This window comes from Saprospiraceae bacterium (genome assembly GCA_016709995.1).
Classification (GTDB): Bacteria; Bacteroidota; Bacteroidia; order Chitinophagales; family Saprospiraceae; genus JADJLQ01.
This window is the reverse complement of sequence record JADJLQ010000001.1, coordinates 2,180,829-2,238,499: the sequence shown is the minus strand read 5'-3', so window position 1 is coordinate 2,238,499 and position 57,671 is coordinate 2,180,829. Positions and strand designations below refer to the sequence as shown.

Sequence of the window (57,671 nt, the reverse complement as noted above, 5' to 3'; positions counted from 1 at the left end):
GAATTGGCTATCTTTGTACCTTACTATTATGGCAAGATTTTTAAACAAAATGAGCGCAATTTTTGGGCAGCGATGTCCTCAATGTGAAAAAGGTAAAATGTTTTCAAGCGGATTATTCCAGTTTTCAAAATTTTTGGATATGCCTGAGAAATGTGAGTATTGTGGGCTTAAATTCATGCCGGAACCCGGCTTTTATATGGGTTCCATGTTTGTGTCCTATGCATTGTTTTCATGGGGCATGCTGATCCTGGTGGCAGTATTTTATCTGTTATTCCATTTTGGGATCGATATGTCTATTTTCCTGGCAGTGATGTGTGGATTATTGAGTTTTACTTATGTCATCAGGTTATCGCGTGCGATTGCGCTCCATGTAGTGAAGAGGTACGACCCTGCTGCTATCAAAAAATAGGGCTATTTTTTTCGGACAAAGTATTTCTGCTGATCGACACTAAAAGTGATTGGCCGGATAGTATCTGCAGCTCCCCAATCATCAATGGGTTCAAAATCCAATAATATCGTATCCTGGCCCAGGTATTGCACGATACCGGTGAGGATTTTGTCCTTCAGGATGCCCCGGTTAAAATCAAATAAGTCCAATTGATATGGTTGGGTGGCCTCATTGAGCTTATACTTTACCAGGAATGTATCAGACAGCGTCTCCTCGTGAAAAATCCATTGGGCAGTGCTATCACTGTTAAAATTGAGGATCTGGTGGCCATCCATTAAAGCCCAGGCTGATTGTAAATAAGGTTTGTTTATTTTATGCTGATCGCAAGCAAAAATCAGAATTATGCTGATACTTAATACAGTTGGAATAATCTTCATGGTAAGTTGGGGGCATGAAATTAAATCAATTGGTTGATTTTCAGTATAGATCGGAGGATAATTTTTTTATTATTACATGTAAGTCTTTGGCCAGAGAGGACCAGGACAGGTAGTTTCTACGCGCTTCCTGGAGTTAAAACCCTTTGCGGCTTAATTGTTAAACTTTTCATCGATAGTTTGGCCCAAAATCAAGCTTTTCCTGAATCCTCAAAAATGTTGATCCGGACGCTAAAGCACATTACCTATGACATATAACTGCTCCAGAGTGGGTGAAGCTTTGCCGCCTTCATCTTCCAATGTCACTGCAAATGCCTGGGCGTGATCGATGAAAGTCTTTTCCGAAAAATTAACAGATCCGATTAAATCATCACTGACGACACCCATATCGACCGGCTTGCCGTCTTGAATGGCCCAGAGCTGAAACTGCTTGCCTGTTGGTGGCTTGGGTAATCCGGCAAAGTCGAAAAATAATTTTTTTCCTGTGCTGTCTATAATCACCGAAGCAAAAGATTGTGGAGAGAGGGCAGTCCCGGGAAGTTTGAGAAATTTGGAACCTGCATCGTTTAAGAGATTTAATTTTTGGAGGAGGATATTATTTTGAAACTCCGTTTGTGTACATTGGTTGCGTAAACTGTCCAGGGTAAACTGCAGCCTTTGATTTAATTGTCGCGATTCGGACACGCGATTATTCTGAAAAATAATATATCCCAGTAGACCTACAGCCAATATTCCTAAAAGATAGGTCGGCCAGGAGGATGACTTTGATACACTTGATTTGGCTTGGTTTGAAGAAACGGGATGGGTTTTATGCAGATTTTGGATCAATTGATCCTCAGTGAGCTTGGGTTTACGGCCTTGATGTTTGGCATAGGTCTCTAAAGCTATCTCAATGGATTCGACTTCGCTGGCAAGTTCTGGATATAATAGGATGTTTTTTTCAACGGCGGCATGGTCGGCTGGGGACAAAGTGCCGATGACATATTGTTCAAGGATCCCTGATTCTATATATGCTTTTATATCCATATTTTAATTGTTAATAATGATATAAATTAAAATTAGGATCATCACGCTGATAAAAGCTTGCAGATCGTTACCCAAGAATTCTCGCAATTTGAGGATACCCCTTCGCACATTGGTTTTGACTGTACCGAGCGGCATATTGAGCTCATCGGCACATTCCTGATGAGTATAGCCCATAAGGTAGATCATTTCAATCATTCTTTTCTGATTGAAGTCCAGCCCTTTGAGAACAGCTGCCAGGCCAAGATGATCGACGCTGACATCCTGGGCAGGTGCATTTAATTGAACAGAGATATCGCCTACGGCAGAGCGGGAAGACTTATAGTCGAGGGTTCTGATTTTGTCTATTGCTGCATTGCGTGCGATTCTTGCCATCCATGTAAATAATCTTCCCTTCAATGGATCGTAGGATTTGATCCCATTGTAAAACTTTAGAAAGACATCATTTAATACTTCTTCTGCATGCTGTTCTGATTTGACGATATGGTGAATGATACCATAGATGGCTTCGTTATAATTTCGGTACAGCAAACGGAGACCTTGCTCGTTACCTTCCAGCATCAAGGTGACTATATTTTCTTCTCTAAGTGGCAAAGTGTGGCTCAGTTTAGGTCAAAGTTAGAAATTATACGATAATCCTGTTTTTATAAAAAAGGGTGTGCCTGGTGTAAAGTGAATTTCTTCAATAGGATTTACTTCATTCTTCAACCTTGACAAAGTGGCAAACTGTGTTTCATTCCATTCTACATTAAATAGATTTTCGATCCTGAAATGCAAATCAAATCTGCCTAAATGGTATCTGCCTGATAAGTCATTGACTAAATAACCTTTGGCAACTATGGAATTATCTTCAGTAGCAGGCCTGGCAGATAAATGTCGGAAACTGGCCGAAGCATTCCACGATTTTTTATTGATAGTCACAGAACCCAGTCCTGCTAGGACCGGGGCTAATGGAATATATTTAAATTGAGGTTCATTATCCCTGTTTCTACCATTAGAATAATTAAAATCTACATTGAAGAATAACCAATCTAAAGGTTGATAGCGAACACTAAAGTCAGTACCCAGGCGGCGTGTACGACCACTAGGTTCGATGATACCCTCGTCGCCTACATATACAAATTCCTGTTGTAAATCAAGCATCCAAACAGCTGCATTAAAATAAATATGAGGAGTTGGTTTCCAGATGGTACCTATGTCGATACCGCTAGCTGCTGGTAAGACTTTGTCTGCTCCGGACTGCAGGATGACCCGTGCATCATTGGAGTGAAATCCTATTCCGGATTTGACATAATACTGAATGGATTTGTCCGGTTGGTAGATGATGTTCAATTTTGGACTCAACCTGCCTTTTTGTTTCTGTAAATCCCTCCCGGATAGTTTATCATTATAATTGAAAAGAAAATAGTCGTATCGAAGTGAAGGATTGATTAACCATTTGCCCAGATCTTTGTGATAGTCATAATACAGGTAAGCATTGGATTCATGCACATTGCCTAATTTGTCTGTGCTTATGATTTCATTTCTATCCACAGTATGATCCAATTGGATATCTTTGATTCGATCAAATCTGAAGCCGAAACCCAGATTCCACACATCTGATTTGTCATCAGTGTATCTTTTACGGGTTAGAGTCGTCTGGTATCCGGCAAGATTTCGATTTTCTTTCTGGCGGATCTGATCACCATTGATTGGATCATTGAGGAAAAAAGTAAAATTTGAATACAGATCAAAATCATAATGACTGATGAAGGCAGATTGGGTTAGACTCAATCCATGACCCAGGCGCGTATCCAGGCGAGCGAGCATATTTTGCCTCGCAGTCTGTCCTCCTTCAGTAGAATCCAACGCACCAAATCGGGAGATCTTACCGGACTCTACTACCCTGGTCGGGATCTGACCGGAAGCGTTCCACCTGCTGTCAAACTCTGAAGCTAGTATAGAAAGCGTGTTACGATCGTTCAATTTTGTTTGCCATCTGGCCATCAAATTGGTCCTATAAAAATTTTGTGGAGATTCAAACCAACCATCGCTTTGGTTAAATTCACCAGCTATATAAGATTGTGTCTTTATAGTATTGTACAGGTTGACCAGTGCTGCGGTCCTAAGACTATTATATTGTCCGACTTCCAGTTTAATCTGAGATTGATCAAGTTTTTGTTTCAACTGAAAATTGACATAGGCTGCCGTATTGAAATCTCCCTTGTCAGCATAATAAGGTCCTTTGCCAAAGTCGACTTTGTCGATCAACTCAGGGATGATAAAATGTAAATCTGCATATCCCTGACCATGGGCATGTGAGACCATATTGACTGGCATCCCATCCATTGAAACACTTACATCAGTTCCATGATCCACATCAAAACCACGTAAAAACATTTGTTCCGCTTTACCGCCTCCTGCATGTTGACCAATAAACAATCCAGGTACTGTGCGGAGTACTTCCTGAGAGGAGGTCACGGGACGGATATTCAGATCAATGTCTGAGATCATATTGGTCGCTTTGACAGAATGCGTAACCGTCACCTGCTCCAGGCTGAAGGGCAGTGCTTCCATTATGAATGTTATGATCCCTACGCTACTGCTATTAATTTTCCTTGCCAGGTCTTTATAGCCGAGGTATTTTAATGTAACCGTGTCTTCTCCCTCAAATTTAAAGAGGTACTCACCTTGTTCATTAGTGATGCCAATCATTTTGCTCCTTCCATTGTGGACTGAGGCCCCGATCAGAGGAGATTTATTTTCGTCAAGTACTTTAATTATCGACTCCTGTGCAGCCAGGTGTGAGGAGATAACCAGGCTAAACAAACTTGCAAATATGATTTTAACTATTTTTTGAGAAGATTGATTATTTGCTTCCATGATTTGGCTAAAATTTATAGGTAATATACGTAAGATTTAAGTTTACAGATTCAATTATAAAAGGTAATATCATCTGTCCTTCAAGAAGTGAAAGGGCCGGAGTCTTTAGTTCCAGCCCTTTATCAACTAAAAACCCCAAAAACCTAATTTTTGAATTAATATAATATTATTTAAATCTTTGCGGGAGTCATTTTGGCTTTGTGCAAGATCGCATTTTGAGTATCCCCATTTGTGTATATAAATCCACCAAATATTTGTTTACCTCTACATTGTCCGGTCTGATCTCATATTCTTTCATCGCATATTGCAGGGAGGTCTGCGGATCCTGCAGCAGGTGTTGATAGACTTGAGCGTAGGTGAGATCCATTCTATGACCTGCTTTTTCATCGTCTTTTAGCATATCGAGAACTTCCCGGGCTATAGTCATGGCTTCCTTGACTTGTCCCGATTTTTGTTGTACTTCGGCCTTCAAAATATAGAAATGTACTTCCGGCATAATGGCAATGGCCTGGCTTAGTAGTTTATCTGCTGTAGCCAATTCATTTTTGTCCATATGCATTTCTGCTAGTGCTGACAAGGCAAATGCATAATTGGGTCTTTCACTCAGGATTTGTTGAAATTCATTTTCAGCCAGATCATTTCTGCCTTGTTTTTTATACAGATTACCGAGTTGTAACCTGGTCCAGCAGGTTTCTTCATATCCCGGGTATCCTGCTTCAACTGCTTGCTTCATCGCATCAATCGCACCGTTAAGATCACCGTAGATTTCCCGCAGATAGCTCACTCTGGAATAGGATCTGAGGTCCGGTCGTATAGAGACCATTTTATCCGCGTTGGCCACAGCTTCCGGATAATTGCCAAGCTCCACATTGGCGTCTACCAAAGCTCCATAGATCTGTGCATTGTAAGGGTTGGATTTTATTGCTTCGTCGGCAGTAGTTTTTGCATTTTGAAATTGGTGTAAGGACAGCAACACCGATGCCTTGTCAGACAGGGCTCGAAACTTGAGATCTGGGTCTTCGGGATTGATTGACTGAGCCGTTTCAATGAGTTTTAGTGCCATGGGATAATAATGTCCATGTTCGCCCGTGACTCTGGCTTCCACCATAAAAAGCTCGGCCATCTCCAAATAGGGTTTGGCTACTGCAGGTTTTTTTCGAATAGATTCCGCGAGGCGGGTATACAAATTGTGCATGTTTTCCCATTCCTTCCCATTTTTTAAGGTTTCTTTTCGATCGATTAATGGATAGGTTTGGGTAAAGTCCCTGGGGGTTTGTTGGCAAGAGCCGATACAGAAAGCACATGCTATTAAAATGATAAAATTTTTCATGTTTTAGGTTTTTAATTGGATGATTAGTGGATGGTTGAAGGTTTTAAAATTGGCCCCGACTGTTCGGTCGGGGCCTTGAAATTCAAGGGATTAAGGGTGAATCTACTCGCTACATCTTAGTAACTTTTGCCACTTCAAATTTCTTTGAAATTAAATCTGAGATCTTGATAAAATACTGGCCTGCAGGATGACGGCCGGCATTGTCCCATCGATAAAAGTGTTTGCCTTCACCTAATCGACCTGAGAATATTCTCTCCACGGATCTTCCAGCGAGGTCATAGGCTTCTATCAAATAATCTCCGGCTTTGTCGACATCCAGATTGATATTGAGCTGATCTACAAAAGGATTAGGATAAGATTTTATCTCAAACTTGATGTGCTGGCTATTTACAGAAGGTGTATTAAATCCCAGATATGAACTGCGAACTTCCGGTTTATTGGACACAAACTGTACAAGTTCTCCTCCACACTGACTATCACCAGCCCAGGGCAATGCTACATATGGGAAAGCTGCTTTGAACGGAGCATCATTCTTCTCTACTCCGGTGGTATAACTCAATACATTGACCAGATTGGGTGTGACCGGACTATCGCCAGCTACATAATCATCATACCACAATCCAATGGCGGCCAACGCTACGCCTGCTACAGCTTGTAGTTCTATGCGGGTCACATCATCTTCCAGTCTTCTGCCGTTTGGAAAACCATCCATATTAGGTATAAACTGGATATCAGTAGAAGCTGCATATTTTGGATCGGTCAAGCCGGCTACTGCTGCAGCGATGATACCCATAGAGCTAAACTCAGGGCTGTTACGTGGAGTAGGAGGCACTGCCATGTTCAATCTGAGCATGTCACCACCATTAGGTAAAAAGTTATTTATGAATGGTTTGCCTGCTGCGAGAGGATTGCCGTTTTTGCCTGTTGCAAGTTGATATGGGATCACATTGGGTACACCTGTGTGGAAGATAGGCCACAGATCGACTGATCGGGGTTTTCCAGGACCAGGCAATAATAAGGTGCCAAATACTTTATCATCCAGAGCGGTACCATCCAGGGCAGGATTTCCTTTCAGGCCATAAAGACCATTTTGACCATTTCCAAAATCAAAAGATCCAAGACTGTTTCTTTGAATTCTAAGATTTTTAATGAAGGTACTGCAGTGCCAAACAATGCATCGTCCATATATAGCCCTAGCTCAGGATTGTAAAAAAGCCATCCAGCAAAGTATCGGCGATTTCGTCGTATGGTGTGATAGAGTTCCAATAATCTTTGTAACCCACAGGTATGACTGCTTCATTGGTCAATGGCATACCCAATCTGGATACTTGTACCCAATCTCCACTATTAGATATACTTCCTTTGGATAATGTCTGTATCTTTTGTCTTGAGGCAGAAGCCCATACACCGATCACATAATTTGGATCCAGGATAGAGGTAGGAGTCCTCGCAGAATTATTGTTCAACAAATATCCCATTGGTATTTGAATGGCAATTGTGCTTACGTTTTTGCAAGCCAGGTTATCTATAGATGATCCTGCTTGTCTAGGGCTGTCACCCAGGTCAAATATACCTCCCAGGTCTACAAAGAATGGATCATCGGAGTGACCAATGAAGATTTTTTCACCAGTATGGGTTTGATGTATCGCTTTATTGACTTGCGTTTGGTAAGAAGAGTTGAGTCCTACAGCAGAATTGATAGACCGTTCGCCGATATTTGGAGGGGTTGTCGAGCCACCAGCATAGATCGTGATGAATGATTTGCCTCCATCCGTACTTTTGAGCACATCATAGTACATGCGAAGGTTTTGTTTGCCTAATCTGATGTTGAAGAAAGTAGAAGGATCCTCATCCTTTCGGTAGAATATTACCCTGTAGACGATGTCATCACCAGGGGTATTGACATTATTGTCGATATGTATTTCATACCGAATGTTAGCACCAAAATTGTAATAATTCGGTCCGCCTTGTGGCAACTGTCCGGGTACATAAGTAGCTATGAGTGTAATCATATTGCCGGGTGATCTGAAGGCGTATAGATCTACATTGTCAGCCAGTGGATCGTCGGCTATCATAGGAGCCTCCCTATGTGAGGAAGCAAGCGTCATGCTGCTCAATCCTATCAAAAAGATGAATATCGAAAATATCTGTTTCATGTTAATTTCTATTTAAGTATTGATAAATAATTATTCCTGTCCACCCCAGGGGTTGGCGAGATAGGGAAAGCTTGTTTTGAAAGCTTTATCATTTTTTTCTACACCGGTAGAATATGATAATACATTAACTAATTTGGCCGTTACCGGATTGGCATCACCTGGCTTGTAATCATCATACCAAAGACCAATAGCAGCCAGTGCAATACCGCTTACAGCCTGGAGTTCGATCCTGGTGACATCGTCTTCTAACCTTCTACCATTAGGGAATCCATCCATATTGGGTATAGCCTGGATATCTGTAGTAGTATTAAAGGCAGGATCCGTCAGGCCGGCTACAGCAGCAGCGACGATACCCAGGGAGCTGAAGGCCGGGTCTGTCCTTGGAGTGACCGGTGTAGCCATATTGAGACGGAGCATATCGCCCCCGTTTGGCAGAAAATTGTTGATGAATGGTTTGCCGGCAGCCAAAGGGTTACCATTTTTGCCTGTCGCCAATTGGTAGGGTATCACATTGGGTACCCCTGTATGGAATATAGGCCACAAATCTACAGATCTTGGTTTGCCCTTGCCTGGCAATAACAAAGTGCCAAATACTGCATCATCCAATGCAGTTCCTGCCAAAGCAGGATTGCCCTTGAGTCCGTATAATCCATCTTTGCCATTACCAAAATCAAAGGCTCCCAGGCTATTTCTTTGGATTCTCAGCGCACTAAAACTTGGTACAGCGCCTCCAAATTGTGCATCATCCATGTACAATGACAATTCCGGATTGTAAAAATATTCATCTAGTTTGGTGTTTGTAAAATCATCATAAGGAGTCATTGAATTCCATAGATCTTTGTCTTTAATGGCGATGACCGCTTCATTGGTCAGGGGCATACCCAATCGGGATACCTGCACCCATTCACCATCATAAGTTGAAGTTGCTCCTTTGAAACCCAGGGTTCGGATAGATTTTCTGCTAGCGCTTGCCCATACCCCGATCACGTAATTAGGATCCAGGATCCCGTTTGGAGTAGCACTCGCGCCGGTTTTGAGGAGCATGGCTATAGGTATCTGGATAGCAATCGTGTGGACATTAAATTTGGCGATTCCATCGCGGTTGTTTTTGTCTTGCCTTGGAGAATTGCCCAAGTCGAAAATTCCACCGAGATCCACATAAAATGGGTCATCTACAGGACCACAAAATACTTTTTCACCGGTGCTGGAGTTCACGATAGATGCACTGATCAGCGCATCATAGGTGGTGTTTAACCCTACACCTGTAGTGATAGACCGGGGACCAATATTATTTGGTGGTACCGGACCATCCATAATCACCGCTATAAAAGTTTTACCTCCATCAGTAGATCGACTCATGGTATAAGTAGCTTTGATGTTTTGCTTGCCTAATCGAATGTTGAAAAAAGTAGAAGGGTCTTCATTGACGCGTTTAAACTCGAATCGATAGATGATTTCATCACCAGGTTTAGATGCATCATTATCGATATGTATCTCATACCGAATATTTTCACCAAAGGTGTAATAATTAGGACCTCCAAAAGGCAACTCCGCGGGGATATAGTTGGCTATGATGGTGATAGTGTTGGGGTCGTCGGGGCTTCGAAAAGCATACAGGTCAGTGTTGTCAGCTAGTGGATCGTTGGCGATTAAAGGCGCTTCACGATGACTGCTCGCATAAGATTGAGCGCATAAGACACTCAAAAAGCAGAGTAAAAATGTCCTGAGGATATCAAGACGAGGTTTTAGATTGATGTTTTGATCCATGTTAAAATATTTAAGAGTTACAGTATACTTACGGCGTGCATGGATCTTTTGGATTCAAATGGGAGTAAAAAAAGTAGAGGACTAGGGTGGAGGTCGGTGTGTCGAAAGCAAATGATTTGCTTATAATTCCCAGATTATCATATTTATGAATATATGATAATATTAAATATGAATTAAAATAAATATCAAAGTTGGAAGGTGATTTGCCTAGCAAAAGGATTTTGTGGAGGGCTAGGTTAGTGTGGGACAATAGAAATAAAAGAAAAACAGCGGCTGCGCTTGGGATAAACTTCTCACCGTAGTAGCTCAAACAAAAAAAGCCCTCTGACGAGAGCTCTTTGAGTTGACCTACTAGGATTTCCCGAGGCTGCGCTCGGGATAAACTTCTCACCGTAGTAGCTCAAACAAAAAAAGCCCTCTGACGAGAGCCTTTAGTTGACCTACTAGGATTTCCCAGGCTGCGCTCGGGATAAACTTCTCACCGTAGTGCTCAAACAAAAAAGCCTCTGACGAGAGCTCTTTCAGTTGACCTACTAGGATTTCCCGAGGCTGCGCTCGGGATAAACTTCTCACCGTAGTAGCTCAAACAAAAAAAGCCCTCTGACGAGAGCTCTTTTAGTTGACCTACTAGGATTCGAATACTGCAACGACCAGATACCAGCGTTAACTCTAATTAACTGACAATGTGTTAAATATAAATTATACTTGTTTCAATACTTGGATTTTTGTTATCCAAAGCAGTATATTTGTTTGACAGATGTTTGACAGATGGGAACAATAAATGCAGCAATCAGAACACGAGGGATATCCGGGGACGAGTATCCTATAGTAATCAGAGTTATTCATAATCGAGCTTCAGCAGAAGTAAAAGTTGAAAACTTTCGCATCCAGGAAAATCAATGGGATGAAACTAACCAAAGAGTACATCCAAATCGTCACCGTAGGGCTGCTGTGATCAATAGTTCAATCAAAACTGCCATGAGATCAATTGAAGATGCTCATGACGCTCTGGTGATGGCTGGGAGACCTTTTAAAGTACGTGATATCCTGGAATTAGCTAATCCAAAAAACGAAACGCCAATTGAAACCTTTACTCATTATTTTGAAACTTATATCCAGACCAATCCGGATGAATTAAGATATGGTACAATAAAAGGGTATAAGTCAACTCTACTCAAATGGAAAGCTGTCTGTCCTGAAGTCAAAATTGCCGATATCACAGGGGAACACCTGATTGAAATTAGGAAATATCTTTTGCAATCCGGAAAACATACCAATACGATCTATTCTCAGATGAAAACGATTCGTAAAATGATCCGCAGAGCTATGAAACAGGGTCTATTAGATAAAAATCCATTTGAGCATATTTCTTTGAAGCAAATCAAAGGAAATCGGGCTTATCTGACCAAAGACGAGCTTCATACTGTAATCCAATACACTTCGGACAATAAAATTTCTTTACTGGCCAGGGATGTTTTTGTTTTCTCTTGTCATACAGGACTACGTTTTAGTGACATCTGCCGTTTATCGAAGGATAATCTGGAACCAGCAGGTAGTACCAGGCGGATGACGATACGGATGGGGAAAACATCAGAGATCATATCCTTCAACCTGAGCAAACTGGCAAATTCCATTGTAGACCAATACCTTTCTGAAGGAGAAGATTTTGTATTCCCAATGCTCCGAGGTAAAAAGGGTAACCGGATAATCGAAAATATCATCGGATCTCATAATGCCATGTTGAATGCCTACCTAAAGGAGATAATCAGGGAGTGCGGAATAACAAAAAATATTTCAATGCATTGTGGCAGACACAGTTTTGCAGTAAATTCGTTGACCATGGGTGCTGACATATATGTATTATCAAAATTTCTTGGGCATAACTCATTGTCTACCACAGAGTTGTACGCCAAAGCCGTGGATAAACGTAAAGATGAATTAACTAGTTTATGGAATTAAAATGAATCAAGCTTGGGGTGAAATCCAAAAATTATTTGGAAATGGATTTACATTTCTCAAAATCTTTGTCGATATGGGTGGAAATGAACTTTGTGTTGGTCTTATCAACGGTGTAAAATCTACCGATCTTATCTCAACCTATGAGCAATGCATCAAAAAATATATTTTGGAACTGGAGTCGTTTGTACTATTTGACAAATCAAAAGTACAATCAATAATTGAGGCCAGAAACGCACCAATGGTGACATGGCTTTCTTCCAACCTAGATCCAAATGAATTTGAATCAAGTCATCCTTACAAAATAGATTTAAGAGCTGTACATTCAACAGAAGGTGGAGAGGTTATTTATGCAGAGATCCATGAACCTTCGTGTACAGGGGCAATGATAAAATCTTACTCAGAATATTTCACTTTTCTAGAACAGGTTCTGTATGTTCATCAAGAATTTTTGGAAAGGCTTGGCCTGATCAAAAAACCAAGAGGATTCAAAGTTGCTGATGGTAGGGCTGATATTAAGAGTTGTTATCAACTCTTAGTTGATTCCGGCTTGGTAAAATGCAAATACAAGCATTTTAAAAATGTTTTTTCAGGTAAAGGTTCTGACAAAATAAATTGGATTAGTAGTGTAGCAGCATTAAAATATTTCATTAAAAGCTTGACCGGTATAGGAAAAATGAAAGTGTCAAAAAAATGGATAACTGCCATCGAATTTTTTAATCTCGATGGGAAAGCCATAAGTAAGGCAGCTGTTTTAAGTGGTGCTCAAGATCTGCGTGATGTAACTATTATTGAGCAATTAGATCAAGCTATTGAGTTCCTTTTTCCATTGTCCCACTAATTTTTTTTCAAATTCTTTATTTAGGACATTTATTCAAAATCAATGCATTGTGTTGGTTATTGTCCTTCCTATGTCCCTATAAGATTTAGCGTAACATATTGATATTCAAGTAGATGTATTTTTGTAGCGAAAATCATTCATCACATGAATAACATAAAAAATTCAGAAACGTATACATCTTGGTTGACAGAGCATCAAGCATGTATCTATCTTGGGATATCCAGGACAACCCTCTATAGGCTTAGACTCAAAGAGGCCATATCCTACTCCCAATATGGAAGACTGATCCGCTATCGAAAAGAAGACCTCGATGCCTTCCTCATGCACAACTATGTGCAAACTATTCATCCTCCCTAAGTAGCAAATAAATTAACCACAAACCAATTATTTAATTTTTTAAAATATTTTATCATGAAAAAAAATAATGCAATGGAGTTTAATCCAAACAAAAATGAAATTCAGAATTTATCAGATGGCAAAGTTCACTTTCCATTGAATATTCCCGGAATAGGTCGATTAGATTGTATCCTAAGCCCGGGCTATGACAAACTAATCATACCAGAAGACATGTATGAACGGTGGCTTCGAGAGGGTAAGTTAATCGACACCGAGTATAAAAAAAGTACCGAGGTCATTCGTGTGCGACTGATCAAACTTTATGGGGTACGGGCATATGGAAAATACATTCCAGTGCTGACAGCCGCAGTGTGGGATGGAACCACAAAAGTTATTATGGGTAACGATTTAATTAGAAAAATTAGATCAAAGAGAAAAATAATTAAACAAAATTTAATAAAAATAAAAGCGTAAATTATGAAATTTAGTATTATTGAAAATAACAGTTTAGTGGTCGGGGAAATTGACCTTGAATCGTATATTGCTCGCATCAAACAGCCGTCCCTAAAGGTCAAAAATTATAGAGAGACTTTAGCTACGAATCCTGCTGCCGCCGAATCGGAAAAAGAGAATGACTGCCATTACTCCATGTGGGACACATACAGGTAAAATAAGAGAGAATGAGTCTCATTCAGTCTATAGCGGAATGGTGAATCCGGATATAGATCAAAAACACAATATGGGAGTAGATATGCACCAGGTAAAATCGCTACTTACCGAAGATAGGTTTGTATCAGTTGTTCACTATTCAGTGAGTGGCAAAGGTTTAGCAGTTTTCATAAAGGTAGACTCAGGTCCGAAAATGCATGCTTCTGCCTATGCTCAGGTAGCTGACTACATAGAGAAAAAATATGGAGTCAAAGTTGATCAGAGCTGCAAGGACATAGCTCGTCAGCGATATATGTCTTATGATCCAGACATATATTATAACTCACAATCAGCTGCCTTCAATGTTATTGACCCTGGGATCTTCAAAGATATACTTGAACAGATCCAATTTACTGAGAAAATACAAGTTATGGAAGAAGGCTCTAGGAATACTTTTTTGTATCAACTGAGCTGCAACTGTGCCAGAGCTGATGTACCAATCGGTCAGTTAAAACAATACTGTATACCAAGATATATGGCAAAGGATTTCCCTGAACGGGAGATGATTACTACCATTGAGTCTGGTTACAAAAATGTAGACCATGAAGTTAGGCATGAAAGTGTACTTAGTGCACATAATGCACAACGTGCACTACCCCAAAATGCTGGAGCAGCAGCCAATAACAATTTTGAAGACTGGATATTCCCGAAGTTACCTTCATTTTTACAAGGTTTGGATCAGATAACTACCAACAAAACCCAAAGGGATATTGTGCTTATTTCGATCGTAGGCATTCTTTCTGCATCATTTCCTAATGTATTTTCTATCTATAGAGGGTCTAGGATGTATTCAAACCTTTACTTTTTAATATACGCTCCTCCTGCCTCTGATAAAGGGTTGATGGGCATAATATCAAGATTGGCTGACGGTTTAGATCAGATGTTGTCTGAGGAATGTGCTCAGGCCAAAAGAGAGCATAGAGCTCAAATAAATGTTGCCCCCGTGCTTATGGATGAACTTGACGAACCAAAGTGTAAGGGCTTATTTTTAGATGCAGATTCATCTTCAATTGCAATGATACAGTTACTAGATCAAGGAAAAGAAAATCTATTGATCGATACCGAAGCAGTAGTTTTAAGTCAGACCAGAAAAAATGACTGGGCACAATTGGACCCACATCTGCGAAAAGCCTATCATTTTGAACGAATTTCAGTGTCTCGAAAAGATAGAACTATCACGATCCGAGAGCCGCGAATATCCGTACTTATCACTGGCACTGTCGAAGATGCCAAAGTCTTTAGTGGGTCAATCCAAGGAGGGTTAACTTCGAGAATACTACCATATTCTTTTAGTGCAGCTATGACATGGCAAAACCAATTTTCAGACGAATCATCCAAGATCCATAGCTTCATAGGTACTAAATCAGCAGAATTAGTAGCAATATTCGAATTCAATAGGAAATATCCTTTTGAACTAAAATTAACCAAGTCCCAACAAATGAAGCATACGGATACATTCGGAGATTGGACTGAGCAATTGGATAGCGGAAATGAGTTTGCTTATCTCAAAAGATTGGGCGTTGCCACCGTCAGGTTGGCGATGATCTTAACAGCACTGAGAAAATTCGATGATCAGAATAAAGACTCAATCATTTATTGTGAGGATGACATTTTCGAAATAGCTCTATCGATTGCAGATACATTTAGGTGCCACGGGGCTGAATTTTATAAGTTGTTAACACAACAGCAATCGATGGCACAGCCTAGAGTTCAAAAAGTCTTGGATAATTTACCGAAACAGTTTGAGACACGAAGATTTGTGACTGGCTGCAAACAGACGATGCAACTCAATGAACGACAGTCCAAAAAATACCTAGAAAGATTACTGCAAAAAGGGATTTTATCTCAGATCAAGCAAGGTCTATACGAGCAAGTTTAATATCGACAGTGTGCCCAAAATACACTTTGTACATTATTAAAAACAAAAACTATTTATTCATTTAAAGGGGAAGGTAATCTCAAAATATTACCTCTCCTTATTTTAAAACATTAAAATATTATTATATATGTTAAATTCAAATATATCATGGACAGATCACACTGTCAATTTTTGGACCGGGTGTACCAAGGTGTCACCTGGCTGTAAGTACTGTTACATGCATCGTATTTATGACAATAAGGGAGTAAATCCAAATTTAGTCAGAAGAACTTCGGATGCTACCTTTAATCAGGCTTTAACTTGGAAGGAACCAAAGATGATCTTCACTAATAGTATGTCCGATTTCTTTATCGAAGAGGCTGATCAATGGCGTCAAAATGCGTGGGATATCATCAGAAGGACACCACAGCATAAATGGCAGATACTTACTAAAAGGATCGACAGAGTAAAAGATCATCTACCTCCAGATTGGGGAGATGGTTGGGATAATGTATGGTTGGGAACATCCATCGAAAGTCAGGCTTATATCAATAGGATGGATGAGCTGGCTCGTATACCGGCTAAAATCAGATTTATTTCTTATGAGCCTCTTTTAGGTCCAATAGATCTTAGTCCTCAAATTGAATCAGGAGCCATCAAAGGTATTCACCAAGGGATAATCGGAGGGGAGAGCGGCTATGCCTATGGTAAGTACAGATATCGACCATGTGAGATATCATGGATCGAGGATCTGGTTAAGCAGCAGAAGGATCTTAATATTAAATCCTTTGTGAAGCAATTGGGCAGCTACCAGGCTAAAAAGCTTAGACTACGTGACTGGAAGGGTGAAAACCTAAAAGAATGGCCTAAAGAGCTTCAGAATATCAAAATTCAGGAGTTTCCAATATAACTTTGGTTGTATTATAGATTGAAGCCGGAGGGTAGAAATATCTTCCGGCTTTTTATTATGTACCTATGAAGTACAGTACAAAACTTTTCTACCCTGGTCAAAGGGATTTATACTGTGAGACCTACTTGATTGCATCAAGTATGGCCGCATGGTCAAAATAGACCTTACCACCTATCCTTTTGGGTATCAGGATACCTCTGATAACATATCTATGGATAGTTGAAAGGCTAATACCGAATTGATCTTTAATCTGTTCTCGAGTTAAAAGTCTTGCTGTATCCTTATATACTATGAGTGCTGATAGCCTTTTACCTATCAGTTTATCAATGGCATGAAGTAGATCATCTAAGGTGACTGACTCGATCTTTATAGTTTTCATAAGCAGTGATTTACTTATTTTGGCTCCTATAAATGGCTCACATTACTCAAATCGAATATTTCCCAGATCTCAATCCCACTAAAAAGGATCTCCTGAAGATCCATTTAGCCTTCGTGAATGATGATATCAATAAGCAGTTCGTCATTGAAGTTAATCATGTCCAAGGTGAGGGTAAGTCTAGGACAAATATAACGAGACATGGATTGTTTTTGATAACTGCTGATGGATCAGAACAGGTTTATGAACATATATTGAAGAATAAGGTATCAAAGACTGGAGAGTTACCAGAACAGGTACAATTCATAGTAAGAATATTTTCGTTGTCTGGAAGATTTACATCAAGTAAGTACAATTTAGATTAGGTTGTTTTTTAGTAGAAATTTACTTACACCCTCAACATTCGCTTAATCGTATCCTGCATTGCAATCTTAAATCCTTCATCCTGGGAGACCATTCGATATAGGTCAAGTTCATTTTTGCGTTGCTTACCCATAACATCATCAAAGATTTTACTAAAGGCAATTTCTCTGTTTTGAATATCGGTATTGTCTGCATATTTTTCTTTGAAGTCAGTGTGCTCTTTCATCTTCTGTGCAACATTTACAAACTTTGCTCGTTGCTCATCAGGTGTAGCCTCCCAACCTTGAAACCATCGTTCGTTAAAACTCATAATGATTAAATCAAGCTCATCTTTTTCAGGATCACCACCATGTGCACCTCTTGGATTTGGGTTTTGTGGGTCAACTTCTGTTTCTGTTGCATCAAGCCCGATGCTGGTATTTAGTTTTACTCTTTCCAAACCATAGGTTGATAGGTCCACAGAATTCAATAAGCCATCTAATACATCAATTTCATTATCTACGATGATAAGCTTAGGGATCAAGAATTTTAAAAACCAAAAAAGGTATTCCCAGGCTGGCACTTCGTACGGCATAATGGAAGCCATCTGTCCATAAATTTTTACGAAATGTTTCGCTTTAATTTTATAATCTGCCTTCTCTTTGTCATCCAATTGCAGCGTAGTATTAAAGCGTTCTGCTGCGATGTCAATGATTGGACTTAATTCTTGAGCATTTACTCCTTTAAAGTATTTCATTACAAAATCTTCTACCTCAATCCATTCGTAGACACCAACATCATCCAAATGGGATTTAAGGTCATGTAGCACATTGATGTCAGTAGCTTTGCTTAAAGAGGTAGCGGTATAAAAGGGATCAAAGGCTTTTTGTATATCTTCTGTAGTATTGTAAAAATCGAGGATGAATAAATCTTCAGTTTTCTTCCCCAATAGGTCCGATGACCGATTTAACCTTGATAGGGCTTGAACGGCGACTACGCCTTGTAGTTTTTTGTCTACATACATGGCGGTTAATTTGGGTTGGTCATAACCTGTTAAGTATTTATTAGCCACCACCAATATTCGGTATTCATCCATGTCTAGATAACGAGCAATTTTGTCGCTGATGTAACCCGGGTCTGATGGTTTCGCTTTATCTAAGCTGGCAGGAAATTCATTTATGCTATCCTCTGTATATTCAATGCCCCTAATTTTTTCATGCCTGAAAAAGCAACCGCAATTTTAAATGGATTACCTCTATCCTCCAGCAATTGTTTCAAAGCAAAATAATAGTTGATAGCTGATTCAATGCTCTGTGATGCGACTATTGCCTTCGCCTTGCCTTTTAACTTTTTGGTATTTACCAATTTTGTTACAAAGTGCTCAAGCATAATGTCAGCTTTGGTAGCAATCGTTTGTTTGTTCTGCTCAACGTAGGTCCTTAATTTTTTTTGCGCCTTTACTGTATCAAACCACGGATTTTCTTGGATGGACTTTTCTATCTCATAATAGCTCTTATACGTAGTGTAGTTAGCCAAAACATCTAAGATAAATCCTTCCTCAATAGCTTGTTTCATGGAGTATAGGTGGAAGGGTTTAAACTTGCCATCCGTTTGTTTTACACCAAATCGTTCCAAGGTATTGTTCTTTGGAGTAGCTGTAAATGCCAGGTATGAAGCATTGCCACGCATCTTACGTGACCTCATGGCTTCTAATATCTTGTCTTGTGTGTTTTCTTCATCCTCTTCTTCATTTTCTTCAGATATATTGCCCATGGCTTGATTCATCTTCCCTGCGGCTGTTCCACCTTGACTAGAATGGGCCTCATCGATAATTACAGCAAATCGTTTGTCACTCAAATCGGCAATACCATCTACGATAAATGGAAACTTTTGGATAGTAGTGATGATGATCTTCTTACCACCTTCTAAGTTTTCTTTTAGTTCCTTGGAGCTATAAGCTGGTGCAACAATATTTTTCACTTCAGAAAATTCTTTGATATTTTCACGGAGTTGTTTATCTAATAGTCTTCTGTCGGTAACTACAATCACGGAATCAAACAAAGGATTTGAAATGCCTTTGCTACCTGGTATAGAATCACTTTCAGGATAGGTCTCAATGAGTTGGTAAGCTGCCCAGGTAATGGAATTTGACTTCCCAGAACCAGCTGAATGTTGAATTAAGTACGTTTGACCAACTCCCTTTTTGCTGGCATCGGCAATCAGTCTTCGAACTACATCTAATTGATGATAACGGGGAAAGTACAAGGTCTTTTTGCTTAAAGGATCGGTGTCTTTGCCATCAAAGCGAACAAAGTGCTGAATGATATTGGCTACACTGTTTCGGGTAAATATCTCTTCCCATAAATAGGATGTTTTATGGCCAAACGGATTCGGAGGATTACCTTTTCCAAACAATGGCTCACGCTGACCTAAGTTGAATGGTAAAAAGTATGTGCTTGCACCATTGAGTTTGGTAGTCATATACACTTCATCTGTATCCACTGCAAAGTGTACAATGCAACGACCAAAGTTTAATAATGGCTGTGTAATGTCTCTTTTGAATTTGTATTGATTTTGCCCATGCACTTTGGCGTTCTGACCTGTCCAATGATTTTTCAGTTCCATGGTAGCAAATGGCAAACCATTCACAAAAAGCACCATGTCTATCTCTTCACCTGTATTGGATAAAGAATAGCGTAACTGACGGGTAGAACTGAATTGGTTGCTTTCAAAATTAGCTTTTACGGTATCACTGCTGCTTGCCAAAGGCAATGGGTATAGCAATGTAAAATGAGCATCATCCACATCCAATCCTTTGCGAAACATACGCAGGATACCATATTTTTTGATCATGCGATCCAGGCGTTCGAGTATCTTTAATTTCCAGTCTCTTTGTTTTTGCAGCTTGGTTAACTCATCTTTTTGAGTGGTTTGCAAAAAATCCCATAAACGATGTTCGTCAATAGCATATTTTGTATTAAAATCTTCGGGTAAACCAATGAAGTAGCCATTGCCAGAACGATACAATTCTGCTCTATCGTGAACAGTATGTAAAGAGACATTTTGCTCCTTTAGCTCTTCAAGGCAATTGCCGGTAAGTTTTTTTTCGATGGTGGCTTCTAGTGCCTGTTCGTTGGTTTTACTTGGCATCGTCATATACTTTTATTTTACCCGTTACCGCACTATTAATCAATGTGGCTTTGTATTCTTTTAGCTTTTCTATTTCTTGCTCTTTGAGGGAAATGGCGTTAGCGATTTTGGATGAAGAGGTTTCTAAATATTCAACAATAACTACAAGATCAAATTCAGATGGGATCACAATTTGAAATTTTCTAATCTGCTGAATACCTAGAGCTGGTCTTGTAGCACCTGTAATAATTCTTTCAATTTGATCATATAGCATATTGCTATCAAGTGCAAATTTTAAATATCTTGTCAATAATTCAGTTTTGTTTTTTATTATTACAAGAGTGGCTGACAATGCTACTCTTTCACCACCTAAACTTACTCTTTTAGGATTGCCAAGTGTACCGACTTTCCCATACAATATATCTCCATCATTTAGCGTGAATGACCTTTCCTGCTTCTCTATTGCCTTAACATCTACCATTCTTGCAGTATGTATATTTATTGATCCATCATCATTAATATCTCTGATCCCTAGATAAGGCAACCCATTATCATCCATTTTAGGAGCCCTATGATCTGGTTGTGGATCAATTATATCAGTAAGGATACCCAACCTCTTCACTTCCCAACCATCCGGTATCTCCCCAATCCACTCCACACCACTATATTTCATTTTTACCTTGGGGTTTAGTCCACGAGTAACGGCTTTGTGTATGAGTATTTGCCTGCGTTCTTTGAGTAGTTCTATTTGTTTTTGTTTGATGTCAATGGCTTGGTCTATCAAGGTTGTTTTGCGATCGAGAAAGGCTGCAATGGCGGTTTGTTCTTCAAATGGTGGGAATGGAAATTGAAATCTTCTAAAATCCAGATAACTAATATTTTGTCTAAGTCCAGAACCTAAACCATAAATAACTTTATTATTGTCGATTGCCCTAAAAAAATAATGAAAGAACTTTGAATTAGCTTTTGATTTAAATCTCAAGTTAAGATAAGCATTGGTAATAATACCTTCAAATTCTGATATGGAGCTTCTCAAACTTACTGTATCATTTTGCAAATCTGTTGGTCTGAAAATTAAATCACCTTTATTGACAAATTGATAAGTTTCAAATGATTCAGGAACTAGCCCTGTGAGTTCATCTTCACCTTTAACTCTTATATTTCCATAACTTAAAGAAAGAATGGTATTTCGAATCATTCCCTTATTTCTATCCTTATTCTCAAAAATAAAACTTAGTCCAGGTAGTACTTTCCAATGTTCTGGAATCTCCCTCAACCATTCCACTCCCGAATCTTTATAGGCAGAATATTTTTTGACTGTCGTATTTTCTAATACCATTTCCATTAAGCCAGATTTAAAATTTCACGAATTAAACCATCACTCAATGCTTCCAGCTTCAAAATATCGGTACTTACTTCTTCAATAGTACGCAAAGGTTTGTGGCGGTAGAAGTATTTGTTGAAACTTATTTCATAACCAATTTTGGTAGCATCCAGGTTTATCCAAGCCTCAGCTACATGGGGTTTTACTTCACGCAAAAAGTAGCGGTAAATGTTTTCTTTTAGTGGTACATTTTCGGTATCCCGTAAATCACTTTCAGTTTCATAATCAATGTATTCGCCTTTTTTGTTGGTAGCAAAATATCCATAGTCAGCAAGTTCAGTTTCTGTACAATCCAAATACTCCAGCAGTTGTTCCAGTTTATCTCCAGTTAATTTGGTAGTTCCTTTAATCACTTTTTCGGCTGTGGCATCGTACCAGCTAACAGCATTTAATATAGCATTTTTTTCAGAAGCGGAGAGTTTGGCTTTATTAGCTTTCAATGCTGCATCTACCTTTTCTTTAAAGAGATTATAGTCACTGTACTCGTCATTGCCAATGGCTTGCATCAATTTGGTAGCTGTGTTTAGTAACTCCAACTGCTTTGTCCATAGGGATTCACTCACCAATGTTTTACTTTGTTTGGCATTGAGGTTTAACTCATTTTTTTCACACCATTCGATTATTTCCTTCTCGTGCTTGGCTATGTCTGAATATGCTTTTTCACCAAAAGATTCATAAGCGCAAATCATAGGTTCACGTAAGCTTTTATCAAAACGCAATTCTGCAATACGATCAGCTGTAAACTGTGCTTTCAATCTTTTTGGTCGCTCAATGGTTACTTTGTAATAGCCAAAGTCAGTATTGTCAAATAATTGAGCTGCTATGCCTTGTTCTTCCTGGGTTTCGGGATGAATATCACGATCAACCGCTTGCATATTCTCATATACAGATACTATTTCACGGATATGTTCTGGTGCAAACTCACAGTTTTTATTTCCCAGGTTTTTACGTAATTTTCGGAACAATAAACCAGCATCTATTAACTGAACTTTGCCTTTGCGGACCTTTGCTTTATTATTGCTCAAAATCCAGATATAGGTAGTAATGCCTGTATTGTAAAACAAGTTATTGGGCATTTGCACAATGGCTTCCAACCAATCGTTTTCAATAATGTATCTGCGGATATTGCTTTCACCACCTCCAGCATCACCTGTAAATAAGCTGCTCCCGTTATGTACTGATGCTATACGGGAACCCAATGGACTTTGGGTTAATGGTTTCAGTTTATTGACCATCTCCATGAGGAAAAGTAACTGTCCATCTGATGAACGAGGCGTAGCATCTGCATCTTCTTCAATGCCCCAATAGTTTTTCAGTTTGATTTGGAAACGAGGGTCTATAATATCTTTACCATCTTTTATAAACTTCTGCTCACTTGCCCAGGACTTACCATAAGGAGGATTAGACAGCATAAAGTCAAAGGTTGTTCCTGCAAATTCATCAGTACTCAATGTTGAGCCTACTCGAATATTTTCAGGGTTGTTGCCCTTAATCATCATATCCGATTTGCAAATGGCATAGGTTTCATCGTTTATCTCCTTGCCATATAAATACACATCACCTTTTGCTTTAATTTCGCCTTCTTCATCCTTTACAAAATTCTGAGACTCGGTAAGCATACCACCACTACCACAGGCAGGATCGTAGATGGTCATTACAGGTGGGAGCTTGTCTTTTACAGGCTCAAATATAATATGTGTCATGAGGTCAATAACCTCACGAGGTGTAAAGTGCTCTCCAGCTTCTTCATTGTTGTCTTCGTTAAATTTACGTATCAGTTCTTCAAACACATAACCCATACCCAGGTTGGTTAATGGAGGTAGTTTGCGACCTTCAGGATCATTCTTTTCAATAGGGGTAAGATTGATATAAGGTGATGTGAATTTCTCCAACACATTCAACAAAACATCTTTCGATGCCATGTGCCTTACCTGGCTTTTGAGTTTGAATTTTTCGATGATCTCTTTTACGTTTCCACTAAATCCATTTAGGTAATCTTCAAAATTGGCTTGAAGTATTTGTTGATTATTAGTAGCAGTATCGTGTAATCGTTGGAGAGTCCATTCACTTGTGTTGTAAAAAACATACCCACTGGCCTGTCTTAAACCATTCTCATCCCATTCAGTAAACTTGGCTTCTTCCCTTTGAAAAATCAACTCCTCTAGCACTGCTGCTTTAGTGGGTTCAAGCAATGCATCTAATCTACGTAGTACTACCATGGGCAAAATGACATCCCGGTATTTTCCTCTCACGTATACATCCCGCAAACAATCGTCAGCTATGGACCATATGAAGGAAACTAATCTATTGTGTACTGCCTGGTTCATGGTTTATTTTTATTTCACTATTTCTTGTCCGCGAAGATCGCTATTATTCATTTCCAAAGATTCGACACCATCTTGAATTTGTCTTAGTTGCATAAAATAGAGTTTTTTAAAATCTTACCACAGATATATTGTATAGCTGAATTAGATACGAATATCCAAATTATCTACCGGACTTCGACATCTAAATTTTTGAAATCTGTCGAAGTAACTATCCAAGTTTGTTGCCTTTTTAAATTTTAGGCTCAAAGAGTAAACTGGAGCGGCTAAAGCTCGAAAGCAAATAAAACAACAATAGGAAGAAAGGATATACCCTTGCATATACCCCTTCCTTCTATAGTATTTTCAATTAGGAAAAATTACTCCAAATGATAAAGTCAAAAGCGTACTCCCTTTACTAATAGAAAGCAATGGCTGGATATACAAATTATTGAACCTAAAAGCCGACGATAAATTTATTCCAAGATAATTTGTACTTGCCTTGATACCGAGTAGATTTATTGTAGACCTATCCCAACTTAATCCAATACTCGGTACTATTTTATTGTACTTATTGAGACCTAATTCATGTAATCCATTGATACTGAATCCAATAGTACTTATAAATAAATCTGATAGCTTTGGAAATGTATTATATTGATAATGTACTCCCAAGTTAAGACTGATAGGTGATCCATTGTCTCCTTGTTTTAAAGGCATGACATCCAAATAAGGTCTAAAGGAAGTAGAATTTAGGTCAAAGTCCGTTACGTTTTCAGTGCCTATGGTTAATCCAAAAGTAAGTTTGCCATTCATAGTATACCCAGGGGATATAGCTAGAATGGTACTAGATTTGGATGTACCAATCTGGCCAGCAATATGGAATCCACTAGAGCCGGATTCAAAAAGATAATTTTGAGAATAGGTAATGCCTTGTATTAAGGCAATACAAAGAAAAATGAAAGTTGTTTTCATAAATAATTGATTTTGAATTAGTTAATTGATAAAATAAAAAAGGGTAGGAATTACCTACCCTTTAATTGGAATATTGCGACAGTGCACGATGTGCACAATGTGCACTAGTTCAAGTACCAGCTAGGTGATCCTTGTTTAAGGTTAATACAGAGATCATCTACGATCTTTGATCCTGTTACATTCCTATCCAGGAAGCCATCGATATAAGCTCCTTTACTGGATTCAGTGATGAGATTATACAGATTCCACAGTGAGATTTGATCATCATTATGTCCAAAATGCGGATCTGAGTAGTATCCTTTGACTACTGAGTTTGCTTGAGTAGTAGACAGAGAATAATCTGGTGAATCTTTTACATATGGTTGCATCGAGGCTCTACCCAAAAAATGGGCAAATTGGGATGTAGTCAGATTATAGTTTTCAAGATCTTCAAGCCAATGGAGATGCTTTTCTGGCTTATAGACCTCCATCATCTCCTTGATTTGTGATGTGATCATATGAGATGAATTAGCCTTTAATTCTAAAACTGCTCCATCAGAGGATACACATAGATTAGAACAGACAAAGACCTGGAAGCCTACAAAGAACTTAAAATGCTGTTGAGCTTTATGATCCCTGCCTAGATTATCCCAGGAGTAGGATTTTATACCTCCTACAACCAATGATAACTCATGTCCATTGACTGTAGACCTTATGGTAGGTATTCTAAGCAGGAACATCATTCTTTCATAGTAAAGGGTGATCTCATGTGGTAAAAGCTCACTAGGCTGCTTAAACCTGGCTTCAGGAGTTCTACCCATTATAGGGTGTGATACTCTGATTTCAGCTGCATCAGGAGAATACCCTAAGGCAGATAAAGTATCCTGGGTAGTCTCAATAATCTGAGATTGAGAGATCAAAGCTGAATTGTCCTTGGCAAACACTGGTATAATGTGTCTATCATGGATTTCTTGTAAACTTATTGGTAGTGTATTAGCTACAATAAATGAATTATGGTTTTCCATTTTGAAGATGTTTTGCGTTATTTAATAATTCTGTTTTTCGTTCGGTAAATAGACCTACCAGTTCAGCGTCGTGATTGTAGTTGTAGATTTCCAGTAGTTCTTTGAGTGACTTAGCCGATTTAATCCTGGTCTCGATATTGGCATTATTACACCAGTTCCTGATATAATCCCCGGTACTACTATCTATGGTAAACTCAGGACAATCCATAAATAGACCTGTCCGGTCCTTATTACAGGATGCTTTGTGTTTGACATTGATATCAAAGACTAAGGTAAATTCATAATCAGCTCCATCTTTTTGTACTGATTTGAGACCTACCTTCTCTGGGACCATTTTTCCATTCTTGTCGGTGAGTACATAATCCTGTTTTACCCTCAGTGTAGAGATCATATGAGCCTGTGAGCTTAGGATCTTGGTAAAAAGAGCATTATTCCGTGGAGTAACCTTAGACCAGTTATTAAAGGAGTTACCACTAAGGCTTGAATGATAATCCAGGAGGTACTCCCAGGCATGAGATAAGGAGTCTATAATAATAAACTCCATACCTTCCTTTTCTGCCAATTCAATAGCCTGGAGATACTTTTCAGGGGTATAAGGCGTAGATAATGGTATGTTGCTAAAAGGACCCAGATGATCATAGAGATCAGATGAACCATTTTCTGTATCAATGACACATACATTCTCAAGACTTCCTACTAGTCCTCTTGCCAGTAATAGAGAAGAATATGTCTTGCCAGATCCAGATGGACCTTGAATGGCCATTTTGATTTTTGCTTGTTTACGTTCAGCTTTTCGAATATTCATGTTGAAATTTTTAAAAGATTAATTAAAAAAGAAAGGGAGCATACCTAAGTATACCCCCAATCTTAATGGCAACAGTTAAGCTTCAACTGGTTTGCCATTCTTACTAAAGTTGCTCATAAATGCTTTCACAGGTTTAGGAACTTCATCCGGTATATAAGTCCATGAATGACCTAATCTGATGACTTCTCCAGACTCTGGGATTACATAATCATACGGATCACATTCCTCCTTGATGATACTACCAGGGAGCTGTTTTCCTACCTGTAGAGCTGCCATCTGTTCAGAGAAAGTTGATGAAATAGTACACTTCTTTGCTGTAGCATAAAAGCGACCTGTTACCTGAGATTGGACTACATCCATATCTCCTTGTAGGAGAAGAACCACAAATGATTCTCCTTCCAGATTCTGCCTTACGGCATAACCACTAACTGTTACCATTTTTAATGAATTAAGAAATTAGAAAATCCCTCATAAGAGGGGGAGAGATGTTTTCTCTACCCAATCATAGGGGGGGTGATCAATAGGGTATAGAGGCTTTTATGTCCATAGGGAAAATTGGAAAAATATCCCAAAAATTATTTATTTGACTCAGGTACTGTGGCCTATAGGGGAAAATAACAATAGCCTTAAACCAGATCAATGCCCTTTCCCTTTAGAGGCTGATGTATTGATATTTGAATTGAGATCAGATCATTAATACAATCCATGAGTCAGGATAAGGACTTTGATATCCATATCTTTCTATATAAGTGCATAGGTGCTACAATTTGAGATCTTATATCAGACTTGCAATCAAAAATGGCAACAGATAGTCAATTAATATATATAGTGACTAAGTGTTGCTAACCACGTAACAGATTTATTATTCAAACAAAACATGGGTATGATTTATTTGGTATTCTGAATCCTTGGCCTATACAGGAAAAGCATAAAATATACCAAAAAAGAATATTTGGTATAAAGGAATTATACTTTGGTATAAATTCTTTAAAGCATTGGTTCTGTGGCCTTTAGAGGAAACAATTAACGATGGGAGGAGGGTATATCTATATATAGGTTTAAGTTCCTCCCATTGTCTAGATGGGGGAGGATAAAGTACAAATACTTATGCCTTTTCCTTTAGAAGGGATTCAAGTGGGCAATAATGAATTCTGATCATTGATATTTTGGGCCTGTTGAGAAATTATGTCTTACATTATCATATATTTTCCCCTATAGGGAAAGCATAACTGAATTTATGGATTCCAAAATACTCAATGTTTAATAAGTACTGTTGGATTAGCAACATTTAGTTAATTAGTATATATAGGGACTATTTGTTGCTAGGTCCTTAAAATAAGATCAATTAAAATCCAAACTTAAGGGTCACAATAGTCTGGGATCTACAGGTTGGGCAGTGTAAACTAGAATAATAGCATCTGGGTAAGAGTGTTCAAGGCATATGGACTTCAGTAGTATGGCAATAACTAACAAACAATTCATTTATTCAAATTGAAACCTACCATACCAGAATATTGATTCGAGAAAGGGTCAATATTTAGACTAAATTTCCCAAGCTTATATCTTCGGTTATATTCATTCTTGTTTTTAAGGCCTTTAAATAAAGTTAAAATGGCATCCCCAGCTATAATAACTCCCGAACCTATTATGAGCCCTTTAAATAGCAAATCCTTTTGCCTTGCTCGATCATAGAATTTTTGTGCTTCCGCTTCAATTCCTCCTCTTTGCCCTCCTGTTAAAACCCCTAGGTCATTCTTTTGATACTCAATTTCAAATGATTTATACTTTGTGAAATCTCTTTCTGAATCCAATTTTAAGTAAAATCCGGAAGCAACCATTATACTTACTAAGGCAGTTGTAAAAAAATGAGTCTTTTTTCTTCCATAACCGGTATAATCACCTGAAGCATAATAATGACCTACTCCCGGAAGGACAAGATCGAATAGGGCATACTCTGGTCCTCCTTTAAGTCCAGGAATTTTCTCCGGATTTTTAGCTGTTGATGTAGAAGAAATAGGATTTAGGGGTGCCTTATTCTCCGTTGCTAACTTAGTATTCGCGACTAAAGAGCTTTCAGGTGTGACTATAATATTAATAATTTCTGTGCTTGAATGTCCCTTAGAGTCAATTATGTCTAATTTAAAAGTATATGGTCCTTCGGTAAGGTTTAAAATTCGAGTTCGAGATGAGTTTTTAGATTCAATATCTCCCGGAAACCCAGATATAATTGTCCAATTATAAGTGAGCGCATCACCTTCAGGGTCAATTGATCCAGAATTTAAGACTAACGGTAGATTGTCCTTTTGGATAGATAATTGGGCCCCTACTATGTTGATCTTTGCAATGGGTGAATAATTGATTTCAATTGCAGGTTTGGTTGCAATGATAGTAAACTGAATGGAATCTAATTTGTTTCCCTTGTCCTTTACTACATGTTTTATTGAATACAATCCAGGCAATTGAATATCAAAGTAGGCTTTTGGAGATCTAGGGTCGGTTCTGATTATTAAATGGTTTTTATTTCCAAGTGCTTCTTTCCAAATGTATAAAATATTATTTCCATCCTCGTTATCATAAGATTGAGAAATTATTTCATAATTTGACAGAGGTACATCAACTGTCAAAACCAAATCTTTTAACTTGGCGATTGGCTTTTGATTTAGAGGAATGGAATCTTTCTTAAAAATTTGTGTCAAATTATTTGGTTTGTTGGCTGAAGGGATTATTTGTTGTATTGCTAGGGTTGGTTTTGTTGGATTAACATTTTTAGTAGAATCTTTATTCAATATGCTGCCGATCTGAGCTTTAGCATCAAAGGAAAGGGCAAATCCAATAAATAATAGACAAATCCTTAGTCTCAGAGAATTATATGAATAATAATGAATCAATTTAACTAGTTTTTGGAAAGATGCTTCAAAATGCCATTACCAGCAATAAGTACCTCAGTTTCATTTTTGGAATTAGGAAAAACATCAAAATCATTGATTGAATCCGACCAAATAATTTTACTATCTAATGTACTTAATTTAGTTCGTAATAAAGAACCGTCTTTCATAAGAGACCAAATATTATCATTAAAATCAACCAATATTTTTTTAGGGGCTGACAGTAATAAATTTACATTTGTTTTTGAAAGAAGCCGTTTATACACTCCGGTTGAATTAGTAACTACGATCCCTGATGAATTAATAAAATACATATCGCCACTAATTTTATTATGAATTAATCCAAAACTCTCATCGTCGAGTAGATTGATAGTAGGTCCAATTTTTGCATTAGTGTCACCATAAGTATAATAAGCTAAATATTTTTCACCATTTCTAATTCTAAAGAAATATTTACTTATGGTATTATAAACAATAGATTTAGATAATCCCACAGCCAAATAATGTCCTTCAATGTTACAATCTAAATCATTTACTTTTGTAGTAATAAATTGTCCGTTCCACTCAATATCTTCCCATTTGTTAGATTCTAATTTTCTTGACCCTGTTGAACCTATATTCCATAAAGTCATTCCAATAGCATCTTTTTTTAATTTATTGCTAGGGTCAATTGAAAAAAGAGTTGAGGGCAAAGGTGTTACATTATTAGAGCTTAATGCACAAGCATAAAAGTATCCTACAGAATTTAAGACATATGCGCCACCATTAAAATAAACTATTTGATGAAAACTATTTGAACCATACAAATTCGGCAAATTAATTTCTTTATATTCATTGTTAGGTTTAGCTATAAAAACCGTGTCTTTGAAACTTTGTGAAGTACATTCATTTGAAATTGTTGCTATAACTGTATATCTACCTTCATTTTGATAAGTATAAGTGTGTGATAAGGATTTTACAAAGTTTGATCCATCACCGAAATTCCATTCTACCCCAATCACTCCTGTATAAGAGGTTAATGAGAACGATCTACTGTTCCATCCATTTTCTATTATTTTGATACAGTTATTACATACAACGTCCTTAAAGCAATCAATTATAATTTCTTTCGGAATAGTATTTTCTCCACAATCTGTGGATACCGTGAGGCTTGTGATATATTTTCCTGGTTTTAGAAAGGTATGCGTTCCGGGAGATTCAGTACGAATAATTTGTCCGTCTCCAAATTCCCACTTATATCCTAAAATATTTAAACCCGCAACCTTAGTAGTATTATTGAAAGTGACTTTGTCTTTAACTACGTTAAAATCAAAAGATGGAATCGCTAAACATGGTCCAATCGTAATTGTTTTATACCAAATGGATTCACCACATTCATTGCTCGCTCTAAGGCTAAGTTTATAGCTTTCATTAATTGATTTAGGTTGGTATTTATGTGTTGGTTTTTCCAGTGTACTATAACCTCCATCTCCGAAATCCCATCGTATTTGCCGTCTAGATCCATTTAAAAATGTTACTGAATCAATTTTAATTGTTTGTTCAATTGGGTCAATAAAATATGTGATATAATCAATATAAGGTTTAAAGCAAATTTGATCATGATTGTCCTCAAATTTATTACATGTGATTCCTGAAATCACAACGGAATACAAAATGATTGACCGAAGTATAGATTTAAACATCACTGTACCATTAGATCACCAATTAAATATGCCAAAATACCAACATTGTGGTCAGCACCCGTACCATAAGTATTTACTCCAATTATCTTACCTGTCTTTACATGAATAACCGGAGAACCGCTTGCACCTTTAGCACTATTGGCATTATATTGAATTTCATGAGGTTTCCTTATCATACTTATACTCCCTTTATCCAAAGTAGTCTGAATATACGGTTTTGTGTTATCCCATAGACCAATACCAAAAGGATAACCTTGAACCACCACATCATCAAGAACAGTAACTTTATTAAATGAGTCTCTTGAAATGATGTCTTCTTTGCTCACATAGCTGGAACCAGGTGGAACAACTTTTGCTGACAATTGAATAATAGAAAGATCGACGGTTGGGTCATTGGATGAACGGACACTGCTAACGTTGCATGGAATTATACTTGACGCCAACTCATTTTTGTTAATAGTCTGTTGATTTGCAATAATACCTAATTTTATTGATTTGCCACCATAAATCAATTTTATATAATTTGAGCCATCATGAATAAAAAGTGTTTCTTTTAAATCACTTTCCAACCATGGCTCGGCAACATGCCTATTTGTAACTACATGTCCTGCATCAGAAACTAAAAATCCCGTGCCAAATAACTCAAATGGCGTAATCTTATATAAATCCCTTTCATCATTAACCCTCTCTTTATTTTGCCCTAGGAAAGATGTATTTCCTTTGGCATCCTTTAAAGTATAAAAAAAATTGATTGTACACCATCACAATGGACTTACTAAAATCTTGAGCTGTCTTGACTGGCTCGGGAGGTGGTGGAATAATAATCTTATCCCAGTTTAACCACATTAATAAGGATAGTAGAGTAATGACCCCAATTCCAGCAAGCATAAGTTTTTGTTTACCAGTTAGACCTGGCACCCCAATCTTTGTCCAATCTAAAATCTCGTCATTACCTAAAATTATTTTTTGACCTTTATTAACTTGCCTAAATTGATAAACTGGCAAACGGTCACCATTTACTTTGGTGCCATTTTTGCTCTGATCTAAGATAAAGATTTTATTGTTTCTAGTAATAATTAAACAAGCATGATTTCTTCCTGTAGATTCAGACTTGGTAACATATGCATTCTCAGGGGCACGACCTATGTTAATTACTCTGTCTATGTTTGATGGAAAAATAATTTGAGGTATTCGCGACCACTCTAGAGAAGCTATATCAGCTAAAGTTATATTGTCACCTCGACGGATACTTATTTCTTGATTTTTGGCAATCTTGCGCCATTTAATGTTGTTCCATTTGTACTGGTATCTTGTATGGTAAGTCGTCCATCAGGATACTGACTTATGGTAATATGGTGACTGCTTATAACACAGTTAGGATCAAAGATGACATATCGGTTATCCGGATCGCGACCAATTGTGAATTTTATCATCTGTTTTGGAATATTTTAGTTTATCAATTATTATTGTTTTGATGTATCTATGACAGGTTTTACTCCTTTGGCATCAGGGGGTGTATTTGCTTGTTTGGAATCAGGAACAGAATTTGGATCTTTTGGCTTCGTCTTTACATTTTCTTGGTCCTTTAATCTAGGGATACCTTGTTTTTTTTCAACGACCTTTGACTTAGAAGGAACGGTTTCTTTTGTTTTATCTCTTGTTTTTGGACTTCCAGGAGTATTTTCATTAGAGACTTTTTTTTCAACTGATTGCACTGCAAGAATTTCAGTTCGAGATTGGATTTGACTTTTTGTTATTAAAATCTGGGAAGTAAGAGAATCAATTGTGGTACCATTTCTTGCTGCATGATTTCTTATTTCTTTCAGCTCACTTTTAATACTTTTTAGTGATAGGAAAATCATTCCAAAAAGAGTCAATCCTATAATTGATAAAATTATCGTTATAATATTTCTCCTAATCAAATCCACCACACTCACATTAACTTTCATTTTACTGTTCTCCATCATTTTTATTATTATAGATGTTAAATTATCAAAATTTTGCGACCTTTTCAACCCAGATTCTTTCACTTCTGAAAGAAGATTTAGATTGATTCGCTCAGAATGGTCATCAAAAAACCTAAAATGTTTTTTCAATTGTGGTTCAGGAATAGGATTCCAGATTCCATCACTACAGATTAAAAAACAATCAAATTTCTTATAAGCGAATTCTAAGGATTCTTCAATAAATATTTGATTACCACTACCTAGGGCTTGTGTTAAAATATTAGATTCATGGTGAACTCTAGCTTCTCTGGATTTATTATACCATTCATTACCAACTCCGATACTTTGCTATGATCAGTAGTGCAAAAAACAATATCCTCATCGCGGAATTGATACACCCTACTGTCCCCAATATGAAATGTCTTGGCAAAAATATCGTTAAGGAATAAGATTGCAATTGTGGTACCCATTCCTATTAAATTTTCATCCTCTTGTCCTCTCTGAAGAATTATACGGTTTGCCAAATGCAAAGAATGCCTGATACTGTCCAGTATATCGACACTTTTTTGAGACACAAATTCATTTAAAACTATTTTAACAGCAATCTCAGATGCAATAGATCCACCATTTCTACCACCCATACCGTCGGCTACAACAAATAGAGAACCATGTTGGGTCCTTACCTTGCCAAAATAGTCTTGTTGATTGCTCCGCCCACCAATATCACTTATCTCCGAAACTATATAATTTAATCCTAAGCTCATGTGGATTTAAATATTTTTGACCAAAAATTAATATATTCAGATTCAAGGGCTTGTTTCATAGATAAAGCATCCTGGAATCGATTTAGAGGGTTTAGATCGGTCGCTTTTTTCAAAATCTTATATACGGATTCGGGAATATTTGGGTGCCTAATTAAGGGCTTATCATTCTCCGAACTGGCAATTGCACTGGAGATAGAAGATTTCAAACTTCCAGATAATAGTCTGTGAAAGGTTATTGCTGCTGCATAAAGATCTGAAGTTGCGTCTATTACATTTCCGTTTAGTTGCTCTGGAGAAGAAAAATCCGGTGTACCTAATGGTCTGTTTGTTTCAACTATACTTCCATATTCATCAATTCTTTGAACATCTACTTTAGCAATTCCAAAGTCCAAAATAACAGGTAATGAATCTTTGGTGATTAGGATATTACTTGGCTTTATATCCCGATGTATAATCTTTGGAAAATTTGAATGCAAGGCATAAAGTCCATCTAACATGCCAGACATTATTACCCAGGCTGTCGTCTTATGCATTTTTTTGGTTTCCCCTGACTCAATCAAATCACTTAATAAACTACCCCTGTAATACTTGCAGATAACATGATAAATGCCATCCTGATAAATTAGTTCGTACATTTTCATAACATTTGAGTGTTGAATCCGTACTGTAGATGCTATAACTGTAAGAAATTGCACGAAGGCGCTGGACGCCATATTACGATGAAGTACTTTTATTGCTAATTCCTGAGAATCAGATACTCGATATCCTTTAAACACATTACTCATTCCCCCCCGGCCAATGAAAGAAGCTTGATCATCTGGATCAAATGTATATTTATCTATATTACCGAATAGGGTTACTTCCATTTTATAGCATTTAGCCTGGAATTTGCAATGCTAGTACAATTTTTAAATCTGTCGATTTCTCCAGCAGAACTGGTAAAACACTCCAACCACAACTTTCCTTTCTGCATTGCAAGCGTGTCAGATTTTAGATCAAAACTATATTTTAGTCCTTTTACGAAACGAATAAATAATGTATCAAATAAAAAATTTTCTTTTGAAATTAAAAAGTCCAAGTCACTATGTGATTTCTTTAATTCATAGATTGCCAAACTATCGGAACTCCAAGTGTCCAAAATCGATAAATATTGATTAGTAGCTTGTACATATTCGCTATTAAAAGAAAGAAGGTCAGCTTTTAACAATAGAGTTTGTCGGTCTTGTTCTTTTTTATCTTCGAGTCGCTTTAAAGCATTATGAGCTTCATTAAATTCTCCTTTTAAGAAATAGGCCCTTGCCTGTAGTTTATCATTTTCAGTTTCTTGTGCTAGATCCAATAAATAGTCTAAATTACCTGTACTTACTAAAGTTTCTTCTAAGGATGATACAAAATATCTGAATTTGTTCCTGTTACGTTTAATTTCATTAGAAAATTTAGTCAATAATGCTTTGCTTTCATCCAGATCAATATTCAAAGCTTTTTCGAGCTTAATTTCATCCATCCAATCTATTTGATTGTTTATTAGGTCTAGTTCTTTAGAAAAAGAATACATGGGTGTTTCGCGAATTAGTTTTAATAGCAAGAGGCAGACAGGGTTATTGAGGTTAATATCAGTATTAGTAATACCGGATAAATCTACTTTCCCATTAAAATATCTAGGGTTTGATAACCAATATGTCCAGCGGTTCTTTGTTTCTACTAGGCTCAAGATATTCTTCTTATAGCCTTGAATTAGATTTATAGTATCCTTATTAAGGATTGATTTATTAATCGTAACTCTTTCAAATTTAGGACAATCAATTATTATTGGAGGTGGGTTAGGAACTTTATTATGATTATAATAATAAAAAAAAAAGCCTAATAGAAAAATACTTGCAAAACTGACATACATCGGTAAGGTAGTCCTGTTTTTAATTGATAATAATTCCCCTGCTAAAGACCCATTATCCTTGAACTTATTCAAGTCAGTTAGAAATTGGGCAACGTCCTTATATCTATCTTTAGGAATTTTGGCAGTTGCATTTTGCAAAAAGTAAAAAAAATATTTACTAATATTAGGATGTTCCTTAAGTGGTGTATTGAGAATATTCTGAAAGAGTTTGTATTCACTGTCGCCGTTGAAGGGTAATTCACCAGTTAAGGATTCATAAAGTGTTATACCTAAGCTATAAATGTCCGCTTGAATCCCAACTGGTCCGTATTGAGAAGAATTGATTTGTTCGGGGGGAATATAATGATATGTTCCAATTATAGAACCTACCCTAGTGATACCATGACTTTGTGACAAAGGGTCATTGACTCTTGCAATTCCAAGATCCATTAGCTTGGCTGATCCTTCAGTGGTGATCATTATATTTGAAGGATTTACATCTCGATGTATGATTGAGGGTTGGATATTATGAAGGTATTGAAGGGCAGACCCAATCTCAAAAGCGATCTTCTTAACTGTAGAGAAGTGAATACTATTATTCCTTTTTCTCGCTGCCTGAATTAATCCAGCCAAATTCTCCCCATCTACGTATTCTGATATTAAGTGATAAATATTACTTTCTTCGTCCACGATCAAATCGTAGATTTTAAGTAAATTTGGATGATCAAATCGCAATGAAGCCTCTTGTTTAAGTCTCGATAAAATCGAATCATCAATAGTAAGATTACGAAATAGAACCTTTACCGCTACAATTTTATTATTGCCGACTTCTCTACCTTTGAAGACATTTGATGTACCCCCCTTTCCAATAAGATCATTGTCATCAAATACATAGGTGTTTTGAGTCCCTCTTAGCGTTACGAGTGCCATTATTAAGGAAATTTACAATGATACATTAGTGGTACCAGGTCCACCTGAAGTTTGACTCACAGGATAATCGGGTATTTTACTTGCTTCTTTAAAATTTGAATTTGCTTGACTATTTATTAGGTTCCTGTCAATAACCATCAGTAAAAGTTCAAACTCTCCGAATTTCAACACATCGTTGTTTTTAAGTGTAAAACCAGAGTAGATGTCTAGCCTTTTGGAATTGACAAAAGTTCCATTGGCACTACTAAGATCCACTATTTGAATTTTCCATTCTTTGCCTTCATTAACCAATGAAACATTTATCTTAGCATGATCAGAACTTACATGCTGTTCATTTAGCTTTATGGTATTATTTTTACCTGTTCCAATACTATTATTACCTTCTCTAATCTCGAAGAAATCCCCGTTTTTGCTCCTGGAATAAGTAACTAAAAAGCCCGCTAACGTCGATTTGTGCTTAATAGATGGAGCATGAGATTCAGTGCCTACGATTGTGCCGCCGCTTAATATGGCTCCTCCTGAAGCCACATTGGTGTTTAATTGTACGGTGCCCTGATTGAGGTTAGGATTATATGAATTGGCAAAATTGGGGTCATCGTAATTCTTTCTTTCCATAGAATAGCATTTAGTTGATTCAGAATTTAAGCATTTTGTAAAGAGTGACCTTACTAGTTAAAGTTAACAAATTATGAGTCCATTGTCCTTTTTTTTTTCAAATCCCACGTATTAAAGATCTACTTAAGATTTAAATCGACTAACAACCTGTATATGAAGGTGTTAAACATATATTTTTCCTGTTGGATGGTAAAATAGTGATTGTCATGCTTTTTGATTTTCTATTAAAATGTTGGCCTAGGTAATGTGATAATGCGGCTTTCGATAAAAGGGTAGTGTAAATTCCGCTGGATCTGACTCCTCATTATTGGCTTTTGATACTGAATATAAAGCTTCGTGCAGGATGGCATTCTAGGATCCTTGAAATCGTGCGAAAGTCTAATTCTAGGATCTGAGGGCCTGACATTCCGTCACATCAATTGAACATCAAAAGTACTCTCTGGTAGTTTATCAATCTATGAGTAAGATTATAGCTTAACCATCCATAGCATTCCCTCTATAGGCAAAAGTAAATGTACATCTGCTGGTTCTCAATAATTTTGTTCTATATAGGCCACTATTATGATTATATGTTATTATTTAGCAACATTTAGTTAATTAGTATATATAGGGACTATCAGTTGCTAATCTTAGGCAAGGGAGAATATATTTTCCTCATGAGCCAAAGATTTTTGTCTTGTTACAGGTATTTTTAAGTGATTAGAGCCAGTTATGACATAGTAATCTAACTTCGTCTTAGGATCTCTTTTCCGATAGAATTTTCGAAAGCACTTCAGGAGTCTAATTGCCTTTGCTTCAGTTATTTGTTGCGCTGGAGTCCCTAATTCAGACAAATACATCTGCATATTATTTCTAATATCCAATTTGGTTACTTTGTAAGTGGTACTTTTTTGAACTGGAAAGTAATAATCCAGCCTATCTACCGCAATATGTCCTTTTGGGTTAATATGGAATATAGCCGACTGCATTAAAAAATTGAACTTTCTATTGTCTCTACTTTTAATAAGGCTGTTCTTTATAAGATCAAGCATTTTATTTGAATCTACATACTTGTAAATCTTTAAAAATTCATTGATAATCATTTTCTGAAATCTCGTCAATCCTCCATCCAACAGGTGAGTCGATATTATAGATTCACTATCACTGTTCTTTAATAGTGTTATTATGCTCTCTACTTGGGCTTTTCTACCAATAAGATTAGAATCTGGCTTTTCAACTATTGTTTTACTGTAGAGAACCATATGTTTTTACAGAATTACCTTCAGATATTAATTTATTTTTTAGTGCTACCTTGGTCCTATATAGTGTATTTCTAACTCTGATTGATTCCAGGTGAGCATCTATATTTAGGTAGGATGTCACGATGTTTCCATCTTTATCTTCTCTTACATATCTTAGGTTTTTAGCTTCCAGAAATGCTAGCATTTTACTATTAAATTCATGTAAGATTTCCTTTAGGACCAGACTTTTGCTGTAATGCTTTTTATTACATGCCATTGCATCAGCTTGAATTTTAGAAGTTTCAATTAGACTATCTCTAGATAGCTCCTGGTCTTTCTCATCAAAACTATAGAGGTCATGGATAATGGTCTCTGACAACAAGCCTGTTCTGCATCTACCGGCTATTTGTTTAAGTCTACGATCTGAAAGAGCTTGAATCTCATTTGTATTCCCTGAAATAGATACCAGATGATAGCTTTCTTTGAGATCAAAACCAGTAAAGTAGGCTGAAGTAAAGAAGTTAATTTGACCAGGCAGTAAGTCACTATCAAGCTCATGATAATAATCCCCAACTGATCCTGAAGATGCACCACTGCATAAGATTTTAATCCTATCTTTTGAGACAAGGTCATTCTTGACCAAATGATTAGCTAAACTGAGTGAGCCTAAAACTGAATTATAGGCTACGAAAATCTTGTCTTGAGGACTTTTGACTATTATCTTATTAATAGCATCTATGGATACACCTTGAAGGCTTGATCTGTTTGTTGTGATTACTGTAATGTTCCTTGGTTTTGGTTTATCGTACTTAATAAAGGTTATAGGCTCTTTGGCTAATATAGGGTCAGTGAAGTCTATTCTGGTAGCTGAGATCATTGCCCTGCTATCTAGCTTAAAAAGCTTATAGTAATCCAAAGTCATCTCCATGCTCCTTCTAAAAGTGCTATCGAGCTGGAAGGAATCTATTTCATCAATCAATAAAAAGTAATCTTTGTAAACGTTTGGGCCAATAGCATCAATCACCTTACGCAAACTATCTGCTACTACAAGAATCTTCTTATAGGGTATTGAGGTATCAGAAATGTAACTTAAAATTTGAGCATTGCTAGTGGTCTTGTCGGGATGATACTTAGTACTGCTTCCAACGTATAATGCATTGTGTTTATAAGCTTTTGATGAAGCAGTGATTTTAATAGGCTCTACAATGATAGAGTTTCGCTCAGTAGTCAGTTCAAGAGAGGTTGCACCCATACCGGTCTCATCTTTATATATAAATCCTGATGGGGTTTCAAGAAATACATCCGCTAAGTAAACAGGTTCTTTTTTCCTGGATTGGTGTCTTTTTATGGTTAATGTGTTGCCTTTAGTGGTGTGTTTTGTACTGACAATCAGCTTTTTATTTTTAATTCGATACTGATCCTCCTTATATTTTTTCATAATTTAACTAAAAATAAATAGTTTAAACCCAAATTTTTAATCCATAATTAGACTATATTCTCGTTCTGAACCATTTAATATTTGGCTAAAGAAACCTCTATAAGGTCAGCTTGACTGCTTCGTTCAGTCTTCTAGTCATCAAAACGAAAATGTACTATAAACTTAGCAACATTTAGTAATTCAATATATTTAAAGACTATTTGTTGCCTAACTACTAACACAGACTTTAATCTATCTATAACTTAGGGGTCAGCTTGTAACGGAATTGGGGGACAAATTGGTCCGGAATCTACAGTTGATGAATAAAGCGATGACGGAACAGATTTTAGCAATAAGGTTTGTTCAACGGGCAAGTATTGGCGAAGGCTGGGAATTTGTTGCTTGTCCTGCCCAGGCTAACCTATGTTGAAAATAGAAATAAAAGTTGATGATTTGTATTTAGCCCAAAGTTGTTTGTCATGCCCGAATCACTGCTGCACAGCGTTACAAATGATGCGACACAGCTTCCGTCTGCCCAGCCTTTGCCAATACTTTTGTTGGCGGTTGCTGTTATTTTACCCAAGTTAAAACCTTTGATGCGTAGATTATTTTTGAACTTTCCTTTTCCCCATCGAAAAAGTTTGTTGGCAATAAATTGAGCAATTTTTTTGAAGTTACTTTAGATGAAATATCAATGATTTCCTTGATGGTTTTCATCTTAGAAAGTTGTAAGCATTTTTCTTTAACTTTTGTTCGAGAACCAATTCTTTATCAAGTGCTAACACTTTTCCAAACTCAGTTAATCTATTTTGGTCGTCTATAATTTCGAGTAGTAACAAATCACGTTTAAACCTTTTATTTATGATATATTCATTGTTTAATAACAGCGGAATTTGCTCAATTATTTCTTTTGATGAACTTCTTGGAAGCATTTCGGATTTGTCCCCAAAGTAATATTTGAATGGCCCCTACCTCTTCCTTTAACTGGCTTAATAATTTTACTCTTAACATCTAAGTCTAAAAACAAAAGCCAACTTATTAAATAATTAGCATAATACTCCCAAGTTGCATCTTGAAATTCCTGTTTGAATGTGCTTTTTAAAATTTGAACTACGTCCGCTTTAGCGATCTTATTTTTGTTTAAATTTTTTAGTTTTAAGTAGGGCGTGTAGTTTTGAAATTTTGCAGTAATGAAAATAATGAACCCTTCTTTGCTTATCTCGATTTGGTTAGTTATCGAATAATAATCTCCATTTTTTTGAACAATTCCTAAGTTCCTCAATTCGATTAATATATTGTATAACGTCTCTCCACTAATTTCCTTGGGATGTTTTTTCAAAATTGTTTCAATAGTGACATTCTCATTTGCTTGAAACAAAAGCAAAACCTCTAAACAAATATTTACAGGTTGCCGGAGTAAATAACTTTCGCCAATTAGAGGTATTATACCTGTAACCAAATAATCTCGGTATATATCCCAATAAATATTGTAGTTAGCGCCCGACCTTATGATTAATCTTTTGTGCAAGAGCGACATAATGGTCTCACTCTCTATAATGTCTCCTACTTCTGTTTCGTCAAAAAAATTGCCGTCGTATGCCTTTTTGGCTATAAGTTTAAGAGCCTTGAGTTCTTGGGATTCTAACCGCTCTTCATCCTTTTTAAAAAGATCTAAGATGTTTAAATTGGCTTCGATAAGATTTTCTTTTGATAACCCTGATTGAATTTGATCAAAAATATGAATACAAAGTTTTTTTGTGAGCCACGGCAATCCCTGTGAACTTTCTTTAATTCTATCTTTAAATCCTTTATCTAATTCACCAATCGAACCTTCAAGCTGCTTGATAATACCATCAATTTCCTTCTCACCAAATTCACCTATCGTAAACTCTCTTGCCTGTTCTTTAGCTTGTTGCCATATATGATATGCAGGATCATCACTTTGAATGAAAAAATCCGATTTCCATGAGAAGCCGATAATCAAGTTAGGTTTACTGTCAGTTACATCGGTCAAGAATTTATAAAAGGTCTTAAAAAAATCCTTCTTACGAAACACATCTTCAAATTGATCGAAAATCAGCACCAAAAATTTTCCAGATAATTTTAATTTCTCCAAAAGCATTTTAATACTTTCTGATGAAAGCAAATCAACGTTGGAAGTGAAGCTAACTTCTTGATGAAAAATGTCTTTTTTTAGAAATCCCCTTTCAATTGCAGAATTAACAAGCTTTTTAAACGACAATGCTACAAAGTTGTCCGATATCGCACTACGTGTGTCAATTGCAATTCCAAAGAACTTGTTTTTGTAGTGTTTGTTTGAACATCGTTCTTTTATTTCCAAAACCAAAGAGCTTTTTCCCCATCCCGACTTTCCGTTTAAATAAAAAATTCTTTTTTCAGAGGATTTATCTCTGATTTCTTTGAAATAGCTTAGGATTTTTGTTCTAATATCGTCTCTGCCAACAAAGTGATTTCTCCGGGAGGAAGCAGGTAAATAATCATACCAGTTTTCACTTTCCTGAACTTCAGAAATTGTCTCTAAAATTGGCTGATTGCTTTTTTCATTACTACTGTTGATTAAATATTCAGAATAATTATCAATTAGAGATAAACTGCTTATTTCTGCGATTGAGTTTTGAAGCATTATGATGTGTTCTAAAGCAACTTTTTTCTCATTTCGTTTAGCGTCAACCGCAATAAATTTTGTCGGTAAAGCATTGGATTCATTGATGAGATATATAAAGTAATCACCCAAAAAGGTTATTGCTAGTATTCGTTTTGATATTACAAAATTTGCAAGGCTAGCCAGAGGTTCATAAATCATTTTTCCTACTTCAAGCATTTCAATAATTTCAGTCGGCTCGAAAAAAGTTAAGTTTTTATACTCTGTTCTATCCTTCATTTCCCTTAATAAAGCTCCGGCCTGACTTTCTAATTCTTGAGTGCGAAAGAAGTACCCTTTATCGACTTTCTTGAAACCTACATTAAAAGCAAATTTCGAAAGTTCATCCGATGACACTTTTTCTTTCGCTTTGCATTCTACATACAGGCTCTCTTTAGTATGTTTCTGTTCCGCTACTAAATCGATTTCCATTCCAGCAAAGTTGATATTGCCACGTATGTCATACTGATGAAGAGACAATAAATTCCTGACCAGGGCTTCAAAACAATTTCCTTTTGCTTTATTTGAAGAATCCTCTCCTAATATTATCCTAATTTCTGATTTCATGTTTAAAAGTAGTAGAGTGTTTGTTTACAGTTGCCCGCCAACTTACAGGACTTTGTGTAGGAGTGGAATAAAAGTACTTAACTCAGGCACAAACGGTAATCACAGAGAAAAAGTAATGAGTTAAAACGGGATCTCATGCCACTCTTACACAAAATACATGTTACATGTCGCTAATTTAGAAAGTTAATTAAAATTATGAGTATTCACCATAGTGATGACCCCTGCTTAGGTTATAAGTTATTATTAAATACTGGAATATGTCATATTTGTGAATTAGAAGATTTTGATAAACACCAGGTGACATTTTGGATTTATAAAAATCAAGCGACTTGGTTTAATATTACTTCAAAATCAGATAAAATGTTTCCAAGAAGTGGTGACAAACTTTGCATATAGCATTTCTAATAATCTCGGTTTACAAGAGGCGTGGACCACTCTTCGGGAATCGAGTCAATTTGAAAATCAGTGTCGGGAATTTCAGATTTGCAAAACTGTTGAACAAGTTTAAAATTTCTAATTCGGTTTTCATAGTATGTATGAAACAATTGATCAATTGACTGATTATTTTCATTTAAAATTTCAATTGCGTTTTGAATTAGAAATTCCAATTCAGTTACATCTGATTTAGTAGAATCCAATTTTAAAATTCTTTCTTTAATTTTCGATAGACTTTGTTCCGCATTAAATTGTTTTGTCATAATTATTATCATTTGTTCATCAAATATAAGCACTTATGATTAAACTTTTACTCGAATCTAAAGTGACATGTAACACATAAGTTTATGATATTATATGATACTTTCAAAAAATAATAACACCTGATTATCAATGATTTATCGTTATACAAAGCGTATTTGTCGTTAGGACAATTCACTTTTTTAAATTTTTCTAAAAGGGAGGCGGTAAGTCGGTTTCCTCTATAAGATCAGGGGTTATTTCTTTTGAATTTTTATCTAAGAGAATGATTTGATCTGCGACTATTTCAGTAATGTATTTTGTAAGGCCGTCTTTGCCCTCATATTGACGATAATTGAGCTTCCCTTCGATATATAAGTGGCTTCCTTTGTGCAAGTACTGGCCTGCAAAAAACGGCCAATCCACGCCAGGCTACTAAAGTATGCCAAATAGTATTTGATTTTGTCTCTCCATTTTTCATCCGATATATTTCAGTGTTCGCAAGAGCAAACTTGGCTACTGTATTGTTGTCCTGGAGAGATTTGATATCAGGGTCAGCTCCTAAATTACCTAGGAGAAATTCTTATTTTATCCAGGTATGAGCATTTCTACCATCATATAATTCTTTTCCTATAGGGGAAACAGTACTGATAAGATGACATCGAGATGTTAAACTTTAGCTATATTATTATTATGTATGGCTATCTGGCTACATAAAAATTTGGTCATAAACAGGCTGGATGTACTCTATTGAATATCTATTGTTTAAGCTCCAAATTGAAAGATTTTTTATTAGACTGTCCCGATTATTTAGAATATTATTAATATCGTATTGGTTATTGAGACCTTTTATCACCTCTATTGGGAAATATGGATATCAAACTAAATACTGAAGGGATAATAAAATTAATCATGGCTATTGCTATGTTAATATGCTTATTACCAATGCCTTACGGATATTATCAGATGGTTAGATTAGGATCTGCAATAGGTTTCTCTTACCTGGCCTATAATCTAAAGTCAGGGGAAAGTAATATGCTTTTGGTATATATTGGACTTGCTATCCTTTTTCAACCTATAATCAAGATATCATTAGGCCGGACCTTATGGAATATTGTAGATCTGGTAGTGGGTATTTGGCTAATCTTAAGTGTTTATAAAAATGGGAATAAAGCAGTATGATCCTTTTAATCTACCTGAGGAATTTGATATCTCAGATAATGTATGCAATTCTGGTAGGTGTATAGCTGAACTCAAGAAAGGTCCATACACGTTTTCTCTGCTTCTGGTTCATAATTTTTACCTAGAATGTATTGGTAGAGAAAATAATAATGAGATAGTATACAGCGAATGGCATATACCTACGATGGAGGAGCTGGAGAAGTATGGAGATTTTTGGGTAGATAATTGATTGTTGTATAGTAGTTATTCGCGTGAACCTAGTGCTTCATGACTATAGAGAGATCACCTGGAGGGTATTGGTACTGAAGGCGTTGAATAATTTAAAATAACATCGTGCCTCTAGGGGAGAAAGATAAGTATATGAACTGGTGACCTGCCTGAACCAATAGTAGATCCAAGTGAGTATTTGACTTGGCGCAAGAGGATCAAAAAGTAAAAACATCAATATATGACCTAAGTTTATGCAAAAGCCTATGGGATCCCTAAATTTGTTTGACAGATGTTTGACAGGCATAATAAAAAACCCTCTAAATCAACGACTTAGAGGGCATTTTAGTTGACCTACTAGGATTCGAACCTAGGCAAACAGAATCAAAATCTGGTGTGCTACCGTTACACTATAGGTCAATAGCTTGTGGAAGCGGGTGCAAAGATATGAATTTTGGCATTTTGAACAAAATGATCTTTGCTTCTTATTTTTAAGCCTATAATTTTAATATTTTCCGATGCATAATGTCAGGTCCTGCCTGGATTATAAGGTGATAGACCCCTCCTGGATAGCCGGAGAGATTTAGCAGGTAGGATGGATCCGGGCTACGTGTTAGGATGTTGTCAGACTTAAAGATGAGTTGACCTTGACTGTTAAATATTTTGTAGTTCAAGGTGAAGGATGGTAAAGGATTGAGGGTCAACTCTGACCAGCCCGTTGTGGGATTGGGTGACAATAATATCTGTAAGCGGTCCTGGTGAAGTGTTATATCTGTGGCCAAACACGCAGAAGTGATCAGATCGGATACGGTGGTCCTAAGCTTTGGCAAGTCCTGGTATAGTTTTTCTCCCGGACATTCGGTGGAGCAGCCATCCCGATGCCCGGAGATGCGCAATAAATCGAGGCCGCTGGATGAATGTGGAGCTCTTTCTCTGGGTTCGATGTTTAATTCGCAGGATTTCCATGCTAATAATTGAGTTAAAGTGCTCAATGCCTCTGGGCTGGCAGTTTGATCAGTATAGAGGCCTAACATGCAGACTCCCATAGTATTGCTGTTTTTACTGCAAAAATGAGCTCCAAGGGCATCTGCTCCGTCAGAATATCTTCCTTCAAATAAAGTACCGTCGGGAGCAATCAACCAATTATACCCTATGTCTGAATATCCATTGGATGCTACATGGAAATTCCAAATACTGAGCACAGTAGCAGCCCAGTCTGGTGAATTATTTTGACCTGCGGAATGGTGTACTATAAGGTGTGTCACAGGTGAAGTAGTCGCAACGGGCCAGGCCCCTTGAGGACAGTTCCAGCCAGATCTGCTGACATATTTTGGCTTCATGCAAGCACAAGACGATTTTTCGCGTAAGCCTGATGATAAAACCGGTGAGGTGTTATTTTTTTGACAGAACCAGGATTGAAAAAATTTAATCGAATAGCTTGAATACTGGTGCTATCTGATTTGAGATTACTGATGCACCTCAGTTGATAGTAAGATATGGATTTGTCCAGGGTCATTAAGGTAGATACCGCAGTAAATCGACCACCTTCGTAGTGGTTCTCTATATGTAAAGGCAGCCACGGATCCCAGTCGAGGCCATTGGCCGAAAATCTGACTAAGAGAGCAGATTGATTTTTGATCTTCATTTTGTTCTGACCAGGCTGCCGAAAAACTCAAAAAGGGTTCAACATGATCCAACTTAATCTTTTGTGGCGCAAACAATACCCCAGTTTGTTTTTGGGCATTCCTTGGTATATTGGTCTGGGGGTCCAGGTTGGTAAGATCTGCTATTTTTAGTGAGTTGGGTAGCATATTTTTGAGCTCAAAATATTCTACAAAGCTTTGTTGACTAATGCATTGCGTCGAAATGCTGAATGCTATAATGCCCAAAATGATCCCTTTCATAAATTATTTAAGTCAGAAGGTTTTAGCCTATTTGATCTCGATGATATTAGTTTTCAATTTACAACTTAATGACTTTTTGGCGAATGGTATGGTTAGACTCAGTCAAGAGTACGCAGTATACCCCGGGTTTAAATTGATCCCAACCTTTCACTTTTTCGTTAAATGACCCGGACACAGTAAGGGTTTTACTTTTTAATATTCTGCCATCCATGGACAAAATCTGGTAGTAGCTCAGCTGGTTTTGCGGAACATATCCATTTAAATATAGCTGATGGGTGGATGGATTAGGGTAGCAAGTCATTTGCAAAGTAGCCTTTTGATCATAGATGGGGGTCGAAAAACAAGTGCGTTTCAACTCTGTATTCACAGCTGATCGCAAATGCGGTATCAGTGACTGTAGACTGTCGCCAGGGCAAGCTGTCTGGCACCCTAGCCGATGTCCCTCGATGGTGCGTTGGAGAGATCCAAGTGATGCCAGGTAGGTGATTTCCTCCGGATTGAGCTCCCAAAGACATGATTTCCAGGTCAACAATTGGATGAGAGCGCTTTTTGCTTTTAAGGTTATTTGTTGATCATCATAACTGCCTAACAAGCATATGCCGATTGTCTGAGCATCTGCGTTGCAAAAGTGATCGCCCGGTGACTCTATGCCGTTATATACTCTTCCTTCGTAGATAGTACCATCAGGGGCTATCAACCAATTATAGGCGATGTCTGTATATCCATAAGTGATGGTACTGGTGTTCCATAGACTCAATACGGTTGCTTCCCAACTAGCAGATAAAGCAGGACCGCCGGAGTGATGAAGGATGATATGCGTGATAGCCTGTTTGGCAGTTGGTGTCGCTACATACAGGCAATTCCATTTAGCCCTGCTCACATAATTTGGCTTAAAGCAAGTGCATGACTCCGTTGATACCCTTCGTTGGTCGTATCGATTGACTGAATTCGAACAGGCCTTTAAGTCATAGCCGGGATTATAAAAATTGATTAATATGGCATGTATATTGAGCCGTTCGTGAAGAAGGTTGCTGTTGACTTGTAATTGATAATAGGTGTATTTTTTATCAATATACATCTGAGTAGAGGTTTCGGTGAATCTTCCTTTTTCAAAATGATCATAAAGCTTAAAATCTGTCCAGCTATCCCAGGCACTGCCATTGGTAGAGAATCGTATAGCGAGGGTCGTATTGCCGGGCTTGTCATTGGTCTCATACCAGGCTGCAGATACGCTGATGAAAGGGGTAGCACCATTTAGTTGGATCGGACGCGGGGTGATAGTAAAAGCAGTGTTTTTGAGTTGGTCAATAGAAAGATTGGTTGTGAGGTCCAGATTGTCAGAAGCAATCAGATTGGACTTCACGGAAATAAAATGTTTTACCTCGATATCTTCCGTAAAGCTTTGCGAGCTTAATGAAAGCGCTATCATCATTAAAGTGAATGTAATCCCAAATTTCATCTAATGTTTAGTAAGTGATCTGATCTTTTTCTTCTAAGAATAACGAATATTTCCTTTTAAAAAAAAACTAATTTTGGAAAAAATTTAAATATTCAACTTTATGCACCGATGGATGATATTTGTTTTGGTGGGGATACCGACCTTATTTTTTGGACAGACCAATAAGTCAAAATACAAAGCTGGATCAGCTAATCAGTTTACCTTGTTCGATGTACAATTTACCTACACCAAAGCTGATGCGGATAGCTCCAAACCAAGCAAATCCCATTTTTATGTCAAGGGTGATCTGATTAATGCCGACCGTCCCAAAGACTGGACCAATCCTGTAGATTTTCGCAATGGCACGGTTCACATCCGCTTAGAAGTGCTCGAGAAGGCCCCTGGGAGATGCTCCAACAGTTTGGACACTCTGTTATATCCCAAATAAAGGCCAGGGCAATAATTATGGATGCACAGGTACTCAAATCTATACGAAAGAAGGGGTTTACGAAAGAGATATCGATATGAATTCTTTTTGGGAAAATCAATCTATCATCTGGACTGAAGGTATCAAGCAGATGGATTTGGTCATCAAAGACGATAGTGGTGGTCAGGGGCATGCCCACAAACGCGCAGATTCAGAACATTTTTTTCCTACAAAGGTCCGAATCACCATGGTTCAGGTGGCTTCAGGTGCGGTTTATGATCCTGGTTTGGTCAAAAAAAGACCTATCCGTATTAATCATAAATAATGTAGATAATGGACTTTGTAGGTTCTGTTCAAAAGCTTTTTCTATACTACAAAAAGTTGGGTGAAAAAGCCAAGGATCAGGTAGAAGAACCACATTTGTTTGTTCAGGCGAATGAAGACTGCAATAGCATCGCGATCATCGTCCAACATCTTTACGGTAATATGGTGTCGCGCTGGACAGATGTTCTCAGCACCGATGGAGAAAAACCCTGGCGCAATCGAGATCAGGAGTTTGAAAAAATCATTGAATCAAAAGAAGAACTCTTGCAGCTTTGGAATAACGGGTGGGAGTGTCTTTTTGGTGCCCTGGATTCACTGAAACCGGAAGACCTCGACACTGTCATATATATTCGAAATGAAGGTCAGACCGTGCAGGAAGCCATTCTGAGGCAACTGGCCCACTATCCATATCATATCGGGCAAATGGTGCACATCGCAAAAGAGCTTAAGTCCTGTTCATGGAATAGCCTGTCCATAGCGCGTCATGCCAGCAAGCAATATAATGATGAAAAATTTTCGCAAGAAAAAGGTGCACGAAATTTTATGGAGGGCAATATGGATAGGGTGAATAACAAAAAAAGTAAGCGGCTTTAGTAATGAATTGCTTTTTTCTATTCAATTCACTTGAAAAGATTATCCCCCCATCTCATCTGCACTCGGTCCATAAGGTCCTGGTACAGGAATATCCAACAATCTCATACAAACCTGGAGCTGTGCCCGATGATGGGCATTTTGACCGAAGGCATGCCTCACTGCCTCCCATTTTGGCAGAGCCAGATAGGTGACATCACCCGCACCCAAAGACCAGGGTTCCTCCAGGATATCATCTGAGGATTCGTCCAGGGCTTTTATGGCTTCATTGACTGCAAAATCAAGTCGCTCTAAAAGTTCATCAGCCGTGTTCATATCTGCTGCTGGATAAGGACTGTTGATAAAGTCCCACCGGGGATGCTTTAACACGATAGCTATCATCAAAGGCATCTCTGCAAGGTGTGAGGCCAGTGGTTTGAGCTTCATGCTTTTAGTATGTGGTTGCCAATCCATTTTGTCAGCAGGTACGATGGCAAGCATGCGACGAGTCTGAGCCGCTTCAGACTCCAGTTCTCTTTTGAAAGATTCGATAAAAGTGATCATGATGTTTTGTTTTAGTCACAAAGTAAGCTGAGACGAGTGTCAAAGGTATGTCAGTAGGGATGAATGGTAAATAATTTTTTTAGCGAATTGAAGGATATGCAGTGATGTAACTATTTGCTAAACACAGCGTAATATTTACAATTAAACAATAAATGAAAATGAAAAACTTGATCTTCAAATCATTCCTGATGGTTATTTTATTTGTCGCTGCTCAAGATATGAGCCATGCACAATACTTGCAGACACTGATTCATAAAGCGTACCTGGCTGTGATCGTAAATACCGCCAGTTTTACTCCGGCGACTACCAGCACTACCAATACTTCTTTTGATGGCCAAAATGCTGGCACTTCCACAACCGGAAAATCTAGTCAATATCCGGATCGCGCTGGAAATCCTAATACTAAAATGACCAAAGACCAGGACGGAGAGCCGATGATGCTTCTGCCGGTAAAAAAGATCGCACCCGCGAACATGGTGGTTCCGCAACCAATGGCAAGTGTGATGGCAGGAATGAAAATGAAGGGAACTATAACAGACAAGCTACTTCCAATCGGAATGGCACGGTAAGCCAGAAGGATGGTAGGTGTGGCAGGTAATGGTCATTGCAAAAAATTATATTATGGAGCCCTGGCATTTTGCCCGGGCTTTTTATATAATTCAATATCTAAGAGCTGATTTGTCAATATCTAAGAGCTGATTTGGGTACTCAATATTCAAAAAGACCTTCTATGGGTCATCCTGTTTGACCAGTGTTTTGATCTTCTGATTTTAAGGTGATTCAGTCATTAAAATAATGTAGACATAAGATTGATCCAGGGCAAAAAATGTAAAATTCAGGCCAAAATATGCTTTACCTTGTAGCTTAATATCATAAGCTTTAATTTTTTTATATGAAAAAAATATTCATTTGTCTAATATTTTGCACTCTGGGTAATTTAGTTTTTGCTCAAAATAACAAAGGCTCTGCTAAGCCTGCTGTGGATAGCATAGCTATGATGAAAGAATTTCAGCAGGAAATGCTCAAAGCCATAGAAGAAGAGTTCAAACCTTCTGCTGAAATAAAAAATGATCAACTGGCAGACCATGCTTTGCCCGTGGAAATCAACGAATCAGTGGCAAAAGAACGAACTAATTTATTTCTATCCAGTTTTGGATTCAGACCATCCCCATTTTCAGGAGAATCAAGCCAGTTACTAATCGAATTTGACAATTTCTTTTTTCCTGGCCCTGATATAGTTGAATACAATATCAAATGGCTGAAAGCATTGGACAAATCCAATAAGGACCATTTATTAGTGGATGAAAATACCAATTCAGACAGGTGGTCCTCGATGACCTATGGCGGTCAAACATTTTTGAAATTAAAGGATACGTTCCAAAATAAGATTACAAAAATAGAAGCTGAAATTTCCATAAAAACTCCTTCGAAACTGAATATCGTTAAATTAGAAAAATCGCAACTCAATAAAACATTTACTATTGGCACTGCCACCGGCCGGTTATTGCGATTGGAAAATGATTTTGCCAGTATATGGATAAATACCGGCTACGAAAATTTTCAATTAATTCCTTTTAATGCCCGAGGTCAGGCGCTTGAAGTATCCAGCAATACTTCTTTTGCTTATATGGCGGATAAAGAAACCATCAAGTCATTGAAGCTTCCCAAAGATCTGGGACCGGGATCATTGATGTATATTAAAGCCAATGGGGTAATCCATCGCGTCGATGTCTATGAAATGGCATTGACCTCAGAGTCAAAAAACAAATTTACCATTCTGCCAACACCCATATTAATCAATGGCGTAGGTACAGTCACCAATGAAAAATATGAAAATTATCTGCCAAAGGATTTTTCTAATCAGGTTGCCGTAGACTCTCTCCAAATAAAAGATAAGACCAGGATTAAAATACGGCGCCTCGTCAGTGATTGGGATAAAACGGTCAGCTACAGACTTGAATACGCGCTGCCATCCGATAATTTATTGATCAAATATGCAAAGGGATCCTTTCTTAATTTGAAATTTTTCAACAAAAAGAAATTGGTGAAAGAATCTGAAATAGACGGATTTTACGACTCTGAAAAATGTATCCTTTATTGTACTCCTCAAAATGAAGAGTATAATGCATTGGAATTTGACGAAGTCCAGGGAACGGTCTCTGTCAATTACCCACAAGCAATAGCCTCCAAGACATTTCTGAAGCCAGACAAAAAGGCAGGCATACTTGCCATGGCAGGTCATAAACTTACCTTAGACAGAGATGCACTGAGCGGGATCGAAGATATTCTAAGCAGCAGTGAGCTCCAGGCTTTAAGAGTCTATGGCAAATCACCCTTGTTTCCATTGAAAAAGGACAGCTATTCCAGCTCCGAATTTAAAGATGAAAAGTCTTTGGATTATTCTTATTACCTGGGAAACATCACTTCGGTACAAATAGATATCCCCACAGGGTGGACAGAAGTTAGTTTTCCTTTTAAGGTGACATTGACCCCGGATAAAACAACCAAAAAAAAGTAATAGATTTCAGGCGCAGTGATTAAAAGCTGAGGTTGTTTTAACATAGCGTATTTCCTAACCTTGCACTAAATCCTTGCACCATTTTGCTTACTTCGTCTTTTAATATTGCTGGCTCTAGAATGTCTGCATAAAGTCCAATCATCATATACCAATGAGCAAACCCCCGCAATGATCCTGTTAGAAAGGTTATTTCAAGTTCGTCTCTTTTAGTTTTTTCCGAAACATAGCCGTTATAATATTTTTGGTCTCCGAGGTACCTTGCATCTTCTTTTTTCATACGGAGAATCACTTGAGTAAGATTTTCTTTGCGTACTATTTTACTGAGATATTTTTTTAGCGTCGGGTGTGATTTGGTAAAACAGTCAGTAGTCGAGGTCAAAGCATCTATCCGATCGATGCGAAAGTCACGATAGTCACGGCGCAACTGACAGTACGCTATGATATGCCAATTATTCATGAGTTGAAAAATACCGATAGGTTCTACTTTGCGATGGAGACTTTGATCCTGGTCGCGCGTTTTATAGCTGAGCAGGATTATTTTTTTATGTGCAATGGCTTCGATAATCGACTGTATATAACCTGCCTGGTGTTGCTGATCTTTTTTGACAGGAAGATATGGATTGGGTAAAACCTGGATATTGTCTTCCAGTGCTTGTAGATATTCTTTATCTGTTTGTCGGAGGATAGATTTGATTTTAAACAAAGCAGATTTATAATCCTGATCGAGACTTTTGTCTGTATGAAGCTCTATTAATTTATCTGCCGTGATCAACGCGGCAGCTTCTTTGTAGGAGAACTGCACTGGAGGTAGCCGATATCCATCCACCATTCGATATCCTTTTCCCGGTTCGCTCAATATCGGGACACCGGTAGCAGTCAATGATTGAATATCACGATAGACAGTTCGTGCAGTGATCTCAAATCTATCGGCGATGTCTTGAGACCTGACCCATCCACCGGATTGTAATTGTATGAGTATGGTAGAAAGCCTTTCGAGCCGATTCAATTGGAAAAAGTAACTATTGGCTTCATCAAGATTTTTCTAAACTCTACTTCTGACCCCTCAGATTGCACAGCAAAGCTGCCCTGGGTGGCAGTAGCATTGTATCCATAATTAACCAAAGTATCATTGAGCCAAACTTTTATCTCTCTCCCCAGGCATTCAATGGTCATATGGTTCCATTCACCCACCGGGTTTTCAGTAAAGTCAGTAAGGTTTTTAATGCGACGATTTTTGTCACCGTCGACGCCCCATTTTTCTTTGGGTCCGCGGCGAGCTTCCATATCCGGTGTTTCGATATCCTCACCAATACACCAAAAGTCCCCGGCATTCTCATGCATCATCTGGACCTCGATAGATTGTGGAAACATAGCATACAACCTGCGGGGAGTGGATACATATACCAATGCCCCACAATTGCCAGGCTCCCCGGCGAACCTGTATTCAAGCTCAATCTGGTAATTTTCCAAAGAGCTGTCTGTGATTAGGTGGCCTCCTGGAGTCCCCAGACTCACCAACATGCCTTGTCGTATGATGAATGGATTGCGTGCAGCAGGATTGGTATCCATTTCCGGTACATCTATATGCCAGCCTGTTAGATCCTGACCATTGATGAGTGAGATGGCTTGCCTTGATGGTTGATGTCGAGCCTCTTTGCATTGAATCAAAGCAAAAATGATCAAAGAAATTATGAAGGGGACATTTGCTTTTTTCATGCGTAGCATATTTGGACTAATAAATTGTGAAAGATAAGAGATCTTTTAGTGACGAAATAATTTAGGCAGCAATATACCTGACCTTTTTTTATACATTTCCCATCCTTCTTTTTTTGAGAGAGACTCATCTTTGAGTATGATGTTGACCGCAAAAAGTCCCAGCCATACCCAGGCCAGGATCAATCCTGCAAGCCAATGCCAGGCCATAAGTCCGTAGGACCCGTAGATCATCATTTCACCGAGATAGTTTGGGTTTCGGGTACGATTGAAAAACCCTTCCATGATCAAACCTGATTTGTATTTGAGTGTATAATATTTCTGTGCATCACTGGCCATCATTATCGCTACACCCAAGGTGTGAAGGGTGATACAAAGGGCCAGATAATAGGGAGGCCATTCAATATTAGGCCCATGAAAAATGGGACTGATCAGTATCCATGGGATTAACCAGTAAAGTCCCAAAACCAATATAAAGGAAAGTAAAGCTCCCCCAATCGTCACAGGTACCTCCCACCGTCGATCTGGAAAGTGATAATGTTTGATCAGCCAGCATAAACCATAAGAACCATGCAGGCCGGCATATACCCATGCAGTGGTAGTATAATTTTCATATATCCACATCAACCATATCACGAAAAGAAAGGTGCTGCCTTTTTGAAAATTAATTACGGTCGATAGTTTAATTAATCTGGGACCACCTAAAAAATCCTGGCTAAGGTATTGGTGGAGGGCTGCTATTTTTTGAACATTGGTAGACATCCAATTTAGGTTTTGATTGTAAAAGTATCGTTTAGAGCTGGAATAAAATGCTACCATTTTCAGGGATTCTTTTAAATCATTCTTTTTATCTAAATTTAAGGTGTATTCAATTTTTATACTTTATGAAACCAATTTACGCCTTGCTCGTAGGTATCGATACTTACCCTCCTGCCGTACCCAAATTAAGTGGCTCCAAAAAAGATGTGCACAAAATCAAATCTTATCTCGAAAGTAATTTTGGTGACAGGCCGCTTCATATCAAAACCCTGTTAGACGAAGAAGCTTCTTACAGTCAGCTAATAGAACAATTCAGGTCCCACCTGGGGCAGGCAGGTCCTGACGATGTGGTATGGTTTCATTACAGCGGTCATGGCTCCCGGCAGTTTTCTGCTCCGGAGTTTGTGCAGCTCAACTCAGGTAAGAAGGACGAAACCTTAGTCTTGCACGATAGCCGGCCTGGCGGAGTAGACCTGGCTGACAAAGAGCTGGCTGTATTACTCAATGAACTGAGCACCAAAAATCCTCATATCCTGGTGACATTAGATTGTTGTCATAGTGGATCCGGTACCCGCGGAGCAGATGAATACATAAAAAGACTTTCTGTCGATCGGGGAGATATCAGGACCATTGACTCTTACCTCAATGGATTCTATAAAACCAGGGGTACTGATGTTCCTCAGGCCAAATATATTTTTTATGCTGCTTGCAATAGATTTCAAAGTGCCAAAGAGACTTTTACAGGAGGAGGGCTCTTTACGGATGTTTTGATCAAAACATTATCTAAAACGAAAAAAGATATTTCTTATGCCGAGCTGCTCATAAAACTCAGACAGGAAGTAGTAGCGATGAAATGGGATCAGGATCCTCAACTGGAGATCGTCGGTGAAATGAATAGTTATTCTCAATTTTTAGACGGTGCACCGGTGCCCAATGCTCCAAAGTATGCTGTCAAATATATCGACGAAACCTGGATGATGGAAGCAGGTCAAATACTGGGAATATCTGATGAATTCAAACTGGTACTTTATCATGACCAGTCGAATGACATCATATCCAAGGCAAAAGTCAGTAAATCAACAGCCCAGTCTTCGATCATTATTCCCGAAAAAGAGCTGGATAAATCGACACTCTATTGGGCAGTACCCATTAATCTCCCGCTGCCATTTGAAGTTGGGTTAAAAGTGGAAGATCAATACCTCAAAAGATTTGAAGAAGAGGCGTCAAAAGTATCCAATGTCAGGTACACCACAGATCAGGTGGAGGAGCAACCGTATTTTATTATTCAGAATGGAGATAATTTCGAGCTCAACGACAAAATAAAAAATCGGGTCCTGTTTTTTGCCAAAATCAAAGAGCCTACCGCAATGTATTTACTTACCGACAAACTTACTCAGATCTCTTCCTGGACCAGGATTTTTTCTTTGCAGAATAATAAATCCATCCTGAGCGATACAGCATTTAAAGTCTCCCTAGAAGTTAAATTGGAGGAAGGTGCTCAGAATTATACCCCAGGAGAAGTCAATATCAAGACAAACAATCAGAAGGTACCATACAAATTATGGATCCAGAATCAATTTACCCAACCTTTAAACTTTTTGTTGATCTACCTTTCCGATCATTACGGGGCTATTCCGTTAAAAAATGAACCCTTAGAAAAAGCAGATGCGCCTACCTTGTTTTGGGGAGGAGGTGAAAACGATTATTTTATAGTTCCTGCTGATGCAAAGGTCTCCAACGACAATTTTTTAATCATCATCAGCACAGAGCGGACAGATGATATTTATTTTCAATTAGAGGAATTGGTTTTTGGGGAATTAAAGCCTGAAAATAGAGCTATACCCGGTCTGAATCGCAATACAAAATTTACAGGGGAGTGGTGTACCAGCAGATTTGTCATTAATTTGGAGTGAATATTGTTTGCAAGTGTCTTACGATGTCA

The 57,671-nt window shown here is 37.7% G+C and carries 46 protein-coding genes, 1 tRNA gene and 4 pseudogenes; 14 read left to right on the top strand and 37 right to left on the bottom strand.

Annotated features, from left to right (window positions below):
* Positions 1-49 precede the first annotated feature (49 nt).
* A complete protein-coding gene (locus IPJ09_09405; GenBank protein MBK7371641.1) occupies positions 50-409 on the top strand; it encodes a DUF983 domain-containing protein in 360 nt (119 codons plus the stop codon).
* A 2-nt stretch (positions 410-411) separates the two neighbouring features.
* Here the strand turns inward: IPJ09_09405 and IPJ09_09400 are convergent, their stop codons facing one another.
* The 7 genes and pseudogenes from IPJ09_09400 to IPJ09_09370 all read right to left on the bottom strand — a co-directional run bounded on the left by IPJ09_09400 (position 412) and on the right by IPJ09_09370 (position 9,960).
* A complete protein-coding gene (locus tag IPJ09_09400; protein ID MBK7371640.1) occupies positions 412-825 on the bottom strand; it encodes a hypothetical protein in 414 nt (137 codons plus the stop codon).
* A gap of 228 nt (positions 826-1,053) precedes the next feature.
* A complete protein-coding gene (locus IPJ09_09395; protein MBK7371639.1) occupies positions 1,054-1,848 on the bottom strand; it encodes an anti-sigma factor in 795 nt (264 codons plus the stop codon).
* Positions 1,849-1,851: 3 nt separating this feature from the next.
* On the bottom strand, positions 1,852-2,439 hold the full coding sequence (locus tag IPJ09_09390; protein ID MBK7371638.1) for a sigma-70 family RNA polymerase sigma factor: 588 nt from the start codon (positions 2,437-2,439) through the stop codon (positions 1,852-1,854).
* Between the two features lie 24 nt (positions 2,440-2,463).
* The gene (locus tag IPJ09_09385; protein ID MBK7371637.1) at positions 2,464-4,707 is read right to left on the bottom strand and encodes a TonB-dependent receptor plug domain-containing protein; all 2,244 of its coding nucleotides are present in this window, start codon (positions 4,705-4,707) and stop codon (positions 2,464-2,466) included.
* A 187-nt stretch (positions 4,708-4,894) separates the two neighbouring features.
* Positions 4,895-6,037, bottom strand: coding sequence for a tetratricopeptide repeat protein (locus IPJ09_09380; protein ID MBK7371636.1), 1,143 nt, complete (start codon positions 6,035-6,037; stop codon positions 4,895-4,897).
* Positions 6,038-6,146: 109 nt separating this feature from the next.
* A pseudogene (locus IPJ09_09375) lies at positions 6,147-8,193 on the bottom strand (DUF4331 domain-containing protein).
* Between the two features lie 30 nt (positions 8,194-8,223).
* A complete protein-coding gene (locus IPJ09_09370) occupies positions 8,224-9,960 on the bottom strand; it encodes a DUF4331 domain-containing protein (GenBank protein ID MBK7371635.1) in 1,737 nt (578 codons plus the stop codon).
* 768 nt (positions 9,961-10,728) lie between these two features.
* Here IPJ09_09370 and IPJ09_09365 point away from each other — a divergent pair.
* The 6 genes from IPJ09_09365 to IPJ09_09340 all read left to right on the top strand — a co-directional run bounded on the left by IPJ09_09365 (position 10,729) and on the right by IPJ09_09340 (position 16,569).
* Positions 10,729-11,919, top strand: a complete 1,191-nt coding sequence (locus tag IPJ09_09365; protein MBK7371634.1) for a site-specific integrase — start codon at positions 10,729-10,731, stop codon at positions 11,917-11,919.
* Between the two features lies 1 nt (position 11,920).
* Positions 11,921-12,757 (top strand): hypothetical protein, encoded by an 837-nt coding sequence (locus tag IPJ09_09360; protein ID MBK7371633.1) that lies wholly within the window; start codon positions 11,921-11,923, stop codon positions 12,755-12,757.
* Positions 12,758-12,901: 144 nt separating this feature from the next.
* The gene (locus tag IPJ09_09355) at positions 12,902-13,114 is read left to right on the top strand and encodes a helix-turn-helix domain-containing protein (protein ID MBK7371632.1); all 213 of its coding nucleotides are present in this window, start codon (positions 12,902-12,904) and stop codon (positions 13,112-13,114) included.
* Between the two features lie 54 nt (positions 13,115-13,168).
* Positions 13,169-13,567, top strand: coding sequence for a hypothetical protein (locus tag IPJ09_09350; protein MBK7371631.1), 399 nt, complete (start codon positions 13,169-13,171; stop codon positions 13,565-13,567).
* A gap of 157 nt (positions 13,568-13,724) precedes the next feature.
* A complete protein-coding gene (locus tag IPJ09_09345; GenBank protein MBK7371630.1) occupies positions 13,725-15,680 on the top strand; it encodes a DUF3987 domain-containing protein in 1,956 nt (651 codons plus the stop codon).
* Between the two features lie 127 nt (positions 15,681-15,807).
* Positions 15,808-16,569, top strand: a complete 762-nt coding sequence (locus IPJ09_09340; GenBank protein MBK7371629.1) for a DUF5131 family protein — start codon at positions 15,808-15,810, stop codon at positions 16,567-16,569.
* A 121-nt stretch (positions 16,570-16,690) separates the two neighbouring features.
* Here IPJ09_09340 and IPJ09_09335 read toward each other — a convergent pair whose 3' ends face one another.
* From IPJ09_09335 to IPJ09_09245, 19 genes and pseudogenes are all read right to left on the bottom strand, one after another.
* Complete coding sequence (locus IPJ09_09335) at positions 16,691-16,948, bottom strand: helix-turn-helix domain-containing protein (GenBank protein MBK7371628.1); 258 nt, start codon at positions 16,946-16,948, stop codon at positions 16,691-16,693.
* Positions 16,949-17,333: 385 nt separating this feature from the next.
* Positions 17,334-20,437: pseudogene (locus tag IPJ09_09330) on the bottom strand (type I restriction endonuclease subunit R).
* The gene (locus IPJ09_09325; GenBank protein MBK7371627.1) at positions 20,427-21,761 is read right to left on the bottom strand and encodes a restriction endonuclease subunit S; all 1,335 of its coding nucleotides are present in this window, start codon (positions 21,759-21,761) and stop codon (positions 20,427-20,429) included. Before IPJ09_09325 ends, IPJ09_09330 begins: the two are co-directional and overlap by 11 nt.
* Positions 21,761-24,127, bottom strand: a complete 2,367-nt coding sequence (locus tag IPJ09_09320) for an SAM-dependent DNA methyltransferase (GenBank protein ID MBK7371626.1) — start codon at positions 24,125-24,127, stop codon at positions 21,761-21,763. Before IPJ09_09320 ends, IPJ09_09325 begins: the two co-directional genes overlap by 1 nt.
* A 342-nt stretch (positions 24,128-24,469) precedes the next feature.
* The gene (locus IPJ09_09315; GenBank protein MBK7371625.1) at positions 24,470-25,078 is read right to left on the bottom strand and encodes a hypothetical protein; all 609 of its coding nucleotides are present in this window, start codon (positions 25,076-25,078) and stop codon (positions 24,470-24,472) included.
* A 104-nt stretch (positions 25,079-25,182) separates the two neighbouring features.
* Complete coding sequence (locus IPJ09_09310; GenBank protein MBK7371624.1) at positions 25,183-26,082, bottom strand: DUF3871 family protein; 900 nt, start codon at positions 26,080-26,082, stop codon at positions 25,183-25,185.
* Positions 26,069-26,887 carry an AAA family ATPase gene (locus IPJ09_09305; GenBank protein MBK7371623.1) on the bottom strand — a complete coding sequence of 273 codons (819 nt, stop codon included), beginning with the start codon at positions 26,885-26,887 and terminating at the stop codon, positions 26,069-26,071. The genes IPJ09_09310 and IPJ09_09305 overlap by 14 nt, the downstream gene beginning before the upstream one ends.
* A 75-nt stretch (positions 26,888-26,962) precedes the next feature.
* Complete coding sequence (locus IPJ09_09300) at positions 26,963-27,325, bottom strand: hypothetical protein (GenBank protein MBK7371622.1); 363 nt, start codon at positions 27,323-27,325, stop codon at positions 26,963-26,965.
* 1,040 nt (positions 27,326-28,365) lie between these two features.
* Positions 28,366-29,673 (bottom strand): hypothetical protein, encoded by a 1,308-nt coding sequence (locus IPJ09_09295; protein MBK7371621.1) that lies wholly within the window; start codon positions 29,671-29,673, stop codon positions 28,366-28,368.
* A gap of 107 nt (positions 29,674-29,780) precedes the next feature.
* Positions 29,781-31,412 carry a PKD domain-containing protein gene (locus IPJ09_09290; protein ID MBK7371620.1) on the bottom strand — a complete coding sequence of 544 codons (1,632 nt, stop codon included), beginning with the start codon at positions 31,410-31,412 and terminating at the stop codon, positions 29,781-29,783.
* Positions 31,413-31,453: 41 nt separating this feature from the next.
* The gene (locus tag IPJ09_09285; protein MBK7371619.1) at positions 31,454-32,206 is read right to left on the bottom strand and encodes a trypsin-like peptidase domain-containing protein; all 753 of its coding nucleotides are present in this window, start codon (positions 32,204-32,206) and stop codon (positions 31,454-31,456) included.
* Positions 32,145-32,741, bottom strand: a complete 597-nt coding sequence (locus IPJ09_09280) for an FHA domain-containing protein (GenBank protein MBK7371618.1) — start codon at positions 32,739-32,741, stop codon at positions 32,145-32,147. The genes IPJ09_09285 and IPJ09_09280 overlap by 62 nt, the downstream gene beginning before the upstream one ends.
* Positions 32,705-32,887: an FHA domain-containing protein gene (locus tag IPJ09_09275; protein MBK7371617.1), complete on the bottom strand. Its 183-nt coding sequence runs from the start codon at positions 32,885-32,887 to the stop codon at positions 32,705-32,707. Before IPJ09_09275 ends, IPJ09_09280 begins: the two co-directional genes overlap by 37 nt.
* 30 nt (positions 32,888-32,917) lie before the next feature.
* On the bottom strand, positions 32,918-33,550 hold the full coding sequence (locus IPJ09_09270) for a hypothetical protein (protein MBK7371616.1): 633 nt from the start codon (positions 33,548-33,550) through the stop codon (positions 32,918-32,920).
* A gap of 122 nt (positions 33,551-33,672) precedes the next feature.
* Entirely contained in the window at positions 33,673-34,164 is a 492-nt protein-coding gene (locus tag IPJ09_09265) for a serine/threonine-protein phosphatase (GenBank protein MBK7371615.1), read from the bottom strand.
* A complete protein-coding gene (locus IPJ09_09260; protein MBK7371614.1) occupies positions 34,161-35,030 on the bottom strand; it encodes a serine/threonine protein kinase in 870 nt (289 codons plus the stop codon). Before IPJ09_09260 ends, IPJ09_09265 begins: the two co-directional genes overlap by 4 nt.
* Entirely contained in the window at positions 35,021-36,967 is a 1,947-nt protein-coding gene (locus IPJ09_09255; protein ID MBK7371613.1) for a serine/threonine protein kinase, read from the bottom strand. The genes IPJ09_09260 and IPJ09_09255 overlap by 10 nt, the downstream gene beginning before the upstream one ends.
* A 12-nt stretch (positions 36,968-36,979) precedes the next feature.
* On the bottom strand, positions 36,980-37,582 hold the full coding sequence (locus tag IPJ09_09250; GenBank protein ID MBK7371612.1) for an FHA domain-containing protein: 603 nt from the start codon (positions 37,580-37,582) through the stop codon (positions 36,980-36,982).
* Positions 37,583-38,211: 629 nt separating this feature from the next.
* Positions 38,212-38,823, bottom strand: coding sequence for a hypothetical protein (locus IPJ09_09245; GenBank protein ID MBK7371611.1), 612 nt, complete (start codon positions 38,821-38,823; stop codon positions 38,212-38,214).
* Between IPJ09_09245 and IPJ09_09240 the strand changes: the two genes are divergently transcribed.
* Positions 38,758-38,898: a hypothetical protein gene (locus tag IPJ09_09240; protein MBK7371610.1), complete on the top strand. Its 141-nt coding sequence runs from the start codon at positions 38,758-38,760 to the stop codon at positions 38,896-38,898. The two genes, IPJ09_09245 and IPJ09_09240, sit on opposite strands and share 66 nt — an antisense overlap.
* Before the next feature lie 2,222 nt (positions 38,899-41,120).
* On the opposite strand, the gene IPJ09_09235 is transcribed toward IPJ09_09240, so the two are convergent.
* From IPJ09_09235 to IPJ09_09225, 3 genes and pseudogenes are all read right to left on the bottom strand, one after another.
* Positions 41,121-43,448 carry an AAA family ATPase gene (locus IPJ09_09235; GenBank protein MBK7371609.1) on the bottom strand — a complete coding sequence of 776 codons (2,328 nt, stop codon included), beginning with the start codon at positions 43,446-43,448 and terminating at the stop codon, positions 41,121-41,123.
* A 401-nt stretch (positions 43,449-43,849) separates the two neighbouring features.
* A complete protein-coding gene (locus tag IPJ09_09230) occupies positions 43,850-44,146 on the bottom strand; it encodes a hypothetical protein (GenBank protein ID MBK7371608.1) in 297 nt (98 codons plus the stop codon).
* A 190-nt stretch (positions 44,147-44,336) separates the two neighbouring features.
* A pseudogene (locus tag IPJ09_09225) lies at positions 44,337-44,670 on the bottom strand (single-stranded DNA-binding protein).
* A gap of 323 nt (positions 44,671-44,993) precedes the next feature.
* On the opposite strand from IPJ09_09225, the gene IPJ09_09220 reads away from it, so the two are divergent.
* Positions 44,994-45,305, top strand: a complete 312-nt coding sequence (locus IPJ09_09220) for a hypothetical protein (GenBank protein MBK7371607.1) — start codon at positions 44,994-44,996, stop codon at positions 45,303-45,305.
* 556 nt (positions 45,306-45,861) lie between these two features.
* Here IPJ09_09220 and IPJ09_09215 read toward each other — a convergent pair.
* The 4 genes from IPJ09_09215 to IPJ09_09200 all read right to left on the bottom strand — a co-directional run bounded on the left by IPJ09_09215 (position 45,862) and on the right by IPJ09_09200 (position 48,848).
* Positions 45,862-45,932: transfer RNA gene (locus IPJ09_09215), tRNA-Gln, on the bottom strand.
* Positions 45,933-46,009: 77 nt separating this feature from the next.
* Positions 46,010-46,852, bottom strand: coding sequence for an N-acetylmuramoyl-L-alanine amidase (locus IPJ09_09210; protein MBK7371606.1), 843 nt, complete (start codon positions 46,850-46,852; stop codon positions 46,010-46,012).
* 126 nt (positions 46,853-46,978) lie between these two features.
* Positions 46,979-47,416 (bottom strand): hypothetical protein, encoded by a 438-nt coding sequence (locus tag IPJ09_09205; protein ID MBK7371605.1) that lies wholly within the window; start codon positions 47,414-47,416, stop codon positions 46,979-46,981.
* 58 nt (positions 47,417-47,474) lie between these two features.
* Positions 47,475-48,848, bottom strand: a complete 1,374-nt coding sequence (locus IPJ09_09200; GenBank protein ID MBK7371604.1) for an N-acetylmuramoyl-L-alanine amidase — start codon at positions 48,846-48,848, stop codon at positions 47,475-47,477.
* Positions 48,849-49,068: 220 nt separating this feature from the next.
* Between IPJ09_09200 and IPJ09_09195 the strand changes: the two are divergent.
* Together IPJ09_09195 and IPJ09_09190 are read left to right on the top strand one after the other, a co-directional pair.
* A pseudogene (locus tag IPJ09_09195) lies at positions 49,069-49,606 on the top strand (hypothetical protein).
* Positions 49,607-49,614: 8 nt separating this feature from the next.
* Entirely contained in the window at positions 49,615-50,199 is a 585-nt protein-coding gene (locus IPJ09_09190) for a DUF1572 family protein (protein ID MBK7371603.1), read from the top strand.
* A gap of 39 nt (positions 50,200-50,238) precedes the next feature.
* On the opposite strand, the gene IPJ09_09185 is transcribed toward IPJ09_09190, so the two are convergent.
* Positions 50,239-50,739 carry a DinB family protein gene (locus tag IPJ09_09185; GenBank protein MBK7371602.1) on the bottom strand — a complete coding sequence of 167 codons (501 nt, stop codon included), beginning with the start codon at positions 50,737-50,739 and terminating at the stop codon, positions 50,239-50,241.
* A gap of 158 nt (positions 50,740-50,897) precedes the next feature.
* Here IPJ09_09185 and IPJ09_09180 point away from each other — a divergent pair, with 158 nt between their 5' ends.
* Together IPJ09_09180 and IPJ09_09175 are read left to right on the top strand one after the other, a co-directional pair.
* A complete protein-coding gene (locus IPJ09_09180; GenBank protein ID MBK7371601.1) occupies positions 50,898-51,308 on the top strand; it encodes a hypothetical protein in 411 nt (136 codons plus the stop codon).
* Between the two features lie 323 nt (positions 51,309-51,631).
* Complete coding sequence (locus IPJ09_09175; protein MBK7371600.1) at positions 51,632-53,257, top strand: hypothetical protein; 1,626 nt, start codon at positions 51,632-51,634, stop codon at positions 53,255-53,257.
* A 37-nt stretch (positions 53,258-53,294) separates the two neighbouring features.
* Here the strand turns inward: IPJ09_09175 and IPJ09_09170 are convergent, their stop codons facing one another.
* Genes IPJ09_09170 through IPJ09_09160 form a run of 3 tightly spaced genes read right to left on the bottom strand, consistent with a single transcriptional unit; the run spans position 53,295 to position 55,732 of the window.
* Positions 53,295-54,263 carry a YafY family transcriptional regulator gene (locus IPJ09_09170; protein ID MBK7371599.1) on the bottom strand — a complete coding sequence of 323 codons (969 nt, stop codon included), beginning with the start codon at positions 54,261-54,263 and terminating at the stop codon, positions 53,295-53,297.
* Complete coding sequence (locus tag IPJ09_09165; GenBank protein MBK7371598.1) at positions 54,260-54,973, bottom strand: DUF1080 domain-containing protein; 714 nt, start codon at positions 54,971-54,973, stop codon at positions 54,260-54,262. Before IPJ09_09165 ends, IPJ09_09170 begins: the two co-directional genes overlap by 4 nt.
* 45 nt (positions 54,974-55,018) lie before the next feature.
* Positions 55,019-55,732 carry a DUF1295 domain-containing protein gene (locus IPJ09_09160; protein ID MBK7371597.1) on the bottom strand — a complete coding sequence of 238 codons (714 nt, stop codon included), beginning with the start codon at positions 55,730-55,732 and terminating at the stop codon, positions 55,019-55,021.
* Between the two features lie 122 nt (positions 55,733-55,854).
* Here IPJ09_09160 and IPJ09_09155 point away from each other — a divergent pair, with 122 nt between their 5' ends.
* On the top strand, positions 55,855-57,642 hold the full coding sequence (locus IPJ09_09155) for a caspase family protein (GenBank protein ID MBK7371596.1): 1,788 nt from the start codon (positions 55,855-55,857) through the stop codon (positions 57,640-57,642).
* The last annotated feature ends 29 nt before the right edge of the window (positions 57,643-57,671 follow it).

Bases quoted from the DNA above. Each gene is read 5' to 3' on its own strand.
- IPJ09_09320 (MBK7371626.1), bottom strand. From the start codon at position 24,127: ATGAACCAGGCAGTACACAATAGATTAGTTTCCTTCATATGGTCCATA.
- IPJ09_09355 (MBK7371632.1), top strand. From the start codon at position 12,902: ATGAATAACATAAAAAATTCAGAAACGTATACATCTTGGTTGACAGAG.
- IPJ09_09245 (MBK7371611.1), bottom strand. From the start codon at position 38,823: ATGGTTCTCTACAGTAAAACAATAGTTGAAAAGCCAGATTCTAATCTT.
- IPJ09_09185 (MBK7371602.1), bottom strand. From the start codon at position 50,739: ATGATCACTTTTATCGAATCTTTCAAAAGAGAACTGGAGTCTGAAGCG.
- IPJ09_09250 (MBK7371612.1), bottom strand. From the start codon at position 37,582: ATGGAAAGAAAGAATTACGATGACCCCAATTTTGCCAATTCATATAAT.
- IPJ09_09190 (MBK7371603.1), top strand. From the start codon at position 49,615: ATGGACTTTGTAGGTTCTGTTCAAAAGCTTTTTCTATACTACAAAAAG.
- IPJ09_09380 (MBK7371636.1), bottom strand. From the start codon at position 6,037: ATGAAAAATTTTATCATTTTAATAGCATGTGCTTTCTGTATCGGCTCT.
- IPJ09_09350 (MBK7371631.1), top strand. From the start codon at position 13,169: ATGAAAAAAAATAATGCAATGGAGTTTAATCCAAACAAAAATGAAATT.
- IPJ09_09275 (MBK7371617.1), bottom strand. From the start codon at position 32,887: ATGATAAAATTCACAATTGGTCGCGATCCGGATAACCGATATGTCATC.
- IPJ09_09230 (MBK7371608.1), bottom strand. From the start codon at position 44,146: ATGACAAAACAATTTAATGCGGAACAAAGTCTATCGAAAATTAAAGAA.
- IPJ09_09385 (MBK7371637.1), bottom strand. From the start codon at position 4,707: ATGGAAGCAAATAATCAATCTTCTCAAAAAATAGTTAAAATCATATTT.
- IPJ09_09345 (MBK7371630.1), top strand. From the start codon at position 13,725: ATGACTGCCATTACTCCATGTGGGACACATACAGGTAAAATAAGAGAG.
- IPJ09_09340 (MBK7371629.1), top strand. From the start codon at position 15,808: ATGTTAAATTCAAATATATCATGGACAGATCACACTGTCAATTTTTGG.
- IPJ09_09235 (MBK7371609.1), bottom strand. From the start codon at position 43,448: ATGAAATCAGAAATTAGGATAATATTAGGAGAGGATTCTTCAAATAAA.
- IPJ09_09360 (MBK7371633.1), top strand. From the start codon at position 11,921: ATGAATCAAGCTTGGGGTGAAATCCAAAAATTATTTGGAAATGGATTT.
- IPJ09_09305 (MBK7371623.1), bottom strand. From the start codon at position 26,887: ATGAATATTCGAAAAGCTGAACGTAAACAAGCAAAAATCAAAATGGCC.
- IPJ09_09395 (MBK7371639.1), bottom strand. From the start codon at position 1,848: ATGGATATAAAAGCATATATAGAATCAGGGATCCTTGAACAATATGTC.
- IPJ09_09370 (MBK7371635.1), bottom strand. From the start codon at position 9,960: ATGGATCAAAACATCAATCTAAAACCTCGTCTTGATATCCTCAGGACA.
- IPJ09_09335 (MBK7371628.1), bottom strand. From the start codon at position 16,948: ATGAAAACTATAAAGATCGAGTCAGTCACCTTAGATGATCTACTTCAT.
- IPJ09_09255 (MBK7371613.1), bottom strand. From the start codon at position 36,967: ATGGCACTCGTAACGCTAAGAGGGACTCAAAACACCTATGTATTTGAT.
- IPJ09_09205 (MBK7371605.1), bottom strand. From the start codon at position 47,416: ATGAAAGGGATCATTTTGGGCATTATAGCATTCAGCATTTCGACGCAA.
- IPJ09_09260 (MBK7371614.1), bottom strand. From the start codon at position 35,030: ATGGAAGTAACCCTATTCGGTAATATAGATAAATATACATTTGATCCA.
- IPJ09_09175 (MBK7371600.1), top strand. From the start codon at position 51,632: ATGAAAAAAATATTCATTTGTCTAATATTTTGCACTCTGGGTAATTTA.
- IPJ09_09325 (MBK7371627.1), bottom strand. From the start codon at position 21,761: ATGGAAATGGTATTAGAAAATACGACAGTCAAAAAATATTCTGCCTAT.
- IPJ09_09200 (MBK7371604.1), bottom strand. From the start codon at position 48,848: ATGATGATAGCGCTTTCATTAAGCTCGCAAAGCTTTACGGAAGATATC.
- IPJ09_09180 (MBK7371601.1), top strand. From the start codon at position 50,898: ATGAAAAACTTGATCTTCAAATCATTCCTGATGGTTATTTTATTTGTC.
- IPJ09_09315 (MBK7371625.1), bottom strand. From the start codon at position 25,078: ATGAAAACAACTTTCATTTTTCTTTGTATTGCCTTAATACAAGGCATT.
- IPJ09_09265 (MBK7371615.1), bottom strand. From the start codon at position 34,164: ATGAGCTTAGGATTAAATTATATAGTTTCGGAGATAAGTGATATTGGT.
- IPJ09_09155 (MBK7371596.1), top strand. From the start codon at position 55,855: ATGAAACCAATTTACGCCTTGCTCGTAGGTATCGATACTTACCCTCCT.
- IPJ09_09160 (MBK7371597.1), bottom strand. From the start codon at position 55,732: ATGTCTACCAATGTTCAAAAAATAGCAGCCCTCCACCAATACCTTAGC.
- IPJ09_09165 (MBK7371598.1), bottom strand. From the start codon at position 54,973: ATGAAAAAAGCAAATGTCCCCTTCATAATTTCTTTGATCATTTTTGCT.
- IPJ09_09300 (MBK7371622.1), bottom strand. From the start codon at position 27,325: ATGGTAACAGTTAGTGGTTATGCCGTAAGGCAGAATCTGGAAGGAGAA.
- IPJ09_09210 (MBK7371606.1), bottom strand. From the start codon at position 46,852: ATGAAGCCAAAATATGTCAGCAGATCTGGCTGGAACTGTCCTCAAGGG.
- IPJ09_09400 (MBK7371640.1), bottom strand. From the start codon at position 825: ATGAAGATTATTCCAACTGTATTAAGTATCAGCATAATTCTGATTTTT.
- IPJ09_09220 (MBK7371607.1), top strand. From the start codon at position 44,994: ATGGATATCAAACTAAATACTGAAGGGATAATAAAATTAATCATGGCT.
- IPJ09_09405 (MBK7371641.1), top strand. From the start codon at position 50: ATGAGCGCAATTTTTGGGCAGCGATGTCCTCAATGTGAAAAAGGTAAA.
- IPJ09_09365 (MBK7371634.1), top strand. From the start codon at position 10,729: ATGGGAACAATAAATGCAGCAATCAGAACACGAGGGATATCCGGGGAC.
- IPJ09_09310 (MBK7371624.1), bottom strand. From the start codon at position 26,082: ATGGAAAACCATAATTCATTTATTGTAGCTAATACACTACCAATAAGT.